This window comes from Pelomonas caseinilytica (genome assembly GCF_021353235.1).
Lineage (GTDB): Bacteria > Pseudomonadota > Gammaproteobacteria > Burkholderiales > Burkholderiaceae_C > Pelomonas > Pelomonas caseinilytica.
This window is the reverse complement of record NZ_JAJTWT010000004.1, coordinates 55,392-111,506: the sequence shown is the minus strand read 5'-3', so window position 1 is coordinate 111,506 and position 56,115 is coordinate 55,392. Positions and strand designations below refer to the sequence as shown.

Annotated in this window: 52 protein-coding genes and 1 tRNA gene (1 of these 53 cut by a window edge); 44 read left to right on the top strand and 9 right to left on the bottom strand. The window is 69.5% G+C overall.

The annotated features are described in order from the left end of the window. Window positions 1-21: 21 nt before the first annotated feature. On the top strand, window positions 22-579 hold the full coding sequence (locus tag LXT12_RS11125; protein ID WP_233392005.1) for a GNAT family N-acetyltransferase: 558 nt from the start codon (window positions 22-24) through the stop codon (window positions 577-579). Here LXT12_RS11125 and LXT12_RS11120 read toward each other — a convergent pair whose 3' ends face one another. Beyond that, window positions 580-1,290 (bottom strand): Crp/Fnr family transcriptional regulator, encoded by a 711-nt coding sequence (locus LXT12_RS11120; RefSeq protein ID WP_233392003.1) that lies wholly within the window; start codon window positions 1,288-1,290, stop codon window positions 580-582. Window positions 1,291-1,410: 120 nt separating this feature from the next. Between LXT12_RS11120 and LXT12_RS11115 the strand changes: the two genes are divergently transcribed. From LXT12_RS11115 to LXT12_RS11030, 18 genes are all read left to right on the top strand, one after another. Further along, the gene (locus LXT12_RS11115; RefSeq protein WP_233392001.1) at window positions 1,411-3,357 is read left to right on the top strand and encodes an AMP-dependent synthetase/ligase; all 1,947 of its coding nucleotides are present in this window, start codon (window positions 1,411-1,413) and stop codon (window positions 3,355-3,357) included. 111 nt (window positions 3,358-3,468) lie between these two features. After that, window positions 3,469-4,296: an ABC transporter ATP-binding protein gene (locus tag LXT12_RS11110; protein ID WP_233391999.1), complete on the top strand. Its 828-nt coding sequence runs from the start codon at window positions 3,469-3,471 to the stop codon at window positions 4,294-4,296. Window positions 4,297-4,360: 64 nt separating this feature from the next. Next, the gene (locus LXT12_RS11105; RefSeq protein ID WP_233391997.1) at window positions 4,361-5,290 is read left to right on the top strand and encodes a branched-chain amino acid ABC transporter permease; all 930 of its coding nucleotides are present in this window, start codon (window positions 4,361-4,363) and stop codon (window positions 5,288-5,290) included. 115 nt (window positions 5,291-5,405) lie between these two features. After that, window positions 5,406-6,470 carry a branched-chain amino acid ABC transporter permease gene (locus LXT12_RS11100; RefSeq protein WP_233391995.1) on the top strand — a complete coding sequence of 355 codons (1,065 nt, stop codon included), beginning with the start codon at window positions 5,406-5,408 and terminating at the stop codon, window positions 6,468-6,470. 35 nt (window positions 6,471-6,505) lie between these two features. After that, entirely contained in the window at window positions 6,506-7,819 is a 1,314-nt protein-coding gene (locus tag LXT12_RS11095; protein ID WP_233391994.1) for an ABC transporter substrate-binding protein, read from the top strand. Window positions 7,820-8,458: 639 nt separating this feature from the next. Continuing rightward, window positions 8,459-9,265 (top strand): ABC transporter ATP-binding protein, encoded by an 807-nt coding sequence (locus LXT12_RS11090; RefSeq protein WP_233391992.1) that lies wholly within the window; start codon window positions 8,459-8,461, stop codon window positions 9,263-9,265. 45 nt (window positions 9,266-9,310) lie between these two features. Beyond that, the gene (locus tag LXT12_RS11085; protein WP_233391990.1) at window positions 9,311-9,610 is read left to right on the top strand and encodes a hypothetical protein; all 300 of its coding nucleotides are present in this window, start codon (window positions 9,311-9,313) and stop codon (window positions 9,608-9,610) included. A 65-nt stretch (window positions 9,611-9,675) separates the two neighbouring features. Then, window positions 9,676-10,854: a phenylacetate--CoA ligase family protein gene (locus tag LXT12_RS11080; protein WP_233392561.1), complete on the top strand. Its 1,179-nt coding sequence runs from the start codon at window positions 9,676-9,678 to the stop codon at window positions 10,852-10,854. Window positions 10,855-11,065: 211 nt separating this feature from the next. Continuing rightward, window positions 11,066-12,412, top strand: a complete 1,347-nt coding sequence (locus tag LXT12_RS11075; protein WP_233391988.1) for a GH1 family beta-glucosidase — start codon at window positions 11,066-11,068, stop codon at window positions 12,410-12,412. Window positions 12,413-12,416: 4 nt separating this feature from the next. Further along, window positions 12,417-13,439, top strand: coding sequence for a LacI family DNA-binding transcriptional regulator (locus LXT12_RS11070; protein ID WP_233391986.1), 1,023 nt, complete (start codon window positions 12,417-12,419; stop codon window positions 13,437-13,439). 28 nt (window positions 13,440-13,467) lie between these two features. Next, window positions 13,468-16,395, top strand: a complete 2,928-nt coding sequence (locus LXT12_RS11065) for a TonB-dependent receptor (RefSeq protein ID WP_233391985.1) — start codon at window positions 13,468-13,470, stop codon at window positions 16,393-16,395. A 419-nt stretch (window positions 16,396-16,814) separates the two neighbouring features. Next, entirely contained in the window at window positions 16,815-18,356 is a 1,542-nt protein-coding gene (locus tag LXT12_RS11060) for a glucoamylase family protein (RefSeq protein WP_233391983.1), read from the top strand. Window positions 18,357-18,369: 13 nt separating this feature from the next. After that, window positions 18,370-19,680 (top strand): sugar ABC transporter substrate-binding protein, encoded by a 1,311-nt coding sequence (locus tag LXT12_RS11055; RefSeq protein ID WP_233391981.1) that lies wholly within the window; start codon window positions 18,370-18,372, stop codon window positions 19,678-19,680. Next, a complete protein-coding gene (locus LXT12_RS11050) occupies window positions 19,677-20,573 on the top strand; it encodes a carbohydrate ABC transporter permease (protein WP_233391979.1) in 897 nt (298 codons plus the stop codon). The genes LXT12_RS11055 and LXT12_RS11050 overlap by 4 nt, the downstream gene beginning before the upstream one ends. After that, the gene (locus LXT12_RS11045) at window positions 20,570-21,376 is read left to right on the top strand and encodes a carbohydrate ABC transporter permease (protein WP_233391977.1); all 807 of its coding nucleotides are present in this window, start codon (window positions 20,570-20,572) and stop codon (window positions 21,374-21,376) included. Before LXT12_RS11050 ends, LXT12_RS11045 begins: the two co-directional genes overlap by 4 nt. A 725-nt stretch (window positions 21,377-22,101) precedes the next feature. After that, window positions 22,102-25,077 carry a glucosidase family protein gene (locus tag LXT12_RS11040; protein ID WP_233391975.1) on the top strand — a complete coding sequence of 992 codons (2,976 nt, stop codon included), beginning with the start codon at window positions 22,102-22,104 and terminating at the stop codon, window positions 25,075-25,077. Then, window positions 25,074-25,793 carry a carboxylesterase family protein gene (locus LXT12_RS11035; protein WP_233391973.1) on the top strand — a complete coding sequence of 240 codons (720 nt, stop codon included), beginning with the start codon at window positions 25,074-25,076 and terminating at the stop codon, window positions 25,791-25,793. The genes LXT12_RS11040 and LXT12_RS11035 overlap by 4 nt, the downstream gene beginning before the upstream one ends. Window positions 25,794-25,795: 2 nt before the next feature. Further along, window positions 25,796-29,083: a GH36-type glycosyl hydrolase domain-containing protein gene (locus LXT12_RS11030; RefSeq protein ID WP_233391971.1), complete on the top strand. Its 3,288-nt coding sequence runs from the start codon at window positions 25,796-25,798 to the stop codon at window positions 29,081-29,083. Between the two features lie 7 nt (window positions 29,084-29,090). Here the strand turns inward: LXT12_RS11030 and dtd are convergent, their stop codons facing one another. Beyond that, on the bottom strand, window positions 29,091-29,531 hold the full coding sequence (gene dtd, locus LXT12_RS11025) for a D-aminoacyl-tRNA deacylase (RefSeq protein WP_233391969.1): 441 nt from the start codon (window positions 29,529-29,531) through the stop codon (window positions 29,091-29,093). After that, on the bottom strand, window positions 29,528-30,421 hold the full coding sequence (locus LXT12_RS11020) for a cation diffusion facilitator family transporter (protein WP_233391967.1): 894 nt from the start codon (window positions 30,419-30,421) through the stop codon (window positions 29,528-29,530). Before LXT12_RS11020 ends, dtd begins: the two co-directional genes overlap by 4 nt. Window positions 30,422-30,535: 114 nt before the next feature. Here LXT12_RS11020 and argB point away from each other — a divergent pair, with 114 nt between their 5' ends. The 13 genes from argB to tatC all read left to right on the top strand — a co-directional run bounded on the left by argB (window position 30,536) and on the right by tatC (window position 38,163). Continuing rightward, the gene (argB, locus tag LXT12_RS11015) at window positions 30,536-31,453 is read left to right on the top strand and encodes an acetylglutamate kinase (protein ID WP_233391965.1); all 918 of its coding nucleotides are present in this window, start codon (window positions 30,536-30,538) and stop codon (window positions 31,451-31,453) included. A 144-nt stretch (window positions 31,454-31,597) separates the two neighbouring features. Further along, window positions 31,598-32,278, top strand: coding sequence for a pyrimidine 5'-nucleotidase (locus LXT12_RS11010; protein ID WP_233391963.1), 681 nt, complete (start codon window positions 31,598-31,600; stop codon window positions 32,276-32,278). Window positions 32,279-32,355: 77 nt separating this feature from the next. Then, entirely contained in the window at window positions 32,356-33,042 is a 687-nt protein-coding gene (locus LXT12_RS11005; protein ID WP_233391962.1) for a response regulator, read from the top strand. 55 nt (window positions 33,043-33,097) lie between these two features. Continuing rightward, the gene (gene slmA, locus LXT12_RS11000; RefSeq protein ID WP_419964771.1) at window positions 33,098-33,745 is read left to right on the top strand and encodes a nucleoid occlusion factor SlmA; all 648 of its coding nucleotides are present in this window, start codon (window positions 33,098-33,100) and stop codon (window positions 33,743-33,745) included. Between the two features lie 21 nt (window positions 33,746-33,766). Then, window positions 33,767-34,633 (top strand): ATP-binding protein, encoded by an 867-nt coding sequence (locus tag LXT12_RS10995; protein WP_233391959.1) that lies wholly within the window; start codon window positions 33,767-33,769, stop codon window positions 34,631-34,633. Further along, window positions 34,630-35,058, top strand: coding sequence for an NUDIX domain-containing protein (locus LXT12_RS10990; RefSeq protein ID WP_233391956.1), 429 nt, complete (start codon window positions 34,630-34,632; stop codon window positions 35,056-35,058). Before LXT12_RS10995 ends, LXT12_RS10990 begins: the two co-directional genes overlap by 4 nt. Before the next feature lie 4 nt (window positions 35,059-35,062). Next, entirely contained in the window at window positions 35,063-35,470 is a 408-nt protein-coding gene (gene hisI, locus LXT12_RS10985; RefSeq protein WP_233391954.1) for a phosphoribosyl-AMP cyclohydrolase, read from the top strand. Next, window positions 35,463-35,786, top strand: a complete 324-nt coding sequence (locus tag LXT12_RS10980) for a phosphoribosyl-ATP diphosphatase (RefSeq protein WP_233391952.1) — start codon at window positions 35,463-35,465, stop codon at window positions 35,784-35,786. Before hisI ends, LXT12_RS10980 begins: the two co-directional genes overlap by 8 nt. A gap of 14 nt (window positions 35,787-35,800) precedes the next feature. Beyond that, window positions 35,801-36,163 carry a DUF4870 family protein gene (locus tag LXT12_RS10975; RefSeq protein WP_233391950.1) on the top strand — a complete coding sequence of 121 codons (363 nt, stop codon included), beginning with the start codon at window positions 35,801-35,803 and terminating at the stop codon, window positions 36,161-36,163. Window positions 36,164-36,177: 14 nt separating this feature from the next. Further along, window positions 36,178-36,525, top strand: coding sequence for a histidine triad nucleotide-binding protein (locus tag LXT12_RS10970; RefSeq protein WP_233391948.1), 348 nt, complete (start codon window positions 36,178-36,180; stop codon window positions 36,523-36,525). Between the two features lie 121 nt (window positions 36,526-36,646). Beyond that, on the top strand, window positions 36,647-36,880 hold the full coding sequence (gene tatA / locus LXT12_RS10965) for a Sec-independent protein translocase subunit TatA (protein WP_233391946.1): 234 nt from the start codon (window positions 36,647-36,649) through the stop codon (window positions 36,878-36,880). A gap of 12 nt (window positions 36,881-36,892) precedes the next feature. Continuing rightward, window positions 36,893-37,369 carry a Sec-independent protein translocase protein TatB gene (tatB, locus tag LXT12_RS10960; protein WP_233391944.1) on the top strand — a complete coding sequence of 159 codons (477 nt, stop codon included), beginning with the start codon at window positions 36,893-36,895 and terminating at the stop codon, window positions 37,367-37,369. Then, a complete protein-coding gene (tatC, locus tag LXT12_RS10955; RefSeq protein WP_233391943.1) occupies window positions 37,369-38,163 on the top strand; it encodes a twin-arginine translocase subunit TatC in 795 nt (264 codons plus the stop codon). Before tatB ends, tatC begins: the two co-directional genes overlap by 1 nt. A 39-nt stretch (window positions 38,164-38,202) precedes the next feature. Here the strand turns inward: tatC and LXT12_RS10950 are convergent, their stop codons facing one another. Further along, complete coding sequence (locus LXT12_RS10950; protein ID WP_233391941.1) at window positions 38,203-39,372, bottom strand: S1C family serine protease; 1,170 nt, start codon at window positions 39,370-39,372, stop codon at window positions 38,203-38,205. A 23-nt stretch (window positions 39,373-39,395) separates the two neighbouring features. On the opposite strand from LXT12_RS10950, the gene LXT12_RS10945 reads away from it, so the two are divergent. Then, window positions 39,396-40,142, top strand: a complete 747-nt coding sequence (locus LXT12_RS10945; RefSeq protein ID WP_233391939.1) for a Nif3-like dinuclear metal center hexameric protein — start codon at window positions 39,396-39,398, stop codon at window positions 40,140-40,142. Window positions 40,143-40,150: 8 nt separating this feature from the next. Here LXT12_RS10945 and LXT12_RS10940 read toward each other — a convergent pair whose 3' ends face one another. Continuing rightward, window positions 40,151-41,074 (bottom strand): M14 family metallopeptidase, encoded by a 924-nt coding sequence (locus tag LXT12_RS10940; RefSeq protein ID WP_233391937.1) that lies wholly within the window; start codon window positions 41,072-41,074, stop codon window positions 40,151-40,153. A 47-nt stretch (window positions 41,075-41,121) separates the two neighbouring features. Here LXT12_RS10940 and pdxA point away from each other — a divergent pair, with 47 nt between their 5' ends. Further along, the gene (gene pdxA, locus LXT12_RS10935) at window positions 41,122-42,132 is read left to right on the top strand and encodes a 4-hydroxythreonine-4-phosphate dehydrogenase PdxA (RefSeq protein WP_233391936.1); all 1,011 of its coding nucleotides are present in this window, start codon (window positions 41,122-41,124) and stop codon (window positions 42,130-42,132) included. Here pdxA and LXT12_RS10930 read toward each other — a convergent pair. Both LXT12_RS10930 and mscL read right to left on the bottom strand, forming a co-directional pair. Next, window positions 42,129-44,555, bottom strand: a complete 2,427-nt coding sequence (locus LXT12_RS10930) for a DUF1631 family protein (protein WP_233391934.1) — start codon at window positions 44,553-44,555, stop codon at window positions 42,129-42,131. The genes pdxA and LXT12_RS10930 overlap by 4 nt on opposite strands. A gap of 130 nt (window positions 44,556-44,685) precedes the next feature. After that, window positions 44,686-45,108 (bottom strand): large conductance mechanosensitive channel protein MscL, encoded by a 423-nt coding sequence (mscL, locus tag LXT12_RS10925; protein ID WP_233391932.1) that lies wholly within the window; start codon window positions 45,106-45,108, stop codon window positions 44,686-44,688. Window positions 45,109-45,283: 175 nt separating this feature from the next. On the opposite strand from mscL, the gene petA reads away from it, so the two are divergent. From petA to LXT12_RS10895, 6 genes are all read left to right on the top strand, one after another. Then, window positions 45,284-45,880: a ubiquinol-cytochrome c reductase iron-sulfur subunit gene (gene petA / locus LXT12_RS10920; RefSeq protein WP_233391930.1), complete on the top strand. Its 597-nt coding sequence runs from the start codon at window positions 45,284-45,286 to the stop codon at window positions 45,878-45,880. Between the two features lie 20 nt (window positions 45,881-45,900). Continuing rightward, window positions 45,901-47,307, top strand: a complete 1,407-nt coding sequence (locus tag LXT12_RS10915; protein ID WP_233391928.1) for a cytochrome b — start codon at window positions 45,901-45,903, stop codon at window positions 47,305-47,307. A 20-nt stretch (window positions 47,308-47,327) separates the two neighbouring features. After that, the gene (locus LXT12_RS10910; RefSeq protein WP_233391927.1) at window positions 47,328-48,098 is read left to right on the top strand and encodes a cytochrome c1; all 771 of its coding nucleotides are present in this window, start codon (window positions 47,328-47,330) and stop codon (window positions 48,096-48,098) included. A 138-nt stretch (window positions 48,099-48,236) separates the two neighbouring features. Continuing rightward, complete coding sequence (locus LXT12_RS10905) at window positions 48,237-48,854, top strand: glutathione S-transferase N-terminal domain-containing protein (protein ID WP_233391925.1); 618 nt, start codon at window positions 48,237-48,239, stop codon at window positions 48,852-48,854. Next, window positions 48,854-49,366: a ClpXP protease specificity-enhancing factor gene (locus LXT12_RS10900; RefSeq protein WP_233391923.1), complete on the top strand. Its 513-nt coding sequence runs from the start codon at window positions 48,854-48,856 to the stop codon at window positions 49,364-49,366. Before LXT12_RS10905 ends, LXT12_RS10900 begins: the two co-directional genes overlap by 1 nt. Window positions 49,367-49,392: 26 nt before the next feature. Then, window positions 49,393-49,468 (top strand) — tRNA-Thr (locus LXT12_RS10895). Between the two features lie 31 nt (window positions 49,469-49,499). Here LXT12_RS10895 and LXT12_RS10890 read toward each other — a convergent pair. Then, complete coding sequence (locus LXT12_RS10890) at window positions 49,500-49,838, bottom strand: hypothetical protein (protein WP_233391921.1); 339 nt, start codon at window positions 49,836-49,838, stop codon at window positions 49,500-49,502. Between the two features lie 175 nt (window positions 49,839-50,013). Between LXT12_RS10890 and secA the strand changes: the two genes are divergently transcribed. The 4 genes from secA to LXT12_RS10870 all read left to right on the top strand — a co-directional run bounded on the left by secA (window position 50,014) and on the right by LXT12_RS10870 (window position 55,140). Beyond that, window positions 50,014-52,758 carry a preprotein translocase subunit SecA gene (gene secA, locus LXT12_RS10885; protein ID WP_233391919.1) on the top strand — a complete coding sequence of 915 codons (2,745 nt, stop codon included), beginning with the start codon at window positions 50,014-50,016 and terminating at the stop codon, window positions 52,756-52,758. Window positions 52,759-52,987: 229 nt separating this feature from the next. Next, complete coding sequence (locus LXT12_RS10880; RefSeq protein WP_233391917.1) at window positions 52,988-53,509, top strand: hypothetical protein; 522 nt, start codon at window positions 52,988-52,990, stop codon at window positions 53,507-53,509. A 27-nt stretch (window positions 53,510-53,536) separates the two neighbouring features. Continuing rightward, a complete protein-coding gene (locus tag LXT12_RS10875) occupies window positions 53,537-54,199 on the top strand; it encodes a PEP-CTERM sorting domain-containing protein (protein WP_233391915.1) in 663 nt (220 codons plus the stop codon). Window positions 54,200-54,447: 248 nt separating this feature from the next. Next, window positions 54,448-55,140, top strand: a complete 693-nt coding sequence (locus LXT12_RS10870) for a hypothetical protein (RefSeq protein WP_233391913.1) — start codon at window positions 54,448-54,450, stop codon at window positions 55,138-55,140. A 119-nt stretch (window positions 55,141-55,259) separates the two neighbouring features. Here LXT12_RS10870 and LXT12_RS10865 read toward each other — a convergent pair whose 3' ends face one another. Next, a protein-coding gene (locus tag LXT12_RS10865; protein WP_233391911.1) for an ATP-binding response regulator crosses the window boundary here: on the bottom strand, window positions 55,260-56,115 show its final stretch. It continues 941 nt past the right edge of the window; 856 of the gene's 1,797 nt are visible here — the last part of the coding sequence; its start codon lies off the right edge, out of view; the stop codon is at window positions 55,260-55,262.

Genomic DNA, 56,115 nt, shown 5'->3' with positions numbered 1-56,115 from the left:
GTTGCCGCCGTTCCGGCCGCCATGGTCACCCGCCGCCTGGTGCTGCGCCCGCCCCGCGACAGCGATCTGGACACCCTCGTAGCCCTGTACGCCGATCCGGCCGTCACCCGCTTCTGCGCTGCGGCCACGCCCCACGGGCGAGCCGCCACCCAGGTGCAGTTGAAGGCCTGGACGGACCACTGGCAGCGCCATGGTTTCGGCCATTGGGCCATCGCCGAGCGCGACGACCCCGAGACGCTGATCGGCTTCGGCGGGCTCATGCACCGCAGCGTCGCCGGCCACACCGGCCTCTACCTCTATTACCGCATCACGCCCCAGGCCTGGGGCCGGGGCCTGGCCTCCGAGATGGCCCTGCACGCCTTCGACCAGGCCTTCGAGCAGCGCCACGAGGCCGCCGTCGTCGCCGCCGTCCTCCCCAACAACGCCCCGACGCGCAAGACGCTCGAAGGCCTGGGCCTGCGCCTCAAGGGGACCCTGGCCGATGCCGGTTGCGCCGCGGCCCTGCTCTATGAGCTGACCGCCGAACGCTGGGCCAGCCTGCCGCGGGCCGAGCCCGAGGCCATCGCCTTCGCCGCCTGATCAGGCCCCGAAGCGCCTGAGGCCCGCGAGGTCCAGCACCCGCAGGCCGCCGTATTCGATGCGGATCAGCCCGGCCCCGCCGAGGCGGTGCAGCGCCTGGTTGACCCGCTGGCGCGACAGGCCCACCAGATAGCCCAGCTCCTGTTGCGTGATGCGCAGCCAGTTGCCCACGCCCGGGTAGAGCAGGGGGTGGAAGAGGGCGGCCAGGTTGCGGGCGACGCGCACGTCCGGGTCGTGGATGCGGTCGGTCTCGCGGGCGGCGATGAACTGCCCGAGGCGCTCGTTGAGCTGGTCCAGCACGAAGCGGTTGAAGGCGATGCTGCCGTCCAGCAGCGCGTGGAAGCTGTCGATGGGCAGGCCGGCCACGACGCTGGGCCTCAAGGCCTGGATGTTGTAACGGTAGGTCTCGCGCTTGAGCAGCGTGCCCTCGCCGAACCAGCCGCCGGGCGGGATGCCGGTGAACGTGACGGCCTGGCCGGTGGAATCGTCGTTGTTCATCTTCAGCAGGCCGTCGACGACGCCGAACCAGAAGGTCGCCGGCCGGCCGATGCGGCACAGGCGCTCGCCGGGCTCGGCGTCGGCCACCTCCAGCGCCGTGACGGCACGTTCGCGCTGACCGCGGTCGAGCAGCTTGAGCCAGGGGATGGCCTCGAGTTCGGCCGGCGTCGGGCGCCGCGCGCGCTGGCGCAACGGAAGAGAGCTGTCGGCCATGCGGGAAAGTCTGGGCCGTGAAGACCCTTGGATTGTCGTCGTACCGACAGATGGGCGTCAAAGTCCTCGCCAGAATGGGCCGCACAGACGGTGGCTCCAGCCCCGCGAAACGGAGACAGCTTGGTGGAAACCTTCCCTCGGCTACTGCTCGGACATGCAGCCACGCGCCCCGAGGCGCCCGCCCTGCGCGAGAAGGCCTTCGGCCTGTGGCAGACGCTGACCTGGGCGCAGCTTGCCACCCTGGTGCAGGAGCTTGCCCTGGGCCTGGCCGCCGCCGGCCTGCGCCGCGGCGAGCACCTGGTCATCGTCGGCGAGAACCGGCCGCGGCTGTACGCCTGCATGCTGGCGGCGCAGTCGATCGGCGCCGTGCCGGTGCCCCTGTACCAGGATGCGGTGGCCGCCGAGTTCGTCTTCCCGCTGAACAACGCCGAGGTCGCCTTCGCCGTCGTCGAGGACCAGGAGCAGGTCGACAAGCTGCTGGAGCTGCGCGAGCAGGTGCCCCAGCTCAGGCGCATCTGGTACGACGACCCCCGCGGCCTGCGCAACTACGACGAGCCCGGCCTCGCATCGCTGGACGAACTCATCGCCCACGGCCGCGCCGCCCAGAGCGAACGGCCGCAGTTCTTCGCCACCGAGGTGGCCGCTGGCCAGGCCGAAGACGTCGCGGCCCTTTTCTTCACCTCGGGCACGACGGGCAATCCCAAGGGCGTCATCCACACCCACGCCACGCTGATCGACCGCGCCCGCGCCGGCCAGCGCTTCGACAGGCTGACGGACCGCGAAGAGGTGCTGGCCTATCTGCCGCCGGCCTGGATCGGCCAGAACATCTTCAGCTTCGCTCAGTGGCTGGCCTGCGGCTATGTCGTCAACTGCCCGGAGTCGGCCTCCACCGTCAGCATCGACCTGAAGGAGATCGGGCCCACCTACTACTTCGCGCCGCCGCGCGTCTTCGAGGGCCTGCTGACGACCGTGATGATCCGCATGGAGGACGCCGCCCGCCCCAAGCGCTGGCTGTTCGACCGCTGCATGGCGCTGGCCCGCCGCGTCGGCACGCGGCTGATGGACGGCCAGCCCGTGGGTCTGCTGGATCGGCTGGCCTACGGCCTGGGCGACCTGCTCATCTACGGCCCGCTGCGCAACACGCTGGGCTTCTCGCGCGTGCGTGTCGCCTACACGGCCGGCGAGGCCATCGGGCCCGACCTCTTCAGCTTCTACCGTGCCATCGGCATCAACCTCAAGCAGCTCTACGGCTCGACCGAGACGGCCGTGTTCGTCTGCCTGCAGCCCGACCACGAGGCGCGCGCCGACACGGTGGGCGTGCCCATCGACGGCGTGGAGATCCGCCTGGCCGACAGCGGCGAGCTGCTGGTGCGCTCGCCGGGGCTGCTCAAGGGCTACTACAAGAACGAGGCCGCCACGCGCGAGGCGCTGACCGAGGACGGCTGGTTCCACACCGGCGACGCGGGCTTCCTGACGCCCGGCGGCCACCTCAAGATCATCGACCGCGCCAAGGACGTGGGTCGCCTCTCGGGCGGCGCCTTCGACGGCGCGATGTTCGCGCCCAAGTACGTCGAGAACAAGCTGAAGTTCTTCCCGCACATCAAGGAGGCGGTCTGCTTCGGCGACCGGCGCGAGAAGGTCTGCGCCTTCATCAACATCGACTTCGAGGCCGTGGGCAACTGGGCCGAGCGCCGCAACCTGCCCTATGCCGGCTACACCGACCTCGCCCAGCGGCCCGAGGTCTACCAGCTCATGCTCGACTGCGTCGAGAAGGTCAACGCCGACCTGGCCCAGGACGAACTCCTGGCCGGCAGCCAGGTCAGCCGCTTCCTGGTGCTGCACAAGGAACTCGACGCCGACGACGGCGAACTGACCCGCACCCGCAAGGTCCGCCGCGGCGCCATCGCCGAGAAATACGGCGTGCTCATCGATGCGCTCTACGCCGGCAAGGCCTCGCAGTACATCGAGACCCAGGTCAAGTTCGAGGACGGCCGCACATCCATGGTGGCGGCGGACCTGCGCATCGTCGAGGCGAAGACTTTTCCGGCGGTGAGGAGCGCGGCGTGAGGAGGCAGCAAATGCAACCACAGAGGCACAGAGGCACAGAGGAGGTTCAGAGCCCAGCGGTCTTTCTCCGTGTCTCTGTGCCTCTGTGGTTGCCTTTCATCGGGCGTGGCAATGGCAACTAAGCGCATCGGCGACGTCGTCCTCGACGTGAAGAACATCTCGCTCGCCTTCGGCGGCGTGAAGGCGCTGACCGACATCAGCTTCGACGTCCGCGAGCACGAGATCCGCGCCATCATCGGCCCCAACGGCGCCGGCAAGAGTTCCATGCTCAACTGCATCAACGGCGTCTACCAGCCGCAGCAGGGCGCCATCACCCTGCGCGGGCGCACCTACCACGGCATGAGTCCGCGCCAGGTGGCCGAGATGGGCGTGGCCCGCACCTTCCAGAACCTGGCCCTGTTCAAGGGCATGAGCGTGCTGGACAACATCATGACCGGCCGCAACCTGCGCATGAAGCGCGGCCTGCTCTGGCAGGCCCTGCACATCGGCCCGGCGCGCCGCGAGGAGACCGAGCAGCGCGCGGTGGCCGAGCGCATCATCGATTTCCTCGAGATCCAGGCCTGGCGCAAGACGCCGGTCGGCCGCCTGCCCTACGGCCTGCAAAAGCGCGTCGACCTCGGCCGGGCCCTGGCCATGGAGCCCAGCCTGCTGCTGCTGGACGAACCCATGGCCGGCATGAACGTGGAAGAGAAGCAGGACATGTGCCGCTTCATCCTCGACGTCAACGACGAGTTCGGCACCACCATCGTTCTGATCGAGCACGACATGGGCGTGGTGATGGACATCTCCGACCGCGTCGTCGTGCTGGACTATGGCAAGAAGATCGGCGATGGCGCGCCCGACGAAGTTCGGACCAGTGAGGATGTGATCCGCGCCTATCTCGGCGGCGAACAAACACAGCCACAGAGGCACAGAGACACAGAGGAGTTGCCCGCATGAACACCGATTTCTCTGTGCCTCTGGGCCTCTGTGGCTTTGTTTCATTGGCGCGGGCGGGCTGAGGATGGGACCCTTCCTCGAAACCCTCATCGGCGGCCTGATGTCGGGCATGCTGTATTCGCTGATCGCCCTCGGCTTCGTGCTGATCTTCAAGGCCAGCGGCGTCTTCAACTTCGCGCAGGGCGCCATGGTGTTGTTCGCGGCCCTGGCCATGGCGCGCTTCGCCGAGTGGATCCAGAAGTACACGGGCCTGGACGGCAAGCTGGCCGTCAACCTGCTGGCCTTCGCCGGCGGCCTGGCGGTGATGGTGGTGGTCGCCTGGCTGGTGGAGTGGCTGGCCCTGTCCCGGCTCGTCAACCAGGAGGGCATCACGCTGCTGATGGCCACGCTCGGCATCGCCTACCTGCTCGAAGGCGCCGGCCAGATGCTCTTCGGCAACGACATCTACAAGATCGACATCGGCCTGCCCAAGGACCCGATGTTCCTGTTCGAGCAGACCTTTGAAGGCGGGATCCTCGTCAGCAAGGAAGACCTCTACGCCGCGCTCATCGCCGCCGCCCTGGTCGCCGGCCTGAGCCTCTTCTTCCAGAAGACCGCCACCGGCCGGGCTCTGCGCGCCGTGGCCGACGACCACCAGGCCGCGCAGAGCATCGGCATCCCGCTGTCGCGCATCTGGGTCATCGTCTGGAGCGTGGCCGGCTTCGTCGCCCTCGTGGCCGGCATGATCTGGGGCAGCAAGCTGGGCGTGCAGTTCTCGCTGTCGCTCGTGGCGCTCAAGGCGCTGCCCGTGGTCATCCTCGGCGGCCTCACCAGCGTGCCCGGCGCCATCGTCGGCGGGTTGCTGATCGGCGTCGGCGAGAAGTTGTCCGAGGCCTACCTCGGCAGCCTGATGGGCGGCGGCATCGAGTACTGGTTCGGCTACGTGCTCGTGCTCGTGGTACTGCTGGTCAGGCCGCAGGGCCTTTTCGGGGAGAAGATCATTGATCGCGTTTGAGCTGAATCCAACACAGCCACAGAGGCACAGAGGCACAGAGGAATTGCCAATGTCCGGCCTCTCTGTGTCTCTGTGCCTCTGTGGCTTCGTTTCTTCCTCATCCGGGGGCTGAGCGATGCTCTACCGCGAAAACGGCCAGTTCAAGACCAGCTACCCGGCGGACAGCCAGATCCTGCCCATCCGGCAGGACCGCATCGCCATGGGCCTGCTGCTGGCGGCCGCCTTCATCCTCGTCCCGATGGCGAGCAGCGAATACCTGCTGCGCGCGGTCTTCGTGCCCTTCCTCATCCTGTCCCTGGCCGCCCTCGGCCTGAACGTGCTGGTGGGCTACTGCGGCCAGATCTCGCTGGGCTCCGGCGCCTTCATGGCCGTGGGCGCCTATGTGGCCTACAACTGCCAGGCGCGCTTCGAGGGCATGCCCCTCATCGTCGCGCTGCTGGCCGGCGGCCTGGGTGCCACGGTGCTGGGCGTGGCCTTCGGCCTGCCGTCGCTGCGCATCAAGGGCCTGTACCTGGCGGTGGCCACGCTCGCGGCGCAGTTCTTCGTCGACTGGGCCTGCCTGCGGCTGAAGTGGGTCACCAACGACTCGACCTCAGGCTCGGTCAGCGTCGCCGATCTGCACATCGGCAGCCTCAGCCTTGAGTCTCCGCAGGCGCGCTACCTGCTGTGCCTGGCCTTCGTCGTCGTCTTCGCGCTGGCCACCAAGAACCTCGTGCGCGGCCACATCGGCCGCTCCTGGATGGCCATGCGCGACATGGACGTGGCCGCCAGCGTCATCGGCATCCGGCCCATGCAGGCCAAGCTCAGCGCCTTCGCGGTGTCGAGCTTCATCATCGGCGTGGCCGGCGCGCTGTGGGGCTTCGTGCACCTGGGCTCCTGGGAGCCGGCGGCCTTCGGCATCAACCGCAGCTTCGACCTGCTCTTCATGGTCATCATCGGCGGCCTGGGCTCCATCTCGGGAGCCTTCTTCGGCGCGGCCTTCATCGTCGTGCTGCCCCTGGTGCTGGACAAGCTGCCCTACTGGACGGGCATGCCCATGGACACCGCCACGGCCTCCCACCTGGCCTTGATGATCTTCGGCGCGTTGATCGTCTTCTTCCTCATCAAGGAGCCACACGGCCTCGCGCGACTCTGGGCCACGGCCAAGGAGAAGCTGCGCCTGTGGCCCTTCCCTCACTGACCCCGACACACCACGACGACGACAGGAGACAGTCCATGAAGACCTTCATCGCATGCGCGGCGCTGGCCGCACTGCAGCTGGTGGCCCCGGCCGCCCAGGCTCAGGCCAAGGAACAGTTCTTCCCGCTACTGGTCTATCGCACGGGGCCCTACTCGCCCAATGGCACGCCATGGGCCAACGGCAAGCAGGACTACATCAAGCTCATCAACGCCCGCGACGGCGGCGTCAACGGCGTGAAGCTGACCTTCGAGGAGTGCGAGACCGGCTATGCCACCGACAAGGGCGTGGAGTGCTACGAGCGCCTCAAGGGCAAGGGCGCCAGCCTCTTCGATCCCCAGGCCACGGGCATCACCTTCGCGCTGACCGACAAGGTGCCGCACGACAAGATCCCGCTGATCACGCTGGGTTACGGCCTCTCGGCCTCGGCCGACGGCGGCGTGTTCGCCTGGAACTTCCCGCTGATGGGCAGCTACTGGACCGCGGCCGACGTCCTCATCCAGCACCTGGGCAAGAAGGAAGGCGGCCTGGACAAGCTCAAGGGCAAGAAGATCGCCCTCGTCTACCACGACAGCCCCTTCGGCAAGGAGCCCATCCCGCTGCTTGAAGAGCGGCAGAAGATGCACGGCTTCGAGCTCATCAAGATCCCCGTGACGGCACCGGGCGTGGAGCAGAAGTCCGCCTGGCTGGAAGTGCGCAAGCAGCGCCCCGACTACGTGCTGCTGTGGGGGTGGGGCGTCATGAACTCCACGGCCCTGAAGGAGGCCCAGGCCACCGGCTACCCGCGCGACAAGATGTACGGCGTCTGGTGGTCGGGCGCCGAGCCCGACGTGAAGGACGTGGGCGAGGGCGCCAAGGGCTACAACGCCCTCGCCCTCAACACCTCGGGCCAGTCGCCCAAGGTCATCCAGGACATCCTCAAGTACGTGCACGGCAAGGGCCAGGGCACGGGGCCGAAGGAGGAAGTCGGCTCCGTGCTGTACACGCGTGGCGTGGTCATCCAGGCGCTGGCGGTCGAGGCCGTGCGGCGTGCCCAGGAGCGCTTCGGCAAAGGCAAGGTCATGACGGGCGAGCAGGTGCGCTGGGGCCTGGAGAACCTGGCGCTCGACGAAAAGAAGCTCGCCGCCCTGGGCCTCACCGGCGTGATCCGGCCCATCAGCACCAGCTGCTTCGACCACCAGGGCTCCACCTCGGTGCGGGTGCACACCTGGGACGGCAAGCAGTGGAACTTCTCCTCGGACTGGTACCAGGCGGACGAGGCGCTGCTCAAGCCGATGGTGAAGGCGGCGGCGGACAAGTACGCGGCTGAGAAGAAGCTGACTCGCCGCACGTCGGCGGAATGCCAAAGTTGAGGGACGCTTGAGCGGCTTTGGGTTTATAGCGAAGTCCAGCCGGGAGCTCGCCCCGGCGGGCGACCTACTTTCTTGTGTCGACAAGAAAGTAGGCAAAGAAACGACCCCTGCAAAACCGCCCACCCTGCGGGTGGGTCCCCTGCGATGCTCGCAACCCAGGGCTCGCGCAGAACTCGCTTCGCTACGCTCCGCTCAGACAACTGCGCGAAGCCAGTTGTTGAAGCGCGCTGCGCGCGCGCCCTGGGTTGCTGCGCTTCTCGGCGGTTTAGAAGGGGAGAGCCCCAACAGCCACAACAGCCAACAGCCAAACGCCACATCCCTTCGGTCGTGGCTGTTCCTTCACACCCCCCTGGAGCCCGCCGAGCAGCGGAAGGTCTCGAAGGCGCGCGCGCAGCGCGCTTCAAGATCTGACTCCGCGCAACTGTTTGACCGGAGCGTAGCGGAGGGAGTTTTGCGCGGGCCTTCGAGGCCTGAGCCGCGCAGGGCAGCCCGAAGGGCCGGGCGGATCGGGGGGCGACTTTTGCCTACTTTTGGTCGCTCAAAAGTAGGTCGCCCGCCGGGGCGAATTCCCGGCACGGTGCACCGAGCAAACCGGCTCACAGCAAAAGCTCCCAACACCTGCAAGGAGCGCAGTCACCCATGACAGCCCCCCTCCTGAACGTCAACGGCATCGAGGTCATCTACAACCACGTCATCCTCGTCCTCAAGGGCGTGTCCCTGCAGGTCAGGGAAGGCAGTGTCGTGGCCCTGCTTGGCGGCAACGGCGCCGGCAAGACGACCACGCTGCGCGCCGTGTCCAACCTGCTCGAGGGCGAGCGCGGCGAAGTGACCAAGGGCAGCATCGAGCTGCGCGGCGAGCGCATCGAGAAGCTGTCCACCTCGGCCATGGTGGAGCGCGGCGTCGTGCAGGTGATGGAGGGGCGCCACTGCTTCGCCCACCTCACCATCGAGGAGAACCTCATGACCGGCGCCTACACCCGCAAGGACGGGCGCGCGGCCGTGGCCGCCACGCTGGAGAAGGTCTACGCCTACTTCCCCCGTCTCAAGACCCGCCGCGCCAGCCAGGCGGCCTACACCTCGGGCGGCGAACAACAGATGTGCGCCATCGGCCGGGCGCTGATGGCCAACCCGAAGATGGTGCTGCTGGACGAGCCGTCCATGGGCCTGGCGCCGCAGATCGTCGAGGAGGTGTTCGAGATCGTGCGCGACCTCAACGCCAAGGAGAAGACGACCTTCCTGCTCGCCGAGCAGAACACCAACATGGCGCTGCGCTATGCCGACTACGGCTACATCCTCGAGAACGGCCGCATCGTCATGGACGGCGCCGCCGCCGAGTTGCGCGAGAACGAGGACGTGAAGGAGTTCTACCTCGGCGTCGGCGGCGAAGGACGGCGCAGCTTCAAGGACGTGAAGAGCTACAAGCGCCGCAAGCGCTGGCTGGCATGACCTGCGCTGCACGCCGCTGCGCGGGGCAGGCGAAGGAGAGTTTGGATGAGTGACGACAGCTGGGACATCGCGCCGCCGCCCTTCAATGCGGACGCGGCGCTGCAGACCATGAAGCGCTTCGCGCGCGACCAGCGCGTGCTGGCCGAGCGCAGCGAGGGCTGGATGCTGGGCGCCGACGTCGTGCTCAGGTTGGCGATGGACGGCGCCACGGTCAAGGTCCAGCTCGCCAGGCGCCCCGCGCGCACCCCCGAGTGGGACGCCTTCACGCTGAGGTCGGCGACCGAGCTGCGCAAGGTGCAGGACGAGATCAAGCGCCGGCTCACCCGCTGGAAGGACGACGAGTGAACACCACCGGCGAAACCCTCGATGCGCTGGAGACGCGCGACCCCGCCGTGCGCGAGGCCGCGCTGATGGCCGCGCTGCCGGCACAGATCGCCCACGCCCAGGCCAGCAGCCCGGCCTACATGGCGCTGCTGGCCGGCGTCGATGCCGCGGCCGTTACCTCCCGAGAGGCCCTCGCGGCCTTGCCGCTGACGCGCAAGAGCAGCCTCGCCGCGGCCCAGGCCGCACGCCGCGCCCTGCGCCTGGGCGGTTATGCGGCGGGCGCGCCGCGGCGCATCTTCCAGTCTCCCGGCCCGCTCTACGAACCCGAGCCGGAGCACGAGGGCAGCGACCCCTGGCGCATCGCCCGTGCCCTGCACGCCGCGGGCATCCGCGCCGGGCAGCTGGCCCACGTCGGCTTCAGCTACCACCTGACGCCGGCCGGCGCCATGATGGAAGCCGGCCTGAGCGCCATCGGCGCGGCCAGCTTCCCTGGCGGCGTCGGCAACACCGAACTGCAGCTGCAGGCCCTGATCGACCTGCAGCCCGAGGCCTATGCCGGCACGCCCAGCCTGCTGCGCATCCTCCTCGAAAAGGCGGCCGAGGCGGGCGTGACCCTGCCGCTGCTGAAGCGGGCCCTGGTCAGCGGCGAGGCCTGCCCGCCGGCCCTGGTGGCGTGGTTCGCCGAACGCGGCGTGGATGCCTACCAGTGCTATGCCACGGCCGACCTCGGCCTGATCGCCTACCAGACCCGTGCCAGGGAAGGGCTCGTCGTCGACGAGGGCGTCATCGTCGAGATCGTCAGGCCAGGGTCGGGCGACCCGCTGCCGGATGGCGAGGTCGGCGAGGTCGTGGTCACGACGCTGTCGCGGGGCTATCCGCTGATCCGCTTCGCCACCGGCGACTTGTCGGCCGTGCTGCCTGGCGCCAGCCCCTGCGGGCGCACCAACCAGCGGCTGCGCGGCTGGCTGGGCCGGGCCGACCAGTCCGCCAAGGTGCGCGGCATGTTCGTGCACGCCGGTCAGGTGGCCGAGGTCCTCGCGCGCTGCGGCCAGCGCGGGCGGGCGCGCCTCGTCGTCGACGGCGAACTGGCCAACGACAGCATGTGCCTGCAACTCGAGGTGGCCGAGCCGGCGCCAGGCCTGACGGAACAACTGCAGGCCGCGCTGCGCGACTGCACCAAGCTGCGCGGCGAGGTGGAGCTGATGGCGCCGGGCAGCCTGCCCAACGACGGCCGTGTCATCGAGGACCGGCGGCCCGTCGGCTGAGCCGGGATATCCGGCTCCAACCTCCGCATCCGTCCTGCGGCCCTTCATGCAACGTGCCCCGGCCCGCCCGGGCGGCACGGCTGTCGCGCCGAATCCTCACGCCGGGTAAACCCGTCATTGACGTCTGCAGCTCTTCCACGGAACAATCCATGTAAACGTTTACATGACTTGAGCAGCAGACCGGCCCGCGAGAGCGCAGCCGGCATCACGGATGAGACAACCGTTCCCGCCCGGCTTCCTTTGGGGCTGTGCGACTTCCGCTTACCAGATCGAGGGCTCGCCCCTGGCCGATGGCGCCGGCGCGAGCAACTGGCATCGCTTCGTGCGCACGCCGGGCCGCGTGCTCGGCGGCGACACCGGCGATGTCGCCTGCGACCACTACCGCCGCATGAAGGACGACGTCGCCCTGATGCGCGACCTCGGCCTCACGGCCTACCGCTTCAGCATCGCCTGGGGCCGCGTGCTGCCCGAGGGACGCGGCAAGGTCAACGCGGCGGGGCTCGGCTTCTACGAGCGCCTGGTCGACGAACTGCTGGCCGCCGGCATCCAACCCATGGCCACGCTCTACCACTGGGACCTGCCCGTCGCGCTGGATGACCGCGGCGGCTGGCTCAGCCCCGACATGCCCGGCTGGTTCGCCGACTACGCCCAGGTCTGCTTCAAGGCGCTGGACGACCGGGTCCAGCGCTGGACGACGCTCAACGAGCCCTGGGTGGTGGCCGACGGCGGCTACATGCACGGCGTCCTCGCGCCCGGCCACAGGAGCGCCTTCGAAGCGGCCATCGTGGCCCACCGCTTGATGCAGGCCCATGCGGCCGGCGTGCGGGCTTACCGTGCGGTCGGGCGGCACCAGATTGGCCTGGTCGTCAACATCGAGCCCAAGCACCTGCCGCCCGACGCCACCGACGCCGACCGCCACGCCGCCCGCCTGGCCGACGCCTACATGAACCGGCAGTACCTCGACCCGGCCCTCCTCGGCCGCTACCCCGAGGAACTGCGCGAGGTCTTCGGCGAGGCCTGGCCCGACTGGCCGGCCGCGGAGGTCGAGGCGCTGAAGGTGCCCATCGACTTCCTCGGGCTCAACTACTACACCCGCGCCGTCGTCCGGCACGACCCCAAGGCCTGGCCGGTGCCCGTGGCGCCGCAGCGCCAGCCGGGTGGCATCTACACCGAGACCGGCTGGGAACTGCACCCGCAGAGCCTGGCCGACACCCTGGTCTGGATGCACGAGCGCTACGGCGGGCTGCCGCTGTACGTGACCGAGAACGGAGCGGCCTTCTACGACCCGCCGTCGGCCATCGACGGCCGCGTGGACGACCCGCTGCGCGTGCATTACCTGCGCACCCACATCGCCGCCGTGGCCGATGCCATCGCCCGCGGCGCCGACGTGCGGGGCTACTGCGCCTGGTCGCTGTTCGACAACCTCGAATGGGCGCTCGGCTTCGCCAAACGCTTCGGTCTCGTGCATGTGGACTTCCAGACACAGCAGCGCACGCCCAAGGCCAGTGCCCGCTACTACGCTCGCGTCATCGCCAGCCATGGCGCCCAACTCGAGTAGACGCATGAGCACCAGCCCCGCCACCATCAAGGACGTCGCCCGCGAGGCCGGCGTCTCGGTCGCCACCGTCTCGCGCGCCCTCAACGGCGCCGAGAACGTGCTGCCCCACACCCGCCAGCGCATCCTCGATGTCGCCCGGGAACTGCGTTATGCCCCCTCGGGCGCGGCGCGCAGCCTCATCACCCGGCGCACCGACACCGTCGGCGCCCTGCTGCCCGACCTGCACGGCGAGTTCTTCTCCGAACTGATCCGAGGCATCGACCAGGCGGCCCGCGCGCGCGGCCTGCACCTGCTGCTGTCCAGCTCCCACGACGACGTCCACGAGGCTGCCGCGGCCCTGCGTGCCATGAACGGGCGCGTCGACGGCCTCATCGTCATGTCGCCCCATGCCGACGACGACTTCCTGTCGCAGAACCTGCCGCCCACGCTGCCGGCGGTGCTGCTGAACTCGGGCGTGCAGGGGGCCCGCCAGCCGGTGTTCGCCGTCGACAACTTCGGCGGGGCGAGGGCCATGACCGAGCATCTCGTCGGGTCCGGCCGCAGGCGCATCGCCTTCCTCGGCGGTCCGGCCGGCAACTTCGAGGCGCAGGAGCGCCGCCGCGGCTATGAAGCGGGGCTGCCAGCGGGCAGCCGGCCCGTGCTGCTGTCGGGAGACTTCTCCGAGCAGAGCGGCTATGCCGCCGGAGCCGCCCTGGCGGCCTCGGCCGCGGGCGAGCGCCCGGATGCCCTCTTTTGCGCCAACGACATGATGGCCGTGGGCGCACTGCACGCCTTCGCGGACGCCGGGCTGCGCGTGCCCGACGACATCGCCCTGGCCGGGTTCGACGACATCCCGCTGGCGCGCTACATGCGTCCGGCCTTGAGCACCGTCAGGGTTCCCATCGCGGCCATGGGCACGAAGGCCCTGGACGCGCTGGCCGATGCCCTCGATGTGGGCGATCGCAGCCGTGCGTTGGCGCAGCCGCCCCGCACCGTGATCCCCGTTGAGCTGGTCGTGCGCGAGTCCTGCACGCAGAAATTTCCCTAGAGCGACTCATCCAAGAACAGGAGACGACATGAGCAGAACCAGAGATATCCGGTGCTTCCGCCACCATGCACTGGCCACGGCCATCGTGCTGGCGCTGGCCGGCACCGCCGCGCACGCCCAGATCACCGGCGCGACCGTCCGCGGCCAGATCACCACGGCCGGCGCCAAGGTGCCGGAGGGCACCGAGGTGGTCGCGGTCAACAAGGCCAACGGCAACACCTACCGCACGCGCACGCTCGCCGACGGCACCTATGTGCTGCTGGGCCTGAACCCCGGACCCTACGAGATCCGCGTCGGCGGCGCGAGCAAGGGCAGCCCGGTCACGCTCTCGGTGGGCGAGAACGCCACGCTCGACCTCTCCAGCAGTTCCAACCAGCTCGACACCGTCGTCGTCAGCGGTACGGCCCAGCGCCAGGGCGTGCGCGACACGCAGGTCAGCACCCTCGTCTCCAACAAGATGATCGAGGCGCTGCCCCAGATCACGCGCAACTTCCTGTCCGCGGTCGACCTGGCCCCGGGCGCCCGCTTCGAGACCGGCAGCGACGGCAGCACCCGCATCCGCGGCGGCGCGCAGAACGAGGACAGCGTCAACGTCTTCATCGACGGCGTGGGCCGCAAGAACAACATCCTGCGCGGCGGCGTCATCGGCCAGCAGGAGAGCCAGGGCAACCCCTTCCCGCAGGGCGCCATCGCCGAGTACCGCGTGCTCACGCAGAACTACAAGGCCGAGTTCGACCAGCTCAGCTCGCTCGGTATCGCGGCCGTGACCAAGTCCGGCACGAACGAGTTCCACGGCGAGGCCTATGTCAACCGCACCGGCTCCAACTGGCGCGCCTACAGCCCCAAGGAGCGCGAGCGCGAGAACGCGGGCACGCCGCGGCCGTCGTTCACGCAGATCGAGGATGGCTTCTCGCTGGGCGGCCCGATCATGCAGGACAAGCTTCACTTCTTCCTGGCGTACGACGGCAAGTCCATCGAGCGGCCGCTGCAGGTGGTGGCCAAGAACATCGACAAATACCCCGGCAAGCCCGGCATCATCGGCCAGCTCGAAGCCCTGGCTGGCCCCTACACCCGCAAGTTCGACGAGCACCTGCTGTTCGGCAAGCTGTCGGCCCAGATCGATGACGAGCAGAAGCTCGACGTAAGCTTCACGGTGCGCGACGAGGATTCCACCAACCTCGAAAGCGTGGACGGCATCGCTGCCGCGAGCACCGCCAAGAACTCCAAGAACACCGAATCGCGCCTGGACGTGGCGCACGAGTGGTCGCGCGGCCCATGGCTGAACGAGGCCAAGTTCGGCGTCGCCAACTCGCGCTTCAATCCGCACTCGGACGCCACCTCGCCGTTGTTCCGCTACAAGTACTCGCCGTCCAACGAACTGCGCAACACGCAGGACATCATCTGGGACGGCGGCGCCCTCGACAAGCAGGACCGCAAGCAAGGCGAGACCTACCTCAAGGACGACCTCAGCTATACCGGCGTCAAGGGCCACGTCATCAAGGGCGGCGCGCAGCTCAAGTTCATGAAGTACCGCCTGGGTGGTACGCAGTACGGCGTGCCCGCGGTCAACGTCGTCGTCGACCAGACGACCGGCCAGCCCTACTACGCCAACGGCGTCTGCACGGGCACGAACCTGTCGTCCGACAAGCTGCAGAGCGACCAGTGCCAGATCACGCGCTCGGCCCAGCCCATCGACGTCAATTTCAACAACAAGCAGTTCGGCCTCTACCTGCAGGATGACTGGTCCGTCACCCGCCAGCTCGAGGTGTCCGTCGGTGCCCGCTGGGACTACGAGGACAACATGCTCAACAACAGCTACACGACGCCGGCGAACATCGTCACGGCGCTGCACGGGCTGGACGGGCGCACCATCGGCGGCATCACCGCGCCGGCCGGCCAGACCTACGCCCAGTCGCTGGCCAAGGGCGGTGTGAACATCGACGACTACATCGCCACGGGCAACTCGCGCAAGGCCTATAAGGGCGCACTCGCCCCGCGCCTGGGCTTCTCGTTCGACGCCATGGGCGACCGCAGCACCGTCATCTACGGCGGCTGGGGCCGCAGCTACGACCGCACGATGGCCAACCAGGCGCTGCAGGAGCTGCAGCACAACGCCCAGCCCAATGGCGAGATCTGGCTGATCAAGAACAACTACAAGATGCCGTTCGCCGACCAGATGAGCCTTGGCGTGCGCCAGGCCGTGGGCGAATGGAACGCCGACATCGCGCTGTCGCAGCAGCACGCCAAGAACCAGTTCATCTGGTTCAGCGGCAATCGCGACCCCAACGGCGGCTGGGGCACGCAAAGCTCCATCGACCCGTTGTGGGGCGGCCCGAGCGGCTATGGCAACCTGATCCTCGGCGACACCGTCGGCGAGATCAAGACGACCAGCCTGTTCGTCAAGCTCGACAAGCCGTACACCGCCGCCAGCGGCTGGAGCGCGACCGCGGCCTACACGCACGCCAAGGGCCGCACCACCAACAAGGACTGGAACACCGACATCTTCGACTGGATCTATGGCCGCAGCACGCACGGCTGGAACCCGTCGGTACTGACCGCCAAGGATCGCCTGGTGCTGGCCGGCTTCACCGACCGCCTGCCGTGGGGCATCGGCCTGTCGGGCAAGCTGACCTGGGACTCAGGCAACCCGCGTCGCATCACCAGCTGCGCTGCGGGCTGGGACAAGTGTGTGAACGTGGAAGGCAAGCCGGGCAACTTCAACCAGGTCGACATGGGCTTGTCCAAGGACTTCCGCGTCGGCCCGGGCTCGCTGCGCCTGCGCGCCGACGTGCTGAACCTGTTCAACCGCACCAACTGGGGCTACTACGACGACTGGGGCGGTGGCCCGGGCAACCCGCAGAACTACCTCGGCGGCGACAACCCGAACCTGGGTGCGCGCAACGACATCCGCGGTGACATGCGCACCTACAAGGTGACGCTCTCGTACGCCTTCTAAGGCGACACAGGCGGCGGCACTCGATGCATGTGCCGCTGCCAGCCCCCCGGGTCTTTCAGTGTGTCCGCCGAGTGTGGGCATTCGCGCGGTCGCCAATTGCGCGACGTCGGCGACTTGCCCACACCTGGACGGATACAGAGGTCGTGCGCGGCGTGCTGGCCCGCTGATGCACGATGCCAAGCCGATTGCCGGTGCTGTTCGATGTGCCCGACCGCCGGCTGAGGGCGCCTGGCCTGCATGTCACGGGATTGCAGCTCAGCGCCGGTGCGCTGAACCCGCGTGTTCGGCACACCACGGCCGAATGTGAGCGCGGCAAGAGCCAAGATCAGTTTTCCGAATCGTCAAGTGCGCCAATGACTGCTTCAAACCCGCGCAACCCTATTGAACTCCCCCTCAACGCACGCTGGAGTCGCCGCTCGGTGCTCGGAGGCCTCGCCGGCCTGGGCGTTGGCCTGGCTGGTGCCGGCCTGCCCGGCTGGGTCCTGGCCAAGGACGGCGGTGCGCGGCCCGACACCGCCGCCTTCCGCCTCGGCCTGCCCGGCCCGGACGACGACAGCGACCTGTCCCGGCGACTGCTGCAGGGCGGCAAGGCCAGCGACGCCGCGCTGCTGGCCGACCTCAAGCAGCGCACCTTCCGCTTCTTCTGGGAGACGGCCCATCCGGTCACCGGCCTGGTGCCGGACCGTTGGCCGGGCCATCCGCGCATGTGCAGCGTGGCCGGCGTGGGCATGGCGCTGTCGGCCTACATCTGCGGGCGCGAGGAGGGCTTCATCACCGAGGCGGAACTGCGCGAGCGCGTCGGCCGCACGCTGCAGACGCTGACCCGCCTGCCCCAGAACGACTCCGCCATGGAGGCCGCCGGCTACCGCGGCTTCTTCTACCACTTCATCGACATGGAGACCGGCCTGCGCTTCGCCCCGGGCGTGGAGCTGTCGTCCATCGACACCGGCCACCTGATGATGGGCGTGCTGCATGCCCAGGCCTACTTCGAGGCCCAGGGCGACGCCCAGGCCCGCGAGCTGGCCGCGCTGGCCGATGCCCTCTACCGGCGCGTCGAGTGGCCCTGGTTCGAGCGCCGCGTCGGCCTGCTCTGCATGGGCTGGGTGCCCGACAAGGGGTTCGCCCCCTTCATCGACTACCACGGCTACGACGAGGCCAGCTTCCTCTACCTGCTGGCCCTGGGTTCGCCCACCCACCCGGGCAGCGACGGCCTGTGGCAGGGCTACTGCTCGACCTACCGCTCGCACTGGGGTGAGATGCTGGGCCAGCGGCACCTGAGCGGCGCCTCCCACTTCTTCCACCAGTACAGCCAGAGCTGGCTGGACATGCGCGGCCTGCGCGACGGCTTCATGCGCAGCGTGCAGCGCGAGGCGCCGGGGCTGGACTACTTCGTCAACAGCCGGCGCGCCAGCCTGGTGCAGCAGCGCTACGCCATCTACAACCGCTACGGCTTCAAGGACTACGGCGCCACCGCCTGGGGCCTGACCGCCTGCGACGGCCCTGGCGACATGTATGGCACCGACTGGTCGGGCCGCAGCCGCAACTACTGGGCCTACCGCGCCCGCGGCGTGGGCATCTCCGAGACGTCGGACGACGGCACCCTCGCGCCCACCGCGGCCCTGGCCTCGCTGCCCTTCGCGCCCGAGATCGTGCTGCCCACGCTGCGCCACTATCACGAAGCCTTCGGCGACCAGATCTACCGCCGCTACGGCTTCCTGGACTCCTTCAACCGCAGCTTCCGCGGCGGCAACCGCGAGCTGGGCGACGGCCGCTACGTGCCCGACTGGGGCTGGGTGGCGTCCGACTACATCGCCATCGACCAAGGCCCCATCCTGATGATGATGGCCAATCACGAGCGCGACGGCGTGTGGCGCTGGATGCGCCGCAGCGGCCCGCTGCGCCACGGCCTGCTCCGTGCCGGGTTCCGGGGCGGCTGGCTCGACAAGGCCGCGCAGGCCTGACGCCATGGTGACCATGACGCCGCCGCCTTCCCCGCCAAGCCGTCGCGCCTGGCTGGGCACGGTCTCGCGCGCCGGGGCCGCGCTCGGCCTGGCCCCCTGGGTGGCGGGCTGCGGCTCCCGCACGGACACCACCCTGCGCTTCTGGGCCATGGGCCGCGAGAGCGAGGTCGTGGCCGAGCTGATGCCTGCCTTCGAGCGCGAGCACCCCGGCGTGCGCGTCAAGGTCGAGCAACTGCCCTGGACCGCTGCGCACGAGAAGCTGCTGACGGCCTTCGCCGGGGACGCCACGCCCGACCTCGCCCAGATGGGCAACAGCTGGCTGCCCGAGATGCATGCCCTGGGCGCATTGGAGCCGCTGGACCCCTGGCTGGCACGGACGCCCGAACTGCAGCCCGGCGACTACTTCGACGGCATCTGGGCCACCAACGCACCGGCCGGTCAGCGCGTGGGCCTGCCCTGGTACGTCGACACGCGGCTGCTCTTCGTGCGCCAGGACCTGCTGGCTCGCGCGGGCATTCCCCGCATGCCAGGCAACTGGGACGAGTGGCGAGCCGCCCTGGCCCGGCTGCGCGAGCGCGGCATGGACACGCCCATCCTGCTGCCCACCAACGAGTTCGAGCCGCTGCTGGCCCTGGCGCTGCAACAACCCTCCGAGGTGCTGCGCGATGGCGGGCGCTTCGGCAACTTCTCGTCGGCCGACTTCCGCCGGGCCCTGGGCTTCTACGTCGAGCGCTTCCGCCGCGGCGAGGCGCCGGGCCTCACCAACAACCAGATCTCCAACCTCTGGCAGGAGTTCGGCCGCGGTGCCTTCGCCTTCTACATCTCGGGGCCCTGGAACATCGGCGAGTTCAAGCGCCGCCTGCCGTCCGAACTGGCCAATGCCTGGACCACTGCCGAGCTGCCCGGCCCCGACGGCCCGGGCATGTCCATCGCCGGCGGTGCCAGTCTGGCCATGTTCCGGCGCTCGCGCCGCAAGCCCGAGGCCTGGGCGCTCATCAGCTACCTGAGCCGGCCCGAGGTGCAGCTGCAGTTCTACCGACTGACGGGCGACCTGCCGCCGCGGCGCAGCGTCTGGGCCATGCCGCTGGAAGGTGGCGGCACGCTGGCGCAGGACCGTCACGCCGCGGCCTTCCGCCGCCAGCTCGAACGCGTGCGCCCGGCGCCGGCGGTGCCCGAGTGGGAACGCATCGCCTGGGAGATGCAGTACGCCGCGGCCCGCGTCGTCGGCGGCCAGGAAGACGAGGACACCGCCGTGCGCCGCCTGGACGCCCAGGTCGACGGCATCCTCGAGAAACGGCGCTGGATGCTGGAGCGGCACCCATGAAGAAGCTCAGCCGTGAATCCCTCGCCGCCTGGGCCTTCGCCAGCCCGGCCCTCGTCGTCATCGCCCTGTTCTTCGGCGTTCCCGTGCTCGCCGGCCTGGCCCTGAGCCTGACGGATTTCGACATCTACGCCCTGGCCGACCCGCGCAACCTGCGCTGGCAGGGTCTCGGCAACTACGTCCACGTGCTCAGCCTGCCGCTGTTCTGGAAGGCCTTGGGCAACACGGCCTACTTCGTCGCCCTGGGCGTGCCCCTGTCCATCGGCGTGTCGCTGGCCGCGGCGGTGCTGCTGCAGAGCAAGCTGGTGCGCTTCAAGCCCGTGCTGCGCACGGCGCTGTTCGCCCCGGTCGTGACGACGCTGGTGGCTGTCGCCGTCATCTGGCGCTACCTCTTCCACGTCAAGTACGGCCTGGTCAACTACACGCTGCAGTCCCTGGGCATCGACCCCATCGACTGGCTCGGCGACCCGCGCTGGTCCATGCCCACCATCATCCTGTTCGCGGCGTGGAAGAACTTCGGCGGCAACATGATCATCTTCATCGCCGCCCTGCAGGCCGTGCCCCAGGACCTCTACGAAGCCGCGCGCCTGGACGGCGCCCGCAGCTGGAACCAGTTCCGCTACGTCACGCTGCCCGGCATCGGGCCGACGCTGCTGATGGTCGCCATCCTCACCACCGCCGGCTATTTCCAGCTCTTCGCCGAGCCCTATGTGATGACGCAGGGCGGCCCGCTGCAAAGCACGGTCAGCGTGCTCTACCTGATGTACGACGAGGGCTTCAAGTGGTGGAACCTGGGGCTGGCCTCGGCCGTGGCCTTCGTGCTCTTCGTCATCATCGTTGTGGTGAGCAAGGGGCTGATCGCCTTGCAGCGGCGGCTCACGGGGGCCGAGGCATGAAGCGCGTGTTCGTCAATGCCCTGCTGTGGGCCTTCGCAGCGCTGGCGGTGTTTCCGCTCGTCTGGATGGTCTGCGTGTCGCTGATGCCCTTGGGCAGCGCCTCCAGCCTGCCGCCGCCGGTGCTGCCCCAGCACCCCACGCTGGAGCACTACCGTCAGCTGCTCGGCGAAGGCGGGCTCAAGCGCGCCTTCGCCAACAGCCTGGGGCTGGCCGTCGTCAGCACGCTGGTCTCGGTCAGCTTCAACACCCTGGCCGGCTATGCCTTCGCCAAGCTGCGCTTCCGCCACCGCGAGCGCATCTTCGGCCTGCTGATAGCGGCCCTCGTCATCCCGGGCCAGGTCGCCATGCTGCCCCTGTTCCTGATGCTCAAGGGCATGGGGCTGGTGAACACCTGGGCCGGCGTGCTGATCCCGAGCATGGCCGGCATCTTCGGCATCTTCCTCGTGCGCCAGTACGCGCGCGGCGTGCCGGACGAGCTGCTGGAGGCCGCCCGGCTCGATGGCGCGGGCGAATGGCGCATCTTCTGGAACATCGTGCTGCCGACGCTCAAGCCGGTTCTGGTGACGCTGGCGGTGTTCGCCTTCCTCGGCAGCTGGAACGACTTCATGTGGCCCTTGATCGTGCTGACCGACGGGGAGATGCACACGCTGCCGGTGGCGCTGGCGGCGCTGTCGCGGGAGCACGTGCAGGACAGCGAGCTGATGATGGCGGGCGCGGTGATCACGGTGCTGCCGGTGCTGGCGCTCTTCGTGGCCTTGCAGCGCTATTACATGCAGGGGTTGTTGATGGGGAGTGTGAAGTGACCTCGGTGTTCGGGCTTGGCTCCACTTTGGAGTGGCGGGGGTTGTTTTTGCCAAGAGCCTTTCGACTCGGTGCACCGTGCCGGGAGTTCGCCCCGGCGGGCGACCTACTTTCTTGTGTCGACAAGAAAGTAGGCAAAGAAACGACCCCTGCAAAACCGCCCACCCGCGCAGCGGGTGGGTCCCCTGCGATGCTCGAACTCCGAGGCCAGCGCCAAACTCCCTTCGCTCACTGCGTTCGCTACGGTCAGACAGTGGCGCTGAGTCAGTTCTTGAAGCGCGCTACGCGCGCGCCTCGGAGTTCTGCGCTTCTCGGCGGTTTAGAAGGGGAGAGCCCGAACAGCCAACAGCCGAACAGCCAGGGCGCCTATCGCAGCGGCCGTGCCCCCGAGGTATTTCGTCTTACCCCCTTTAGCGCCGCCGAGGAACGGAAAGCCTTGAGGCGGCGTGCGCAGCACGCTTCACCTTCTGACTCCGCGCAAATGTCTGAGCGGAGCGTAGCGAAGCGAGTTTTGCGCGGTGCCTCAAGGCTTGAGTACCGCAGGGAACCCCGCCGCGAAGCGGTGGGGCGGCGCGGTCGGGGGGAGCTCTTTGCCTACTTTCTGGCGGGACAGAAAGTAGGTCGCCCGCCGGGGCGAACTCCCGGCACGGTGCACCGAACAACATGGCTCCAGGCCAAAGCAACCCGCATCCAGCAGTCCCCCGCCCACTAACCCCTCACTGATCCCATGACCGCGCCCCGCGCCCTCCTGGCCGCCACCCTTGCCGCCTGCACCCTGCTCACCCAGGCCGCCGTCCTCGACGACATGAAGGACGCCAGCCCCTGGAAGGCCTCCGCCTCCGACCAGGTCAAGGCCGCGCTGCGGCGTGACGCCCAGGACGGCAGCCTCTGCCTCGACTACGACTTCTCCGGCGTCTCGGGCTATGCCGTCATGCGCCGCGAGCTGCCGCTGGACTGGCCGCAGGACTTCGCGCTGTCCGTCCAGCTCAAGGGCCAGGGCCGCGGCAACGACGTGCAGCTCAAGCTCGTCGATGCCAGCGGCGACAACGTCTGGTGGGTTAACCGCCCGGCGCTCGCCCTGCCCGAGACCCTCACGGAGAGCCGCTTCAAGCGCCGCCACGTCGCCTTCGCCTGGGGCCCGGCCACCGACCGAACCTTGCGGCACAGCCAGTTCGTCGAGCTGGTCGTCGTGGCCGGCCAGCAGGGCGGCGGGGCAGGGCGCTTGTGCCTCGGCGCCCTGGCCATGGAGCCGCGCGAGCCGGCGCCCGCGAGCTGGCCCGAGCCCCGCCGCACCCTGGCCGGCGGCGAGATGACCCTGGACTTCCAGCGCCTGCGCGAGTTCAACGGCCTGTGGTTCGCCAACGGCGCAGCCACCCGCATCGAGGCCTCCGACGACAACCGGCGCTGGAAGCTGCTGTCGGCCCGCCCCGGCCGCGCGGTCTTCCTCGGCGAGCAGGAGTGGCGCTGGCTGCGGCTGCGCTACGCCGGGCGCAAGCCGCCCGAGGTGCAGCTGCGCGACGCGGCGCGATGGCCCGACCTCAATGCCGCCGTCGCCGAACTGGCCAAGTCGCTGCCACGCGGCGACCTGCCGCGCGCCTTCGTCGGCGAACAGAACTATTGGACCGTCGTGGGCGTCGACGGCGGAGCGCAGCGGTCGGGCCTCGTCAGCGAGGACGGCGCCATCGAACTGAGCCGCGGCGGCCCCAGCGTCGAGCCGGCGGTGCTCCTGGCCGACGGCCGCATGCTCACCTGGGCGCAGGCCCGCATCGAGCACAGCCTCGTCGAGCAGGCCCTGCCTGTCGTGCAGTGGCGGCATGCCGAGGCCGAGCTGCACATCGAGGCCGCGGCGGACGGCCCCGCGTCGGACCCGCAGCTGCTGGCGCGCTACACCCTGCGCAACCCCACGGGCCGGCCGCAGCGCTATGGCTTGCTGCTGACTCTGCGGCCCTGGCAGGTCAACCCGCCGCAGCAGTTCCTGTCCACGCAAGGTGGCGTCAGCCCGCTGCCGGCCCTGGGCTGGGCCGATGGGCGGCTCACCGCGGCCGGCCTCGGCATCGTGCCGCGCGAGACGCCGGCCGAGGTCCGCGCGGCACCGTTCGGAGCCGGTGCGGGCCTGGCCACCCTCCTGCAGGCACCGCCGCTGCAGGCCCTGGCAGACCCCGAGGCCCTGCCGTCGGCGCTGATGCGTTTCGACGTCGAGCTGGCGCCGGGCGAATCCCGCGGCATCGGCTGGGTGTCGGGCCGAGGCAGCCTGCAGGCGCGCGACCTCGACACCCGCCTGGCCGTGGCGGCGGCCGGCTGGCGCGACCGGTTGGGAGCCTTGAGCCTGCGCCTGCCACCCGAGGCGGCGCCTGTGGCCGACACCATGCGCAGCGCCCTGGCGCAGATCCTGATGTCCCGCGAGGGCCCGGCGCTGCGGCCCGGCACGCGCTCCTATGCCCGCTCCTGGGTGCGCGACGGCGCCATGATGGTGGCCGGCCTCCTGCGCATGGGCGAGACGCGCGCGGCGACGGAGTTCGTCGACTGGTTCGGCGGCCACATCTTCGAGTCAGGCAAGGTGCCGTGCTGCGTGGACCAGCGGGGTTCGGACCCCGTCGTCGAGAACGACAGCCACGGCGAATACCTCTTCGCCGTGGCGGAGCTCTGGCGCCACACGCAAGACCGTGCACTGCTGCAGCGCCACTGGCCGCAGGTGCAGCGTGTCGTGGCCTGGATGGAGGGCCTGCGCCAGAGCGAGCGCAAGCCCGGTGCCGACCCCAGGTTTTGGGGCCTGATGCCGCCCTCCATCAGCCACGAGGGCTACAGCGACAAGCCGGCGTATTCGTACTGGGACGACTTCTGGGCGCTGCGCGGCTACAAGGATGCGGTGCAGATGGCCGAGGCCCTGGGCGACGCCGCGACCGCCCGCCGCTGGGCGGTCTGGCGCGACGAGTTCGAGGCCGATCTCGCCGGCTCGGTCGTGGCCACGGCCAGGCACTACGGCATCGACCACGTCGCCGGCGCCGCCGACCGCGGGGACTTCGACGCCACGTCCACGACGATGGCCCTCAACCCCGCCCAGGCCGACAAGCTGCCGCCGGCCCTGCTGCGCGCCACCTTCGAGCGCTACTGGGCGCAGGCCCTGGCCCGCATCGAGGGCCGCAAGGCCTGGAAGGACTACACGCCCTACGAGCTGCGCAACGTCAGCGCCCTGGTGCGGCTGGGGCGGGTGGACGAAGCCCACCGGCTGCTGGCCTGGTTCTTCGGCCACCAGCGCCCGGCCGGATGGAACCAATGGGCCGAGGTCGTGCTGCCCGACGCCCGCGAGCCGCGCTTCCTCGGCGACATGCCGCATGCCTGGATCTCGTCGGACTACCTGCGCTCGGCGCTGGATCTTTTCGCCTATGAACGCGAGGCCGGCGGCAGCCTCGTGCTGGGCGCCGGCCTGCCTCTGCGATGGAAGCTGGCCGGCGACATCGGCGTGGCGGGGCTCTCCACGGCGTGGGGGCGTTTGGATTACCGTCTCGAACGCCGCGCCGCCGGCGGCTGGACCCTCTCCATCGACCGCCGGCCCGAACGGCTCGCCGGCGAGCTTCGCCTGGCCTGGCCCGGCGATGAAGCCCTGCCCCGCGCGAGCGCCGAAGGCCGCGAGCTGGCCTGGCAGGGGCGCGAGCTGCCGCTGCCGCCCGGCGTCGCCGCCGTCCAATTGGAGCCTCGCCGATGATCAACCGCCGCCAGCTGCTTGCCACCGTTCCACCCTTGCTGGGGGGCTGCGCCGCCCTGCCGCCCGTGCCTCCCGAGGGCCTGGCTGCCGGCGAGCAGCGGCCCTGGCGGCTCGGTGGCGAGCGCATGTGGGTGTGGCTGCCGCCCGACTACACGCGGCGCGCCGAGCGCTGGCCGCTGGTCGTCTTCCTGCACGGCTCGGGCGAGCGCGGCACCGAGCTCGACAAGGTCAAGGTACACGGCCCGCCGATGTGGGTGGCACGCGGCACGGCCTACCCCTGCCTCCTCGTCAGCCCGCAGTTGGAGGAGGGCGCCCGCTGGGAGCCCGAGCGCCTGCACCGCCTGCTGGGCGCCCTGCAGTCGCACCTGCACGCCGACCGCCGGCGCTGCGTGGCCACCGGCCTGAGCCTGGGCGGCCACGGCGTGTGGAACTGGGCCAGCGCCCATCCCGGCGACCTGGCCGCGATCGCGCCGGTCTGCGGCTATGGCGACCCCGCCGCGGTGGCCGCGATGCGCGGCGTGCCGGTGCGGGCCTATCACGGCGCCGTCGATCCCGTCGTGCCGCTGGCCCGCCAGCAGGCCTGCGTCGACGCGCTGCTGGCCGCGGGCGGGCGCGCTACGCTAACCATCTATCCCGGCGTCGGCCATGATGCCTGGACGCCGGCCTACCAAGATCCCGACCTCATGCCCTGGCTGCTCGCGCAGCACCGGACCTGACGATGACTGCCCAACTGATCCGTAACAAGGCCGGCCTCGGCGTCGAGCTGCTCTCCCATGGCGCCCTGCGCCGGCTGCTGCTCGCGCCGGGGCTGATGCTCAATCTCTTTCCCGGCAACGAGCTCGAAGGCGGGCCGGCCAACGTCTGGCTGCGCCGGCGCGACGCCGGCGGCGACTGGCGCGCCGTGCCGCTGCTTGGCCCGCGCTCGCCGCTGCAGGTCCATGCCGGCGACAACGCCTTCGAGATGCGCGGCGACTGGGAGGGCCTGGCCCTGCGCCTGTCGCTGCGCCTGGCGGCCGACGAGCCGACGCTCTTCTGGCATCTGCAGGCCGAGAACCGCGGCCAGGCGCCCTGCGAGCTCGCTCCCGTGCTCGTGCAGGACGTGGGCCTGGCCGACTACGCCACCGTGCGGACCAACGAGTTCTACGTCAGCCACTACATCGACCTCCAGCCGCTGCGGCACGCCACCCACGGCGTGCTGCTGGCCGCGCGCCAGAACCAGGCGCAGCGTGGCCGGCATCCCTGGCTGCTGGCCGGCTCGCTGCGGCGGGCCGTGTCCTTCGCGACGGATGCCGTGCAGGTGTGGGGCCATGCCGGCCGCGAGGGCCTCGGTCCGCAGGCGCTGGCGCCCGGCCTGCCGGGCCAGCGCCTGCAGCAGGAGCACGCCCTCGTCGCGTTGCAGGACGAGGCCGCCACGCTGGCCCCGGGCCAGGCGCTGGCCGCAGGCTTCTTCCTCAGCGTGCAGGCCCACCACCCCGAGGCCAGCGGCGACGCCGACCTGGCCCTGCTGTCCGCCCTGATGGCCATGCCCGAGGCGGCGCCCGGCCAGCCGCTGGACGAGCCCGGCCACGCCCCCGCGGCCAGCCTGTTCGCCGGAGCGCCGCAACTGGCCAGCCTCGACCTCGATGCCGACGCCCGGCAGCGGCTCTTCCCGGGCGAGCACCGGCACGAGGAATGGCAGGACGGGCGCCTGCTCAGCTTCTTCGCCGGCCCGGCCGGCCACGTCGTGCTACGTGCCAAGGAGCTGCTCGTGCAGCGCCCGCATGGCCACATCCTGCGCAGCGGCCAGCACCTTCTGCCCGACGAGGGCGCGCTGACCTCCACCTGCTGGATGGGCGGCATCTTCCATTCCATGCTGACCCAGGGGCATGTCAGCTTCAACCGCCTGCTGTCCACGCGGCGCAGCCTGCTCGGCCTCTTCCACACCGCGGGGCTGAGGCTGTTCGTGCGGGAGGAGGGCGGCGCTTGGCAGCTGCTGGGCCTGCCGTCCGCGTTCGAGATGCAGCCCCAGCGCTGCCGCTGGCTCTATGCCCATGCCGGCGGCCTCATCGAGGTCGTGGCCGAAGCCGGCGAGGCGCCCGATACCCAGACCCTCGCACTGCAAGTGCTGCAGGGCCCGCCGCTGGCGGTGCGTGCCTGCCTGCACCTGGCCCTCGGTGGCGACGATGGCGCGGCACCGCACAAGCCGGTCTGGGCCCACGGCGGCGACCGCCTGCGGCTGACGCCGCCCGAGGGCAGCGAGCTGGCCGAGCGGTTTCCCGGCGGCGGCTTCGAGATCGAGGCGCCCGGCCTGGCCATCGTCGGCGACGACGGCAGGCTCTTCGACGACGGCGTGAGCCGGGGTGAACCGGTCGTCTGCCTGGACTTCCTGCCGGCGGCGTCGTTCGCGCTGGCGCTGCGCGGCCGGCTGCTGCAGGTGGAGCCGCCGCCGGCCGAACCGCTGGCGCTGCCGCAGTGGCAGGGGGCGGAGCCGGCCCTGGGCCAGCTCGCCGACATCCTGCCCTGGTACGCCCATAACGCCCTGGTGCACTACCTGTCGCCGCGCGGCCTGGAGCAGTACACGGGTGGCGGCTGGGGCACGCGCGACGTCTGCCAGGGGCCGCTGGAGATGCTGCTCGCCCTCGGGCGCACGGCGCCCGTGCGCGACCTGCTGCTGCGCGTCTTCTCGGCCCAGAACGCCGATGGCGACTGGCCGCAGTGGTTCATGTTCTTCGAGCGCGAGCGCGGGATCCGCGCCGGTGACTCGCATGGCGACATCGTCTTCTGGCCACTGCTGGGCCTGGCGCAATACCTCATCGCCAGCGGCGACGCCGGCGTGCTGGACGAGGTGCTGCCTTTCCATGACGACGAGGCGGCACCCCTGTCGGCCCACGTCGAGCGCGCGCTCGGCCTCATCCGCCGCCGCGTCGTGCCCGGCACGGGCCTGGCCGCCTACTGGCACGGCGACTGGAACGACTCCCTGCAACCGGCCGACCCGGCGCTGCGTGAGCGCCTGTGCAGTGCCTGGACGGTGACCTTGCACCACCAGACGCTGCACACCCTGGCCGCGGCCTTCGCGCGCCTTGAGCGTGCCGACGCTGCCGCGGCCCTGGTGGCCGAAGCCGCCGGCGTGCGCGCCGAGTTCCAGCGCCTGCTGGTGCAGGACGACGTCGTCACCGGCTACGCCCTCTTCCCGGAGAGCGGCGAGCGCGAGCTCTGGATCCATCCGCAGGACACGCGCACCGGCCTGCGCTACAGCCTGCTGCCGATGATGCATGCCGTGCTGGACAGCCTGTTCACGCCCGAGCAGGCGCAACTGCAGGCCGCGCTGATCGAGCGCCACCTCAAGGGGCCGGACGGCGCCCGCCTCTTCGACGCGCCGCTGCCTTACCGCGGCGGGCCGTCGCGCCTCTTCCAGCGCGCCGAGACGAGCAGCTTCTTCGGCCGCGAGATCGGCATCATGTACATGCACGCGCACCTGCGTTACGCGCAGATGCTGGCCCACCTCGGCCACGCCGAAGCCTTCCTGCAGGCCCTGGCCCTGGCCCATCCGGTGGCGCTGCGCGACCGCGTGCCCAGCGCCAGCCCGCGCCAGGCCAACTGCTACTACTCCAGCAGCGACGCCGCCTTCGCCGACCGCTACGAGGCCCAGGCCCACTACGGCCGGGTGCTGGCCGGCGAGGTGGCCCTGGACGGCGGCTGGCGCATCTACTCCAGCGGCCCGGGCATCGCGCTGGGCCTGGTCATCGGCTCGCTGCTCGGCCTCAGGCTGGAGCACGACGCCCTGCTGCTCGACCCCGTCATGCCGGCGCGGCTCGATGGCCTGACCGTGCAGCTCGGGCTGGCCGACCTGCGCTTCGAGCTGACCTACCGCGTGGGCCCGAGGGGGCACGGCGTCGAACGCGTGAGCGACGAGGCCGGTGGCGAACTGCCCGGCGAACGGCGGCCTCACGCCTACCGCCTGGGCGCCCTGGCCCTGCCGCGGCCGGCACCGGGCGCGGTCTGCCGCTGGATCGTCGAGATCGGCTGACGCCGGCTCAGGCCATCCGCATCGGGATGGTGACGGGCCCGTCGTTGACGAGGTGGACCTGCATGTCGGCCCCGAACTCGCCGCTGGCGACGACGGGATGCTGACGCCGCGCGACGGCGAGGACGTGCTCGTAGAGCCGCCGGCCGAGGTCAGGCGGCGCCGCGCCCGAGAAGCTCGGCCGGTTGCCGCCGGCCGTGTCCGCGGCGAGGGTGAACTGGCTGACAACGAGCAGGCCGCCGCCCACGTCCTGAAGGCTGCGGTTCATCTTGCCGGCCTCGTCGCTGAAGATGCGCAGTTTGAGGACCTTGGCGACCAGCTTCTCGGCGCTGGCCTCGGTGTCGCCCGGCTCGGCGCAGACCAGCATCAGCAGGCCCGATCCGATGGCACCCACCACCGCGCCGCCCACCTCGACGCGGGCTTCGCGCACCCGTTGCAGTACGGCGATCATGCGCCGTCCTCCTGATGGAGCGAGTGGGCCTCGACGTCCATGGGCAGCAGCTGGATGCTGCAGCGCAGGCCGGGCACCGTGCCCATCAGCGCCTGTTCCACCTCGCCGCGCAAGGTGGCGGCACGGCCCAGCGTCCAGTGGGCCGGCATGTGCATGTGCAGGTCAATGAAGCGGCGCTGGCCCGCCACGCGGCTGACGATGTGGTCGAAGCGCACGTCGTAGGGATGCCTGAAGCCGTCGAGCACGGCCTGCACCCGGGTGAGGCTCTCGTCGTCCAGGGCCTGGTCCATCAGGCCGCTGGTCGATTCGCGCAGCAGGTGCAGGCCTTCGCGCAGGATGTTGAGCGCCACGACCATGGCGAGCAGCGGGTCCAGCCAGTGCCAGCCGGTGGCCATGACGCCCAGCAGTCCGGCCACCACGCCGGCCGAGGTCCAGACGTCGGTGATCAGGTGGCGGGCGTCGGCGGCGAGGGCGACCGAGCGCGCCTCGCGGGCCTTGCGCAGCATGGCCCAGGCCAGCAGCCCGTTCAGGGCCGAACTGACCACCGCCAGCGCGGCGCCCAGGCCGATGCCTTCCAGCGGCTCGGGGTGGCGCCAGCGCTGGGCGGCGCCCCAGAAGATGCCGAGCGCCGCCGCGATGATGAGGATGCCCTCGAAGCCGCTGGAGAAATACTCGGCCTTATGGTGGCCGTAGGGGTGCTCGGCGTCCGGCGGCTGGGCGGCCAGCGTCACCATGGCCAGCGCGAAGACCGCACCGGCCAGGTTGACCAGCGACTCCAGCGCGTCCGCGGCCAGGCTGACGGAACCCGTCCACCACCACGCCGCACCCTTGAGCAGGATGGTCACGACCGCCGTCGCGACGGAGAGCTTGAGATAGGCGCTGGCGTGCATGGCGGGATTGTCGCGTGGCATCGGCCGGCCCCGCCGCGTGCCGACCGGCCCCGACGCGGCGATGGCCGCGGCGCGTCCCTAGAATCCGCCCGCAGTTTTCCCCTGGAGCCGCGCATGACCAGCCCCACCAGCACCCATCTGTCCCCCGACGTGTCCCACATCGCCCCGCGCGAGAAGGCAGAGATCCTGTCCCAGGCGCTGCCCTACATCCGGCGCTTCCACGGCAAGACCATCGTCATCAAATACGGCGGCAACGCCATGACCGACCCGGCCCTGCAGCAGGATTTCGCCGAGGACGTGGTGCTGCTCAAGCTGGTCGGCCTCAACCCCGTCGTCGTGCACGGCGGCGGACCGCAGATCGAGGACGCGCTCAACAAGCTGGGCAAGAAAGGCCACTTCATCCAGGGCATGCGGGTCACCGACGAGGAGACCATGAGCGTCGTCGAATGGGTGCTGGCCGGCGAGGTGCAGCAGGACATCGTGGGCCTCATCAACGCAGCCGGCGGCAAGGCCGTGGGCCTGACGGGCCGCGACGGCGGCATGATCCGAGCCAAGAAGCTCAAGATGCTGGACAAGGATGACCCGGCCAAGGAACACGACGTGGGCCAGGTCGGCGACATCGTCTCCATCGACCCGTCGGTGGTGAAGGCGCTGCAGGACGACCAGTTCATCCCCGTGGTCAGCCCCATCGGCTTCGGCGAGCACAACGAGAGCTACAACATCAACGCCGACGTGGTGGCCGCCAAGCTGGCGACCGTGCTGCAGGCCGAGAAGCTGCTGATGCTGACCAACATCCGCGGCGTGCTCGACAAGGCCGGCGAGCTGCTGACCGAGCTGACGCCGCGCCGCATCGACGAACTCGTGGCCGACGGCACCATCAGCGGCGGCATGATCCCCAAGATCGCCGGCGCCATCGACGCGGCCAAGAGCGGCGTCAACGCCGTGCACATCATCGACGGCCGCGTGCCCCACGCCATGCTGCTGGAGGTGCTGACGGACCAGGCCTACGGCACGATGATTTCGTCCCGTTGAAAGCCTAAGGCAACCACAGAGGCACGGAGGCACAGAGCGAGCACGGAGAAGCCCGTTTTCTCTGTGTCTCCGTGCCTCTGTGGTTGCATTTCTCTTCCGGTTTCATGCGGTGCGGGTCCCGGGATTGCGCAATGGAGAACTGAATTGACCCCCCGCGACCGCGTCTGGCTGTTCGACCTCGACGACACGCTGCACAACGCCTCCCACCGGGCGTTCCGCGAGTTGAACGCGTCGATGACGGCCTACATCGTCAACCACCTGGGCCTTGCCGAAGACGAGGCGGTGGCCCTGCGCCACCGCTATTGGCTGCGCTACGGCGCGACGCTGACGGGCCTGCAGCGCCACCATGGCGTGCGGCCCGCCCACTTCCTGCACGAGACGCACCTGCTGCCGGGGCTGGACGAGCACCTGCACGGCCACGCCCATGACCTGGCGGCGCTGCGCCGCCTGCCGGGCCGCAAGTTCCTGATGACCAATGCCCCGCGGGCCTACGCCGAGCGGGTGCTGGCGGCCCTGGGACTGGGGCGGGTCTTCGAGGGCCTGATCTGCATCGAGGACATGGCCTGCTTCGGCCAGTCGCGGCCCAAGCCTGACGCGCGCATGTTCCGCATCGTGCTCGCCCGCCTCGGCCTGAGGCCCGGGCAATGCGTGCTGGTGGAGGACACCCTCGTGCACCAGAAGGCGGCGCGCGGCCTGGGCCTGGCCACCGTCTGGATGCAGCGCTGGCTGCGCCGCGCCGGCGCCGCCCGACTGCACCGCCGGCCGGGCTACGTCAACCGACGGGTGCGTTCGCTGGCCGCGCTGTTACGTTCTCCCCAGTTCTGAAGGAAGACGCGGATGGCCGAGGGGGTATCCTCGCCCGAAAATGCGCCCTTCGCGCATTTGAAGAATCCTCTCACTCAATGACCCCGTTCTCGGTCCTGATCGTCGAAGACCAAGCTCGCTTCCGGGAGGCCTTCACGCATGCCCTCAGCAGCGTCCCCGACATCGAGCTGCTCGGCATCGCCCCCGACCTGCCCCAGGGCCGGCGCATGTTCGACCAGCTCCAGCCCGACGTGCTGCTCGTCGACCTCGACCTGCCCGGCGGCAGCGGCATCGAGCTGATCCGCCATGCCGCCCAGACCCGTCCGCAGTGCGAGGTCATGGTGATCTCCGTGTTCGGCGACGAGCAGCACGTCGTCGCCAGCATCGAGGCCGGCGCCACCGGCTACCTGCTCAAGGACAGCCTCGCCCTGGATCTGCCCGGCCAGCTGCGCTCCCTGCGCGCCGGCGGCAGCCCCATCAGCCCCGTCATCGCGCGCCGCCTGCTGGTGCGCCTGGCGCCGGGTGCCCAGGGCTCGAGCGGTCCCTCGCCCGAGGCCATGGCGGCGACGCTCGCCGACGAGGAGGTCGTCGCCCTGTCGGAGCAGGAGTCGCGTGTGCTGCACCTGGCCGCCAAGGGCTTCACCTTCGACGAGATCGCGCAGTTCATGCAGGTCTCGCCGCACACCGTCATGACCTATGTGAAGCGCGTCTACCGCAAGCTGCACGTGCGCTCGAAGGTCGAGGCCATCTACGAAGCGCGCCGCCTGGGTTGGCTGCGCGACTGATCCGGCCCACCCCTCACGCGCTTCGCGCGCCCCCTTCGAGGGCTGTTACGGCAAGATCGCAGCTGTGAACACCGACACCACCCCCGAACCGGTAGCCGCTACTTCCCAACCCGGGCCGCGCAAGCGCCCCAAGCCCGGCGAGCGCCGCACGCAGATCCTGCAGGTGCTGGCCGGCATGTTGGAGCAGCCGGGAGCCGAGCGCATCACCACGGCGGCCCTGGCGGCGAAGCTCGAGGTCAGCGAGGCGGCCCTGTACCGGCACTTCGCCAGCAAGGCGCAGATGTTCGAGGCGCTGATCGACTTCATCGAGACCAGCGTCTTCGGCCTGGTCAACCAGATCGCCGACAGCGCGCTGCCCTTGCCGCCGCCCGGCAAGGCGGCGCGCATCGCCAGCGTCGTCCTGCAGTTCGGCGAGAAGAACCCCGGCATGACCCGCGTCATGGTGGGCGACGCCCTGGTCTACGAGAACGAGCGCCTGGTCGCGCGCATGAATCAGTTCTTCGACCGCATCGAGTCGTCGCTGCGCCAGGTGCTGCGCGTCGCCGCCGAGGCCCAGGGCTCGATGACGCCCACCGTGCAGGCCAACGCCCAGGCCTCGGTCTGGGTCAGCTTCATCATCGGCCGGCTGCAGCGTTATGCGCGTTCGGGATTCAAGCGCCTGCCGACCGAGCAACTCGAAGCCTCGCTGAAGGCGATCGGCTGAGCCCCCGCCTAAACTGCGGCGATGTCCGCCGCTGTTGAATCGCTGATCGCCCGCGCCGAGGGCCTGCTCGCCCGGCTGGAGGCCGTGCTGCCCCATGCCGCCACGCCGCCCGACTGGTCGGCCTCCACCGCCTTCCGCGCCCGCCGCCGCCATGGCGCGCTGTGCCTGGAACCGGTGCGTTCGGTGAGCCGCATCCGCCTGGCCGACCTGAAGGAGGTCGAGCCCCAGAAGGAAAAGCTGCTGCGCAACACCGCGCAGTTCGTCGCCGGCCGGCCGGCGAACAACGTGCTGCTGACGGGGGCCAAGGGCACCGGCAAGAGCTCGCTGATCAAGGCCGTGCTCAATGAGTTCGCCGGCCAGGGCCTGCGGCTGATCGAGGTCGACAAGGCCGACCTCGTCGACCTGCCGGACCTCGTCGAGCAGGTGCAGGGCCGGCCCGAACGCTTCGTCGTTTTCTGCGACGACCTCAGCTTCGACGAGGGCGAAGCCAGCTACAAGGCCCTCAAGAGCGTGCTCGACGGCTCGGTGGCCGCGGCGAGCGATAACCTGCTCATCTACGCGACCAGCAACCGCCGCCATCTGCTGCCCGAGAAGATGGCCGACAACCTCGGCGGCACCCACGGCGAGCATGGCGAGATCCACCCCGGCGAGGCGGTGGAGGAGAAGATCTCCCTGTCCGAACGCTTCGGGCTGTGGATCAGCTTCTACCCCTTCAGCCAGAACGAATACCTCGCCATCGTCGCCCAGTGGCTGCGCCACTTCGGGCTGGACGAGGCGGCCATCGAGGCGGCGCGCCAGCCGGCGCTGGTGTGGGCGCTGGAGCGCGGCTCGCGCTCGGGCCGGGTGGCCTTCCAGTTCGCGCGCGACCTGGCGGGGCGGGGCGAATGAGCGCCGGCCGCCCCATCACCGAGGTCGCGGTGGGCGTGCTCGTCCGGCCTGATGGCCAGTTCCTGCTGACCACGCGCCCCGAAGGCAAGGTCTACGCCGGCTACTGGGAGTTTCCGGGCGGCAAGGTCGAGGCGGGCGAGACCGTCGAGCAGGCCCTGGCGCGCGAGCTGCGCGAGGAGCTGGGCATCGAGATCGGCGCCGCCCTGCCCTGGAAGGTCGAGATGTTCGACTACCCCCACGCCCTCGTGCGGCTGAACTTCTGCAAGGTCTTCGACTGGAGCGGTGACTTCCAGATGCTCGAAGGCCAGCAGATGGCCTGGGCCGACCTGCCGGTGCAGGTCAGGCCGGTGCTGCCTGGGACCGTCCCCGTGCTGAACTGGTTCGCCGAAGAACGCGGCCACGCCGGCCCGACTCACCTAGACTGACGCGATGGCATCGACGAACTGGCTCGACGAAGTGAAATGGGACGACCGCGGCCTGGTGCCCGTGATCGCCCAGGAGCGGGGCACGGGCGACGTGCTGATGTTCGCGTGGATGAACCGCGAGGCCCTGGCGCTGACGGCCGAGCGCGGCCAGGCGGTCTACTGGAGCCGTTCGCGCGGCAGGCTCTGGCACAAGGGCGAGGAGAGTGGCCACTTCCAGCAGGTGCACGCCATCCGCATGGACTGCGACAACGACGTGCTGCTGCTGACCATCACCCAGCTGGGGCACGACCCCGCTGAACCTGGAATAGCGTGTCACACCGGCCGGCACAGCTGCTTCTTCCAGAAGCTGGAGAACGGCGCCTGGACGGCCGCGGAACCGGTGCTGAAGGACCCCGCCAAGATCTATGAGTGACGACATCCTCCGCCGCGTCGGCGCGGTCATCGAATCCCGCAAGGGTGCGGACCCGTCCGCCAGCTACGTCGCCAAGCTCTTCGACAAGGGCCTGGACGCCATCCTGAAGAAGGTCGGCGAGGAAGCCACGGAGACGGTCATGGCGGCCAAGGACGGCGATCCGAAGAAGGTCGTCTACGAGGTGGCCGACCTGTGGTTCCACAGCATGGTGGCGCTCGCGCATTTCGGCCTGAAGCCCGAGGACGTGCTGGCGGAACTGGCCCGGCGCGAAGGGCTGTCGGGGCTCGCCGAGTTCGCCGCGCGCAAGGCCGATTGACGGGAAGCAGGGACATGCAAGGCACCGACATCCAAACCGCGCCGCCCATGGACAACCAGAGGCTGCAAAGCCTGCGCAATATCACGCTCGCCGTCTACATCCTCTACGCGGTCGGCGTCTTCACCGGCCTGCCGGCGCTCATCGGCATCATCATCAATCACGTGAAGGTGGACGATACCGAGGGCACCCTCTACCGCAGCCATTTCGGCTGGCAGATGCGCAGTTTCTGGTGGAGCCTGCTGTGGGCCGTCCTCGGTTGGGCGACCGTCTGGCTCGGCGTGGGCTTCGTCATCCTGGCCGCCAACTGGCTGTGGCTGGTCTACCGCCTCGTGCGAGGCTTTCTCAACTGGAACGACGGCAAGCCCATGCCGGTCTGAACGAGGAATCCACCGTGTCCCACGACCCCAACTGCATCTTCTGCAAGATCGTCGCCGGCCAGATCCCGAGCAGGAAGGCCTACGAGGACGAGGAGTTGCTCGCCTTCCACGACATCCACCCCTGGGCGCCGGTGCACGTGCTCATCATCCCGAAAACCCACATCGCCTCCATGGCCGACGTGACGGGCGACCATGCCCCCCTGCTGGGTCGCATGGCCGCCCTCGGCCCGCGGCTGATGAAGGAACTGGGCGTCACCAACGGCTTCCGCCACGTCATCAACACCGGGGCGGACGGCGGTCAGGAGGTGTATCACCTGCATCTGCACGTGATGGGCGGTCCACGGCCGTGGTTGAAAGGCTGAGCTGCAACCTCATGTAGCGGCCGTGCGCTAACGCACCGGATGGGCTGCGCCTTGACCCGTCCGACGGGCGGCAGGGTGTCGCTCACCTAGAATTTGGGCCAGTCCACAAGGAGTCAACATCATGGGTTCATTCAGCATCTGGCACTGGCTGATCGTTCTGGTCGTCGTGATCGCCATCTTCGGCACCAAAAAGCTGCGCAATGTCGGCTCCGACCTGGGCGCCGCGGTCAAGGGCTTCAAGGACGGCATGAAGGACGGCAGCAGCGACACCCCCGCGGCGCCGCCTCAGCAGGTCACGGCCAGCAAGGTCGGCGACCCCAACACGGTCGACGTCGACGCCAAGACCAAGTCCTGAGACTGACGCCGAGTGCTCGATTTCGGCTTTGACAAGCTCGCGCTGATCGGCGCGGTGGCGTTGATCGTCATCGGCCCCGAGAAGCTGCCCCGTGTCGCCCGCACGGTGGGCACGCTGCTGGGCAAGGCGCAGCGCTACGTGGCGGACGTGAAGGCCGAGGTCAACCGCTCCATCGAGCTGGAGGAACTCCAGAAGATGAAGAGCCAGTTCGAGACGGCCGCGCGCGACGTGGAGCAGAGCGTGCGCCAGGAGGTCAGCTCCGCCACCCAGGCCCTGAACCAGACCTGGAGCGACGTGACCAGCGACACCTCCTACGAGGCGGCCAGCAGCATCGCCCCACCGCCGCCCGAGTACCGCCATCCCAAGAAGAACTGGCGGCTCAAGCGGGGCGCCACGCCGATGTGGTTCAAGCAGAAGGCCGGCGTGCGCCGCCACACCCAGTCCGGCGCGGCCCGCGTGGCCCGCTTCAGACCGCCCGGTATCCGTTGATGAGTTCCTTCCAGAACCCCGATCACGACGAGCTGGCCGGTACCGAGCAGCCCTTCGTCGCCCATCTGATGGAGCTGCGCGACCGGCTCTTGCGCGCCATCGTGGCCGTGGCCGTCTGCTTCGGCGCCCTCGCCCTCTATCCGGGGCCCGGCCATCTCTACGACCTGCTCGCCGCGCCGCTGGTGGCTCACCTGCCGGCCGGCACCAAGCTGATCGCCACCAACGTCATCGCGCCCTTCTTCGTGCCGCTGAAGATCACGCTGCTGGCCGGCTTCATGCTCGCCCTGCCGGTGGTGCTCTACCAGGCCTGGGCCTTCGTCGCGCCGGGCCTGTACTCCCACGAGAAGCGCCTGGTGCTGCCGCTGGTGGTGTCGAGCACGCTGCTGTTCTTCGCGGGCGTGGCCTTCTGCTACTTCTTCGTCTTCGGGCAGGTCTTCCGCTTCATCCAGAGCTTTGCGCCCAAGAGCATCACGGCGGCGCCTGACATCGAGGCCTACCTCGGCTTCGTGATGAACATGTTCATCGCCTTCGGCGCGGCCTTCGAGGTGCCGGTCATCGTCGTCGTGCTGGCCCGCATCGGCGTCGTCTCGGTGGACAAGCTGCGCGAGTGGCGCGGCTACTTCATCGTCGTGGCCTTCATCGTCGCGGCTGTCATCACGCCGCCGGACATCGTCTCGCAGCTGGCCCTGGCCATCCCCATGTGCCTGCTCTACGAGCTGGGCCTGTTCGCGGCCACCCACTTCATCCGCAGCACCCAGGCGCCCGAAGACAAGCCTGAAGACAAGCAGGCCTAGTCCACTGCGGCGGGGGTGCCATTTCCCCGACGCAGTGGACTAATCGTCCTCGGCCACGCGCTGGGGCCTGGGCCGCTGGTCGACGTCCAGGCGGAAGCTCAGCGCCTTGCCGGCGCGCTGCACCGCCACCTCGACCTCGCTGTGCGGCTTGAGCGCCGCCACGCTGGCCAGCAGGTCGGCGGGCGTGGCGACGGCATGCCCGCCGATGCGCGTCAGCACGTCGCCCGGCTTGATGCCGGCCCGCGCCGCCGGCGCATCGGCGACCACGCCGCCGATCAGCACGCCCCTGGCCTCGTCCAGCTTCAGGGCTTCGGCCAGTTCGGGCGTCAGCTCGCGCGTCTGCACGCCGATCCAGCCGCGCGCCACGACGCCGTCCTTCAGCAGGGCCGATGCCACCTGGCGCGCCACGTCCACGGGGATGGCGAAGCCGATGCCCAGCGAGCCGCCGCTGCGCGAGAAGATGGCCGTGTTGATGCCCACCAGCCGGCCGTCGGCGTCGACGAGGGCGCCGCCCGAGTTGCCGGGGTTGATGGCGGCATCGGTCTGGATGAAGTTCTCGAAGGTGTTGATGCCCAACTGGTTGCGGCCGAGCGCCGAGACGATGCCGGAGGTGACGGTCTGGCCGACGTTGAAGGGATTGCCGATGGCCAGCACGGCGTCGCCCACCTGCAGGTTGGCGGCCTCGCCCAGCGGAATGGCCGGCAGGTCGGCCAGCTCGATCTTGAGCACGGCGACGTCGGTCTCGGGGTCGGTGCCGACCAGCCGGGCCCGCGCCTGGCGGCCGTCGCTGAGCTGCACCTCGATGTCGGACGCGCCCTCGACGACGTGGTTGTTGGTCAGCAACACGCCGTCGGCCGAGATGATGACACCCGAGCCGAGGCCGAGCTGCGGGCCGTCGTGCGGCGAGCGGCGCCCGAAGGGAAAGCCGAACAGCGGATCGCGGCCACGGCGCGCGGCCTGCGACGGCGCCTTGCTCGCCGTGATGCTGACGACGGCCGGCGAGGCGATGCGCGCGGCCTGGGCGAAGCCGGCCCGCACGATGGAGGCGGCCGGCGAGGGCGGCAGGGCGATCTGACGGGCCGTCTGCGCGATGGGCGCCTCGCGCCAGCGGGCGTGCTGCAGCCATTGCGGCTTGAGGGTCGCGATGACGAAGACCACCGCCAGGGCGACCGTGACCGCCTGCGCGAAAATCAGCCAGAGCCGCTTCACCACCCCAACATCCTTTTCAAGCCATGACCGATCGCGCCACGCTGGAACTCCGCCTGAACGAATGGCTGGAGCCCGCGCGGTTCAAGGATTATGGGCCGAACGGCCTGCAGGTCGAGGGCCGCTCCGAGGTACGCCATCTGGTCTGCGGGGTCACCGCCAGTCTGGCCTTCATCGACGCGGCCCTCGCGGCCGGCGCCGATGCCCTGCTCGTCCACCACGGCCTGTTCTGGCGTGGCCAGGACGGGCGGGTGACGGGCTGGATGAAGCAGCGCCTGGCGCGGCTGCTGGTGGCGGACGTGAACCTCTTCGCCTACCACCTGCCTCTGGATGCGCATCCGGCGCTCGGCAACAACGCCCAGCTGGGCGCGCGCCTGGGCTGGACGGCGGACCGCCGCTTCGGCGAGCAGGACCTGGGCTTCAGCGCGCCGGTCGAAGCGACCGACCTGGCGACCTTGTCGGAGGCCCTGCGCAGCCGCCTGGGCCGGCCCGTCACGGCCGTGCCCGGCGACGGCCGGCCGCTGTGCCGCGTGGCCTGGTGCTCCGGCGGCGCCCAGGGATATTTCGAGGCCGCCATCGCGGCCGGCGCCGACGTCTTCGTGACCGGCGAGATTTCCGAGCCTCAGGCCCACTACGCCCGCGAGACCGGCGTGGCCTACGTCGCCGCCGGCCACCACGCCACCGAGCGCTACGGCGTCCAGGCCGTGGCCGCCCGGGCCGCCGCGGAGCTCGGCCTGAGCTGGCAGTTCATCGACGTTGACAATCCCGCCTGACGGAGGCGTCAGCCCGCGTGGGCCAGGGCGTGGGCGATGGCCGCCCTCACGGCCGTCACCTGGGCGGCTATGCACTGCTGCGGCGTGGCGCGCGGGCTGTCGGGGTAGACCTCGGTGGTCGTCGCGAAGCGGGCCGCGGTGATGGCCGCACACAGGCTGCGCCGCGTCACCTCGAAGCCGATGACGCCTGGCGACAGCAGCGGGCAGCCGATGATGCGGCCGTCGGCATCGGGCTCGGCGACGTGGGTGACCGTGGCCACGGCCTCGATGACGGCGCGCTGGAAGTCGGGCAGCGGGTGGTCGATGTCGTCGACGAGGTAGAAGCCGTCGGGGATGGTCCCCGGCTCGAAGGCCACGCCATCGCGGGCCGCCAGGGCGGGGCGGAACTCGGATTCGTCCGAGTCGGTCGTCTCGTGCAGGTCGATGTGCAGCAGTACCTGGCCGCGCAGCGGCGCCAGCAGGGCCACGAGGGCGGCGGATTCGCCTGCCGGGCTGTCGGGGCGGAAGCTGCGGTTGGGGTCGATGGCGTCGCGGTTCCAGCGCTGCAGCCGCTCGTAGGCCCAGGGGCTGACGCAGGGCACGACGAGGAGGTTGGCGCGCCCGGCCTGTTCGAGGCCGTGCTCGCGCAGGAAGTGCAGGGCGCCGAGCACGCCGCTGGTCTCGTAGCCGTGCACGCCGCCGGTGACGACGAGGGTGGGCAAGGCCGCGTTCCAGCCGCGGCTGCGGGCCGAGCGCAGCGGGAAGGCCTGGCCGTCGTATTGCACGGTGCCGTAGTCGACGAGGTCGAAGTCGCCGCGCAGCGGCTCGAGAGCGGCGAGCACGTCGTCCGCGTAGCTGCGCTGCCTCTCGATGCGACGGCGCCAGGCGTCGGTCTGGGCGGCGGACCAGGGCTGGCCCGGGGTGCCGATGGGGTAGGGTGTGTGCGTGGTCATGACGGGCAGTCTGCCAGCCATGCAGCCCCGTGATGGAAGAATGCCGCATGGCCCGCCCCGACGTACCGACTCCGCCCCTGCTCGTCACGATGGGAGATGCCTGCGGCATCGGCCCCGAGAACATTGCCATGCAATGGGCGCGTCAGGCGCCGGGGGATGCCGTCGTCGTCGGCGACGTGGGCGTGATGCGCCGCGCGGTGGCCCTGGCGGGTGGCGGCCTTGCGGTGGCGGTGCTGGAGACGCCGCAGGAGCTCGGCCGCGTGCCGCCTCGCTGCCTGCCCGTCTGGCAGCCCGACGGCCTGCCGGCCGACCTGGCCAGTGCCCCACTCGGCCAAGTGGACCGGCGTGCTGGTGCCGCAGCGGCACGCTGCATCGAGGCGGCCGTCGCCGAAATCCTGGCCAGCCGCGGCCGGGCCCTGGTCACGGCGCCCATCCACAAGGAGGCCCTGCATGCGGCCGGTTCGCCTTACCCGGGCCACACCGAGATGCTGCAGGCGCTGGCCGGCGGCCCGCCGGTGCGCATGATGCTGGCCAACGAGGAGCTGCGCACGGTGCTGGTCACCATCCACTGCTCGCTGCGCGAGGCCATCGAGCGGGTGACGCGCGCGGCGGTGCTGGAGACGCTGCGCATCACCGACACCGCCTTGAAGCGCATGGGCCTCGCGGCGCCGCGCATCGCGGTGGCGGGCCTGAATCCGCATGCCGGCGAGGGAGGGCTCTTCGGCCGCGAGGAGATCGAGCACATCGCTCCGGCGATCGCCGACGCCCGTGCCGCCGGCATCGACGCGAGCGGCCCCTACGCGCCGGACACGGTCTTCATGCGCGCGCGCCGCGGCGAGTTCGACGTGGTGGTGGCGATGACGCACGACCATGGCCTCATCCCGGTCAAGTACCTGGGCGTGGAGCAGGGCGTCAACGTGACGCTGGGCCTGCCCTTCGTGCGCACCAGCCCCGACCACGGCACGGCCTTCGACATCGCCGGCCAGGGCGTGGCGGACCCGGCCAGCCTGGGCGCGGCGCTGGCCATGGCTCGACGGCTTTCGGCGGTGGCGGCTTAGCGGGGAGTGCCGCCGAGCGCGGCGAGCTGGGCGCGTGCCCGCGCGGTCGCGCGCTCCAGCAGGTAGGCCTGCTCGTAGGCGCGCATGCGCCCGGCCTCGCAGAGCTTCTTGAGCATGCGGGCCGTCATCGTCACCGTCTCCTGGTGGCGGTTGCCGTGGGTGAAGATGAAGAAGCTGCGGCCCGCGCTGACGTGGGCCAGTCGCACCTTCTGCCATTGCTCGCCGGTGTGCATCTGGTAGGCGAAGCCCAGCTGCATGTTGTCCATCAGCAGGGCGCCGCTGCTCGGCTCCGGGGCGCTCTCGGCAGCCGGCAGGCCGTCGATGGAGATGTCCACCGCCTGCAACGGTTCCGCGGCGGCCACGGCATCGTTGCCGGAGAGGTCGAGGTCGAGCTCGCCGCTCCAGTCGACGTTGGTGTCCTCGACCAGGCCCAGGCTCTTGGCCTCGGCCGGCGTCAGGCGCTGGCTGGCGTCGAGGTCGGCCGGCTGGGTGTCGCCCGGCATGGGCTTGGCAAGGTCGGCCTCGGCCGGCGGGGGCACGCCGAAGATCTGGTCGAGCTGCTTGATGAGCAGGTTGGTGTCGAGGGCGCTCGGCGCCTGGCCCTTGAGCGATTCGGCATGGGCCGGCAGCAGGGCGCTGAAGAAGTCCTTGCGCGGGGCGTCCGGCCAGCGGATCAGGTCCATGCCCTCGTTGAGGGTGCGCATCAGGTTGGGCAGCTCGCGCAGGAAGTCGGCGCGCGCCGCCGTGCCGCCCTTGGGCTGCACGCTCATGACGAGGCTGCGGCCGAGCTGGCGCAGGCGCAGGGCCCGCTCGGGCGCGCCCTCGCGCGAGGCCAGCACGATGGCCTGGCTCCAGACCTGGGCCAGGAAGTTGCGCAGGAACTCCTGCATCGGCACCTTGGCCAGCGCCTGCTGCAGCTGCAGGGCGTAGCGCTGCTGCAGGCGTAGGTCGGTCTCGCGGCGCTCGACGACGGCCGCGGCGTCGCCCGCGGCCTTGAGGGTGTTGCGCGTCTGCTCGGCGATGAAGGCTTCGAGGGCGTCCAGCTTGGCCGTGTAGACGTCCATGCGGTCGAAGTCGCCGCTGGCCACGTCCTGCACCAGCTCGCGCACATGGGCCAGGAAGGACCGGCCGGGGTCCTCGGCGAAGTCCTCGAAGGCGCAGGCGAGCGACGCCATGCGGTTGACGAACTGGCGCACCGGATGGCGGCGCGAGGAGAAGAAGGTCTCGTCGCCCAGGGCCACGCGTAGCACCGGCAGCTGCAGCCGGGCCAGCAGGCGCGCCATCTGGGGCGGTACCTTGGGATCGGAGAGGATCTGGTCGAACAGGCTGCCGACCACGTCGATGACCATGTTGTCCAGCCGGCCGGTCGCCGCCTGGCGCAGTTCGTCGCGGTGCAGGTGGATGAGGTTGGCCGGCAGCGGCAGTTGGCCCCAGGCGCTGGGCTCACCGCTGAGCGTGTCCAGCCCCATGCGGCCGGACATGCCCTGGGTGTCGTAGCCAGCCTCGTAGGCGCCGGGCGTGTGGGCGAGGCGCCGCAGCAGGTTCATCATCTGCGGGTCGACGCGGCCGATCCCGCCACCACCGCCGGAGCGTCCGCCGAAGCCGCCGCCCCCATAGCCGCTAGCGCCGTAGCCGCTGCCGCCACCGAAGCCGCTGCCCCGCCCGCTGGGCGCTCCGAGGCCGCCGTGGCCCGAACCGCCATAGCCGCCGCGCGTGGACATGCCGCCGTGGCTGGAGTCGAACTCGCCATGCTGGCTGCCGCCGCCCAGCCCGCCATGGCGCGAGCCGCCGTCGGGCGTGGCGCGCACGCGCAGGTCCTGCGGACGCAGGCCGCGCGAGCGCAGCAGCTCGGCGATGTCGGCATAGCAGGCGCGCATCTCCTGGGCGAGGGCGCGGGTCAGTTCGTCGGTAAGGGTCTGGCGCGTCAGCGGGTCGTCGGTGATGGCCTGCACGGCGTCCAGCAAGGCCTGGCCGATGAGCTCGGGCCGCAGCGGGTTGCGCTCGCCGACCTGGATGCCGGCGATGTAGGACTCGACCTCGCGCAACTCCCATTCGCTGTGGTGGCCGATGGCCAAGCCGATGCGGTCCGCGGCGACGAGGTTGTTGACCTGGTCGTCGTCCATCAGCGAGAGCTCGCCCCAGTCCTTCTTGGCGGCCGGGGCGCTCGCCGGGCGGGTCTCGGATTGCTCCGCGGCCACGTGGCGGCGCAGGCCCTGCACGAAGCGCTGGGAGAACACGCCCTGCTGCTGCCGGAACACGAACTGGGCCGCCAGTAGGGCATCGCGCCGCTTGATCTGGCCCGCCGACAGTGCGGACAGGCCCAGGCCTTCCGCGCAGCGCTCCGCCGCCTGCTCTCCCGCCAGGCGGATGCGGGTCAGCGAGGCTTCGAGGTGCGGGTTCAGGCGGATCTCGGGCGCGTTCATCAAAAGTGGCACAAGCTGCTTCGAAAGTATCGCGCCTGCAACAGGGGAGGGTTTTCAGCAGTTCGCCAACTTCGTGGCAAAAAAAAGCCCGGTAACCATTACTTACCGGGCGGGTTGGCCGGAAAAGGGCTCAGCGCTTGAGGGAGTCGCGGATTTCCCGGAGCAACTGGATGTCTTCCGGTGTGGGGGGCGGCTCGGCCGGGGCGGCGGCCGCCTCGGGTTCGCGCTTGAGGCGGTTGATCTGCTTGATCATCAGGAAGATGACGAAGGCCAGGATGATGAAGTTCAGCGAGACGGTGATGAAGCTGCCGTAGGCCAGCACGGCGCCGGCCTTCTTGGCCTCGGCCAGCGTGGTGGCCGTCTGGCCGGCCAGCGGGATGAAGTAATTGCTGAAGTCCAGGCCACCGAAGATCTTGCTGATCACCGGCATGATGACGTCCCCGACGAGGGAATCGACGATCTTGCCGAAGGCGCCGCCGATGATCACGCCGACGGCCAGGTCGATGACGTTGCCCTTGACGGCGAACTCCTTGAACTCGGAAAAGAAACTCATGCGCACTCCTGGGTTGGTGTTGTTGGACAGGCGGGTCAACTGATATTGGCCGCTAGTGTGCACGCCTTGAAGGGGGGTAAACCTGCGGTCGCGCGGCAGGCGTCAGCAAGGCAGGGGGTAAGCGTCCGTTAGAATCCTGGGCTGCCCCTACCAGAAGTCTCTTTAGAGGACCCTCATGAGTGACCAGCAAGTGGACCAAGGCAAGCGCACCTGGTTGATTGCGACCGGCTGTGCAGGCGCCGTTGGTGGCGTTGCGACCGCGGTGCCTTTCGTGAGCACCTTCGCGCCCAGCGAGCGCGCCAAGGCGGCCGGTGCGCCGGTCGAGGTCGACATCGGCGGCATCAAGCCGGGCGAGAAGCTGACCGTCGAATGGCGCGGCAAGCCGGTCTGGATCGTGCGCCGCACGCCCGAGCAACTGGCCAACCTCAAGAAGAACGATGCTCAGTTGGCCGATCCGAATTCCGAACGCAAGGCCTTCCCCCTGCCCGAGGGCGTGAACAAGGAAACCCGCGCGATCAAGGACGAGTTCCTCGTGGTCGTCGGTATCTGCTCGCATCTGGGCTGCTCGCCGAGCGACAAGTTCGTCGCCGGCCCCCAACCCTCGCTGCCGGACGACTGGAACGGCGGCTTCCTGTGCCCCTGCCACGGTTCGACCTTCGACATGGCAGGCCGCGTCTTCAAGAACAAGCCCGCGCCGGACAACCTCGAGGTGCCGCCGTACATGTTCCTCTCCGACAGCCGCGTGCTGATCGGCGAGAGCAAGAAGGCCTAAACAAGAACACGGGACGAGACATGGCTGAATTCAAGGAAGCTCCCGCAGGCGCCTCGATGGGCGTGAAGACCATGACTTGGCTGGAGAACCGGTTCCCTACCGCGTTCGACGCCTACAAGGTCCACATGTCGGAGTACTACGCGCCCAAGAACTTCAACTGGTGGTACATCTTCGGCTCGCTGGCCCTGCTGGTGCTGGTCATCCAGATCGTCACCGGCATCTTCCTGGTGATGCACTACAAGCCCGACGCGGCCCTGGCCTTCGCGTCGGTCGAGTACATCATGCGCGACGTGCCCTGGGGCTGGCTGATCCGCTACATGCACAGCACGGGCGCCTCGGCCTTCTTCGTGGTCGTCTACCTGCACATGTTCCGCGGCCTCATCTACGGCAGCTACCGCAAGCCGCGCGAGCTGGTCTGGATCTTCGGCTGCGCGATCTTCCTGTGCCTGATGGCCGAGGCCTTCATGGGCTACCTGCTGCCCTGGGGCCAGATGTCCTACTGGGGCGCCCAGGTCATCGTCAACCTGTTCGCCGCGGTGCCCTTCGTCGGTCCTGACCTCGCCCTGATGATCCGCGGCGACTACGTCGTCGGCGACGCCACGCTGAACCGCTTCTTCAGCTTCCACGTCATCGCCGTGCCGCTGGTGCTGCTGGGCCTGGTGGTGGCCCACCTGCTGGCCCTGCACGACGTCGGCTCCAACAACCCCGACGGCGTCGAGATCAAGAAGGGCCCCAAGGACGCGCAAGGCCGCCCGCTGGACGGCGTGCCCTTCCACCCGTTCTACACGGTGCACGACATCTACGGCGTCTGCCTGTTCCTGATGGTGTTCACCGCCATCATCTTCTTCTCGCCCGAACTCGGCGGCTACTTCCTGGAGTACAACAACTTCATCCCGGCCGACCCGCTGAAGACCCCGCTGCACATCGCGCCGGTCTGGTACTTCACGCCGTTCTACTCGATGCTGCGCGCCACCACCGACGTGATGGTCAACGTGCTGGTGGGCGTCGTCGGCATTGCGGCCGTCGTGAGCTTCCTGAAGGGCAAGTTCGGCGGCCCGGCCAAGCTGGCCCTGCTGGTGGCCGCCGCGGTGCTGATCTTCCTGCTCAAGGTCTTCGACGCCAAGTTCTGGGGCGTGGTCGTCATGGGCGGCGCGGTCATCATCCTGTTCTTCCTGCCCTGGCTGGACCACAGCCCGGTCAAGTCCATCCGCTACCGTCCCGACTGGCACAAGTACCTGTACGCCGTGTTCGTCGTGTTCTTCCTGATCCTGGGCTACCTCGGCATCCAGCCGCCCAGCGAGATCGGCACCCTCGTCGCACAGGCCGGCACGCTCTTCTACTTCGGCTTCTTCCTGCTGATGCCCTGGTGGAGCCGCCTCGGGACGCCCAAGCCGGTGCCCGACCGTGTGACCTTCCACGCCCACTGAGCCGCGGAGCAAGAACACCAATGAAAAAGCTGATCGCCATCCTCCTGGCTTCGCTGAGCCTGGCCGGTGCCGCCCATGCCAATACCGGCGGCGTCGAGTGGGACAAGTTCCCCAAGGAAAAGATGTCCGACATGGCGGCGCTGCAAAACGGCGCCAAGATCTTCGTCAACTACTGCCTGAACTGCCATTCGGCGGCCTACATGCGCTACAACCGCATGCGCGACATCGGCCTGTCGGAAGTCGAGATCAAGGACAACCTGCTGTTCGCGGCCGAGAAGGTCGGTGAGACCATGAAGGTCAGCATCGACCCCAAGGAAGCCAAGGCCTGGTTCGGCGCCCAGCCGCCCGACCTCTCCGTCATCGCCCGCTCGCGGGCCGACGGGGCCAAGGGCTCGGGCGCCGACTACCTCTACACCTATATGCGGAGCTTCTACCGCGACGACACCAAGGCCACGGGCTGGAACAACCTGCTCTTCCCCAGCGTCGCCATGCCGCACGTGCTGTGGGAGCTGCAGGGCCAGCGGGCCGCCAAGTTCGAGGAAGTGGCCGACCCGCACGACCACGAGAAGAAGGTCCACGTCTTTGCCGGCTACGAGCAGCTGACCCCCGGCAAGCTGACCGAGCGCCAATACGACGATGCGGTGGCCGACCTGGTCGCCTATCTTCAGTGGATGGGCGAGCCGGCGCAGGCCAAGCGCTTCCAGCTCGGCGTCATCGTGCTGATCTTCCTGGGCTTCCTGACCGTGTTCGCCTGGCGCCTGAACGCCGCGTACTGGAAGGACGTGAAGTAAGCCTGCCAGTCCCGGTGCCGCTTCACGGCGGCGCCGAACCACGCAGTGGGGCGCGCTACCGGCCACCCACTGCGTTTGCTTTTTCAGCGCGGCACCCGCCGCGCGTTTCGATTGATTGACCCCTCGGGAGCCCAAGCCATGATGGTCCTCTACTCCGGCACCACCGACCCCTACTCGCACCGCTGCCGTTTCGTGCTGTTCGAGAAAGGCATGGACTTCGAGATCCGCGACGTCGACCTGTTCGCGAAGCCTGAAGACATCGCCCTGATGAACCCGTACAACGAGGTGCCCATCCTCGTCGAGCGCGACCTCATCCTGTACGAATCGCACATCATCAACGAGTACATCGACGAGCGTTTCCCGCACCCGCAGCTGATGCCCGGCGACCCGGTCGCCCGCGCCCGCGTGCGCCTGTTCCTGCTGAACTTCGAGAAGGAGCTGTTCGCCCACGTGAACGTCCTGGAGGGCCGAGGCGCCACCGCCAAGGCGACCGACAAGCAGCTCGAGAAGGCCCGTTCGCAGATCCGCGACCGCCTGACCCAGCTCGCGCCCATCTTCCTGAAGAACAAGTACATGCTGGGCGACGACTTCTCCATGCTCGACGTGGCCATCGCCCCGCTGCTGTGGCGCCTGGACTACTACGGCATCGACATGTCCAAGAACGCGCTGCCGCTGCTCAAGTACGCCGAGCGCATCTTCTCGCGCCCCGCCTACATCGAGGCGCTCACGCCCTCCGAGAAGGTCATGCGACGCTGATGGACCAGACGCCCGCTTCGACCGGCTCCGGCGGCGGCACGTCCACCCGCCCCTACCTGATCCGTGCCCTGCACGACTGGTGCACGGACAACGGCTTCACGCCCTACATCGCGGTCCACGTCGACCGCTCGGTGCAGGTGCCGATGGAGTACGTGTCCAACCACGAGATCGTGCTGAACATCGGCTTCGACGCGACCAGCGGGCTGGACCTCGGCAACGACTTCATCCAGTTCAAGGCTCGCTTCGGCGGCGTGGCCCGCGAGATCATCGTGCCGGTGGATCACGTCGTGGCCATCTACGCCCGCGAGAACGGCCAGGGCATGGCCTTCCCGGCGCCCGAGCCCCTGGCCGAAGGCGCCAACCCGCCCGTGCCGGCCGCCGCGGGTCCGGCCGAGCCTCGCCGCAGCGGGCTGCGCCTGGCCACCGACACCAGCGATGACGAGGGTGACGACACGCCGCCGCCCGACGGCCCTGGCGCCGGCCCGCGCCCGACTCTCAAGCGAGTGAAGTGAGGTCGGCCTAGAATCGCCAGCCTTCAGCCGGCTTAGCTCAGTTGGTAGAGCAACCGCCTTGTAAGCGGTAGGTCATCAGTTCGAATCCGATAGCCGGCACCAACACCCCAACCCACGGCTCGCCGTGGGTTTTCTATTTCTGGACCAGCTTGACGCGGATGCGCCCCGGCAGGCCGGCCTGGGCCAGCAGGGCTTCCAGCCGCGGCAGCAGGTGGCGCAGCTTGGCCGCCACGGCGGCGTTGGCGGCCAGCAGGCTCCAGCCGTCCTCGTCCAGCGGCCCCGGCTGCACGCTGGCCGCCAGCGGGCCGGGCAGGGCGGGCGCGATGATGCGCAGGCGCCGGCGCGAGGCCTCCAGCCGCGCGCCCAGCTGGCTCAGGCCCTCGTGGGCCCGCATGGCCTCGGCCACCGGCGTCGGCGAGGGCACACTGGCCCGATGGACCTTGGGGCCGAGATATCGCGGGGCGGAGGACATGGCCGCAGTGTAGTGAGCGCCGCCCGGCCGCGGCGATGCGTGGGGGCCCGCTGCTAAACTGCGCCGTTTTGCGCGACCAGGCAAACCCGTGTTGCATTGGCTCGCCGCGCCCCCAGATTCGCGCCTTCCACGCCGGGCCTGCCCCGCCGGCGCCCGCAGCCTTCACCACCGCAGCATGTTGCCCAAGCTTCTCACCTCGATTTTCGGTAGCCGCAACGAGCGCCTGCTGAAAACCTACCGCCGCACCGTTCAGCAGATCAACGCGCTGGAGCCGAAGTACGAGGCCATGAGCGACGACGAGCTGCGCGCCCAGACCGCCAGCTTCCGCGAGCGCCTGGCCGGCGGCGAGACGGTGGACGACATCCTGCCCGAAGCCTTCGCCGTCTGCCGCGAAGGCGGCAAGCGCGCCCTGAAGATGCGCCACTTCGACGTGCAGCTCATCGGCGGCATGGTGCTCAACGCCGGCAAGATCGCCGAAATGCGCACCGGCGAGGGCAAGACGCTGATGGCCACGCTGCCGGTCTACCTGAATGCCCTGACCGGCAAGGGCGTGCACGTCGTGACGGTGAACGACTACCTCGCTCGCCGCGACGCCGAGTGGATGGGCAAGCTCTACAACTTCCTCGGCCTGTCGGTGGGCATCAACCTGCCCAACATGCCGCGCGAAGAGAAGCAGACCGCCTACGCCGCCGACGTCACCTACGGCACCAACAACGAGTACGGCTTCGACTACCTGCGCGACAACATGGTCTACGAGACCCAGGACCGCGTGCAGCGCGGCCTGGCCTACGCCATCGTCGACGAGGTGGACTCCATCCTCATCGACGAGGCGCGCACGCCGCTGATCATCTCGGGCCAGGCGGACGACCACACCGACGTCTACCTCAAGATCAACGCCGTCGTGCCGGGCCTGAAGAAGCAGATCGGCGAACTCGACCCGCGCACCGGCGAAGGCGTCATCGAGCCGGGCGACTTCACGGTGGACGAGAAGTCCCACCAGATCCACCTGACCGAAGAGGGCCATGAGAACGCCGAGCGGCTGCTGAGCCAGGCCGGCCTCATCCCCGAGGGTGCCAGCCTCTACGACGCGGCCAACATCACGCTGATGCATCACCTCAATGCAGCGCTGCGGGCCCACCACGTCTACCACCGCGACCAGCACTACGTCGTCCAGAACGGCGAGGTCATCATCGTCGACGAGTTCACCGGCCGCCTGATGTCGGGCCGCCGCTGGAGCGACGGCCTGCACCAGGCCGTTGAGGCCAAGGAAGGCGTGCAGATCCAGGCCGAGAACCAGACGATGGCCTCGATCACCTTCCAGAACTACTTCCGCATGTACGGCAAGCTGTCCGGCATGACGGGCACGGCCGATACCGAGGCCTACGAGTTCCAGGAGATCTACGGCCTGGAGACCGTCGTCATCCCGCCGAACCGGCCCACCATCCGCAAGGACGAACTCGACCTCGTCTACAAGACCGACAAGGAAAAGTACGCCGCCGTCATCGAAGACATCCGCGCCTGCCACACGCGCGGCCAGCCGGTGCTGGTGGGCACGACCTCCATCGAGAACTCGGAGCTGATCTCCCAGCTGCTGACCCAGGCCAAGCTGCCCCACCAGGTCCTCAACGCCAAGCAGCACGCCCGCGAGGCCGAAATCGTCGCCCAGGCCGGCCGCCCGGGCATGATCACCATCGCCACCAACATGGCCGGCCGCGGCACCGACATCGTGCTGGGCGGCAACGTGGAGAAGCAGGTCCAGTTCATCGAGGCCGACGAGAGCATCCCGGCCGAAGAGAAGGCCCAGCGCATCCAGCAACTGCACGACGAATGGCAGGGCCTGCACGACAAGGTCAAGGCCGAGGGCGGCCTGCGCATCATCGCCACCGAGCGCCACGAGAGCCGCCGCATCGACAACCAGCTGCGAGGCCGTTCGGGCCGCCAGGGCGACCCGGGCTCCTCGCGCTTCTACCTGTCGCTGGACGATGCGCTGATGCGCATCTTCGCCGGCGAGCGGGTGCGCGCCATCATGGACCGGCTCAAGATGCCCGAGGGCGAGGCCATCGAGGCCGGCATCGTCACCCGCTCCATCGAGGGCGCGCAGCGCAAGGTCGAGGCGCGCAACTTCGACGTCCGCAAGCAGCTGCTCGAGTACGACGACGTCGCCAACGACCAGCGCAAGGTCATCTACCAGCAGCGCAACGACATCCTCGAGGCCGAGAGCCTCGAGGCGCAGATCGCCTCGCTGCGCGAGTCCACCCTCACCGACGTGGTGCGCACCTTCGTCCCCGCCGAGAGCCTGGAGGAGCAGTGGGATCTCGCCGGCCTGGAGCAGGTGCTCGGCAGCGAATGGCAGATCGATCTGTCGCTGACCGACCTGGTCAAGAAGAGCGACTCCATCAGCGACGAGGACATCGTCGAGGCCGTCGTGAAGGCTGGCGACGCGCTGTTCCAGAGCAAGCTCGACCGCGTCGGCCTGGAGCAGTTCAACCCCTTCATGCGCATGGTGCTGCTGCAGAGCATCGACCAGCGCTGGCGCGAGCACCTGGCCGCGCTGGACTACCTGCGCCAAGGCATCCATCTGCGCGGTTATGCCCAGAAGAACCCCAAGCAGGAATACAAGCGCGAGGCCTTCGAGCTGTTCTCGCAGATGCTCGACCTCGTGAAGATGGAGGTCACCCGCACCCTGCTGAACGTGCGCATCCAGACCCAGGAAGAGGCCAACCAGGCCGCCGAGGCCATGGAGCGCCGCGCCGAGGCCGTGTCCAACGTCACCTACCAGCATCCCAACGAGGACGGCTCGGTCAGCCAGGACGTCGACCCCGAGACCCTGCTGGCCCAGTACGGCCACGTCGGCCGCAACGACCCCTGCCCCTGCGGCAGCGGCAAGAAGTTCAAGCTCTGCCACGGCAAGCTCGCCTGAGCCTGCAGTCGACCGATGCGTTACGGGCCGGCCTTCGCCGGCCCGTTTTTCTTGGTGCGGCGGGTCCTGCCACCCCACTCATCCAGGGGGAAAAGCGTGCGTTTGAGCACATCGCAGGCCCCGCGCCACGCGCATGAGGGGTGCTCGCCGCGCGTTCACCCCCCTAGAGTGCAGTCCATTCCCCGGTGAAACCCCGGGTAGACCTGGATAGAGAACCCGAAAGCCCACCATGAAACCGTTGACCGCAGCCCTCGCCGCCCTGAGCCTGGCCCTGGCCGCCGGCACCGCCGCCGCCGCGCCCGTGTCGCTGAGCTTCAGCGACAACGGTATCAAGTCCGACGGCAACGACATCGCTGCCTTCAACGACAGCTTCAGCTTCCTGCTGAACGCGCAGACCCTGCTCGGCGGCACCATCACCACCCACACGCCCGAGGCCAGCGGCCCCTGGGTCAACATCACCTCGGCCTACCTGGAGGCCGCCGGCGGCCAGACCTACCAATTGGTTGAGACCCATGGCGTCAACTGGGATGCGGACGAGTTCGGCGTCGAGACCTGGACGTTCAATCCCATGTGGCTGTCGGCCGGAAGCTGGGAACTGCACGTCATCGGCGAGGGCTACGGCGTCAAGGCGCCCGAAGGGTTCACGGCCGCCCTGAACGGCCGCGGCAACGAACTGCCCGAGCCGGCCGCCCTGTCGCTCGTGGCCGTCGCACTGGCCGGTCTCAGCATGGCCCGCCGCCGCAGCCGCTGAACCACCGAATCAAAGGAGCCGTACCTCATGTTCAAGCCCCTCGCCTTCGCCGCCGCCGTGCTGGCCGCCACGCCCTCCTTCGCCGACGTGAGCATCAAGTTCGTCAGCAAGGACGCCGCCGACCCCGTGCTCACCACCTCGGTGACGACCGACTACGCCACGGGTGCGCTCAACTACCTGAACGCCGCCACCGGCAGCTTCCAGGCGTACTGCATCGAGCCCGCCCAGCCCTTCGCCATCTCCGCCAAGGGTTTCAAGACCTACTCGGTCGGCAGCTTCACCGGCACGCAGGCCAGCCTGCTGCAGGGCCTGTATTCCAGCAGCTTCGGCTCGGTCCACACCGGCAACCAGCAGGCCGCCTTCCAGCTCGCGGTCTGGGAGATCGTCAGCGAGACGAGCGGCACCCCGCTGAAGATCGCCACCGGCGCCGACCAGGGCAGCTTCTACCTGGCCAGCACCGATGGCGCGGCCAACGCCGTCCAGGCCCTGGCCACCCACTACCTGAGCGCCGCGCAGAGCTACAGCGGCCCGTCGCTGTACAGCCTGACCAAGCTCAGCAACGCCAGCTACCAGGACCTCGTGGTCGCCACGACCGTCACCGCCGCCGTTCCCGAGCCCGAGACCTACGCCCTGTTCCTGAGCGGCCTGGGCTTCGTCGGCCTGCTGGCCCGCCGCCGCCTGCCGCGCTGATCGAACGGCATCGCCTCGGAAGGCCCCTGCGGGGGCCTTTCGCGTTCCTGGGCGCCATAACGGCGCAGTTGCACTCGACCCATTGCCCCTCCGGTGCCAATTCCGGCTGAGCTGCCCCTAAGGGCAGGGGCGGGCGCAGACGAGGGTTTCGACGCTAGATTGCAGGGACGGGCACGCAGAGGTGCTGCCGCAGGTGAGGCCGGGCGTGCTCGCCATCGCAGATGAACGGGATCGGTTGGACACCAGTCATGGCTTTCGGCTCAGCGGCACGCAAGATCTGGCGGGGAGGCGTCAGTCCGAGGTTCGACGGATGCTGGGTCGCCCTCGCGTTCTGCGTCGCCACCGCCGTGGTGCCATCGACCCGCGCCGACGTCTGGAAGTGCAGCCGCGACGGCCGAACGCAGTATGCGGACCAACCTTGCCAAGAGGGGGCGAAGGGCAGCCAACTCCCTCAGCGCTCGCTCCAGGGCAATGTGATCGACGTGGGCCGTCCGGCCGCGTCCTTGCACGCGAGCGTCCTGCAGAGTTCTCCGCTGGTGCGCGCCGAGTTCGGGGCGGCACCCGTGCTTCCTGCGAACGTGTGCCCCTCGGATCGGGACATCGCGTCGATGGAGACCACCGCAAATTCGACCACGCTGCCAGCGGACGCGAAGCGTTTCGTGCAGGACGAGATCCGTCGTGCCCGGCAATGTCAGAAGGGCCAGGGGCGCTATTCGGCGGCCGACTGGGCGATCAGTCGTGAAGCGGTCGCGGCGCAGAGCAGTCTGTCGGGCGCCGCCGACGCCCGCGTCCGCAGCGAGTCGATGCACAGCGCGGCGAATCCAGCCGAAGGCGAGCTCATCGCACGGCGTCGCGACGCTGAGGCGAGAGGCCGCCGGCAGCCAAATCGGCCGGTGGCCGAGCCACGCGCCGTTGGGCCGGCCCTGCCGGTGCTTGATTGAATCCAAGGACGTTGACCTTGCAGACGACGCCTTGTCCTGCTGGCGTGCCGCCGCGCCGAGGGGGCGCCTGCGCCGCAGAGGGCGTCGCGGCGACTGATGCCGAGCCATCGCCCCTCGGGTCAGGGACGGGGCGTCGCGAAGGCCTGCGCCAGGAACGCGCGCAAGCGAGCCGGTGCGACGGGTTTGAGGAGCAGCGGCAGTCCGGTCGCTCGCGCGGCCTCGACGGCCGGCCCGCCGGTCGACCCGGTCAGGAACGTGACGGGCACGGCGTCGCCCCAACGCTCGCGCAGACGCTGCACCACCTCCGCGCCCGAGGTCTCCCCGGGCAACGCCAGATCGGCAATCACGGCATCCGGCGACCCCATGGCCTCGGCGGCAGACAGGGCGTCGGCACCGCTGCTCGCGAGCACGACTTCGCAGCCCCAGGCCTGCAACAGCCGCTGCAGGGCGTCGGCGATGGCCGGATCGTCCTCGACCGCCAGCACGCGGCGGCCGGCAAAGGCGGCTGGCTGGGCATCCTGGCCGGCTCGCGCGATCCGCTGGGGAAGCTCGCAGCGGGGCAGGCGCAATGTGAACCGGCTGCCCTCACCCGGGACGGAATGCACGGTGACTTCGATGTGCAACTGCGCCGCGAACCGCTGCACCGTCGCCAGCCCGAGCCCCAGCCCCAGCCCTCGGCGGCGGTCGCGACCCGGGTTGTCCACTTGGTAGAAGGGCTCGAAGATGCGCGGCAGCTCGTCGGCAGCGATGCCGATGCCCGTGTCTTCCACGTGCAGGTAGACGGCGCCCGTGCGTTCACGGGCCGTGCTGACGCGCACGTGTCCGCTCGGCGTGTAGCGCACGGCATTCGACACCAGGTTGGCGACGATGCGGGAGAACATGCCGCCGTCGCTGAACACGCCGACGTCCTGCACTTCGATGTCGAGTTGCAGGCCCTTGGCCGACGACAGCGCGACGAATGGACGGCAGCAGTCC

Bases quoted from the DNA above. Each gene is read 5' to 3' on its own strand.
- LXT12_RS11125 (WP_233392005.1), top strand. From the start codon at position 22: ATGGTCACCCGCCGCCTGGTGCTGCGCCCGCCCCGCGACAGCGATCTG.
- LXT12_RS11120 (WP_233392003.1), bottom strand. From the start codon at position 1,290: ATGGCCGACAGCTCTCTTCCGTTGCGCCAGCGCGCGCGGCGCCCGACG.
- LXT12_RS11110 (WP_233391999.1), top strand. From the start codon at position 3,469: ATGGCAACTAAGCGCATCGGCGACGTCGTCCTCGACGTGAAGAACATC.
- LXT12_RS11105 (WP_233391997.1), top strand. From the start codon at position 4,361: ATGGGACCCTTCCTCGAAACCCTCATCGGCGGCCTGATGTCGGGCATG.
- LXT12_RS11100 (WP_233391995.1), top strand. From the start codon at position 5,406: ATGCTCTACCGCGAAAACGGCCAGTTCAAGACCAGCTACCCGGCGGAC.
- LXT12_RS11095 (WP_233391994.1), top strand. From the start codon at position 6,506: ATGAAGACCTTCATCGCATGCGCGGCGCTGGCCGCACTGCAGCTGGTG.
- LXT12_RS11090 (WP_233391992.1), top strand. From the start codon at position 8,459: ATGACAGCCCCCCTCCTGAACGTCAACGGCATCGAGGTCATCTACAAC.
- LXT12_RS11085 (WP_233391990.1), top strand. From the start codon at position 9,311: ATGAGTGACGACAGCTGGGACATCGCGCCGCCGCCCTTCAATGCGGAC.
- LXT12_RS11080 (WP_233392561.1), top strand. From the start codon at position 9,676: ATGGCCGCGCTGCCGGCACAGATCGCCCACGCCCAGGCCAGCAGCCCG.
- LXT12_RS11075 (WP_233391988.1), top strand. From the start codon at position 11,066: ATGAGACAACCGTTCCCGCCCGGCTTCCTTTGGGGCTGTGCGACTTCC.
- LXT12_RS11070 (WP_233391986.1), top strand. From the start codon at position 12,417: ATGAGCACCAGCCCCGCCACCATCAAGGACGTCGCCCGCGAGGCCGGC.
- LXT12_RS11065 (WP_233391985.1), top strand. From the start codon at position 13,468: ATGAGCAGAACCAGAGATATCCGGTGCTTCCGCCACCATGCACTGGCC.
- LXT12_RS11055 (WP_233391981.1), top strand. From the start codon at position 18,370: ATGACGCCGCCGCCTTCCCCGCCAAGCCGTCGCGCCTGGCTGGGCACG.
- LXT12_RS11050 (WP_233391979.1), top strand. From the start codon at position 19,677: ATGAAGAAGCTCAGCCGTGAATCCCTCGCCGCCTGGGCCTTCGCCAGC.
- LXT12_RS11045 (WP_233391977.1), top strand. From the start codon at position 20,570: ATGAAGCGCGTGTTCGTCAATGCCCTGCTGTGGGCCTTCGCAGCGCTG.
- LXT12_RS11040 (WP_233391975.1), top strand. From the start codon at position 22,102: ATGACCGCGCCCCGCGCCCTCCTGGCCGCCACCCTTGCCGCCTGCACC.
- LXT12_RS11035 (WP_233391973.1), top strand. From the start codon at position 25,074: ATGATCAACCGCCGCCAGCTGCTTGCCACCGTTCCACCCTTGCTGGGG.
- LXT12_RS11030 (WP_233391971.1), top strand. From the start codon at position 25,796: ATGACTGCCCAACTGATCCGTAACAAGGCCGGCCTCGGCGTCGAGCTG.
- dtd (WP_233391969.1), bottom strand. From the start codon at position 29,531: ATGATCGCCGTACTGCAACGGGTGCGCGAAGCCCGCGTCGAGGTGGGC.
- LXT12_RS11020 (WP_233391967.1), bottom strand. From the start codon at position 30,421: ATGCACGCCAGCGCCTATCTCAAGCTCTCCGTCGCGACGGCGGTCGTG.
- argB (WP_233391965.1), top strand. From the start codon at position 30,536: ATGACCAGCCCCACCAGCACCCATCTGTCCCCCGACGTGTCCCACATC.
- LXT12_RS11005 (WP_233391962.1), top strand. From the start codon at position 32,356: ATGACCCCGTTCTCGGTCCTGATCGTCGAAGACCAAGCTCGCTTCCGG.
- LXT12_RS10995 (WP_233391959.1), top strand. From the start codon at position 33,767: ATGTCCGCCGCTGTTGAATCGCTGATCGCCCGCGCCGAGGGCCTGCTC.
- LXT12_RS10990 (WP_233391956.1), top strand. From the start codon at position 34,630: ATGAGCGCCGGCCGCCCCATCACCGAGGTCGCGGTGGGCGTGCTCGTC.
- hisI (WP_233391954.1), top strand. From the start codon at position 35,063: ATGGCATCGACGAACTGGCTCGACGAAGTGAAATGGGACGACCGCGGC.
- LXT12_RS10980 (WP_233391952.1), top strand. From the start codon at position 35,463: ATGAGTGACGACATCCTCCGCCGCGTCGGCGCGGTCATCGAATCCCGC.
- LXT12_RS10975 (WP_233391950.1), top strand. From the start codon at position 35,801: ATGCAAGGCACCGACATCCAAACCGCGCCGCCCATGGACAACCAGAGG.
- tatA (WP_233391946.1), top strand. From the start codon at position 36,647: ATGGGTTCATTCAGCATCTGGCACTGGCTGATCGTTCTGGTCGTCGTG.
- tatC (WP_233391943.1), top strand. From the start codon at position 37,369: ATGAGTTCCTTCCAGAACCCCGATCACGACGAGCTGGCCGGTACCGAG.
- LXT12_RS10945 (WP_233391939.1), top strand. From the start codon at position 39,396: ATGACCGATCGCGCCACGCTGGAACTCCGCCTGAACGAATGGCTGGAG.
- LXT12_RS10940 (WP_233391937.1), bottom strand. From the start codon at position 41,074: ATGACCACGCACACACCCTACCCCATCGGCACCCCGGGCCAGCCCTGG.
- pdxA (WP_233391936.1), top strand. From the start codon at position 41,122: ATGGCCCGCCCCGACGTACCGACTCCGCCCCTGCTCGTCACGATGGGA.
- LXT12_RS10930 (WP_233391934.1), bottom strand. From the start codon at position 44,555: ATGAACGCGCCCGAGATCCGCCTGAACCCGCACCTCGAAGCCTCGCTG.
- mscL (WP_233391932.1), bottom strand. From the start codon at position 45,108: ATGAGTTTCTTTTCCGAGTTCAAGGAGTTCGCCGTCAAGGGCAACGTC.
- petA (WP_233391930.1), top strand. From the start codon at position 45,284: ATGAGTGACCAGCAAGTGGACCAAGGCAAGCGCACCTGGTTGATTGCG.
- LXT12_RS10915 (WP_233391928.1), top strand. From the start codon at position 45,901: ATGGCTGAATTCAAGGAAGCTCCCGCAGGCGCCTCGATGGGCGTGAAG.
- LXT12_RS10910 (WP_233391927.1), top strand. From the start codon at position 47,328: ATGAAAAAGCTGATCGCCATCCTCCTGGCTTCGCTGAGCCTGGCCGGT.
- LXT12_RS10905 (WP_233391925.1), top strand. From the start codon at position 48,237: ATGATGGTCCTCTACTCCGGCACCACCGACCCCTACTCGCACCGCTGC.
- LXT12_RS10900 (WP_233391923.1), top strand. From the start codon at position 48,854: ATGGACCAGACGCCCGCTTCGACCGGCTCCGGCGGCGGCACGTCCACC.
- LXT12_RS10890 (WP_233391921.1), bottom strand. From the start codon at position 49,838: ATGTCCTCCGCCCCGCGATATCTCGGCCCCAAGGTCCATCGGGCCAGT.
- secA (WP_233391919.1), top strand. From the start codon at position 50,014: ATGTTGCCCAAGCTTCTCACCTCGATTTTCGGTAGCCGCAACGAGCGC.
- LXT12_RS10880 (WP_233391917.1), top strand. From the start codon at position 52,988: ATGAAACCGTTGACCGCAGCCCTCGCCGCCCTGAGCCTGGCCCTGGCC.
- LXT12_RS10875 (WP_233391915.1), top strand. From the start codon at position 53,537: ATGTTCAAGCCCCTCGCCTTCGCCGCCGCCGTGCTGGCCGCCACGCCC.
- LXT12_RS10870 (WP_233391913.1), top strand. From the start codon at position 54,448: ATGGCTTTCGGCTCAGCGGCACGCAAGATCTGGCGGGGAGGCGTCAGT.